General features: G+C 59.9%; 37 protein-coding genes, 5 tRNA genes and 1 riboswitch (1 of these 43 cut by a window edge). Of the genes, 19 read left to right on the top strand and 23 right to left on the bottom strand.

The window, feature by feature from the left end; translation table 11 throughout:
- Positions 1–156 precede the first annotated feature (156 nt).
- The 3 genes from TU74_RS10810 (at position 157) to TU74_RS10800 (ending at position 3,718) form a co-directional block, all read left to right on the top strand.
- Positions 157–915 carry an oligogalacturonate-specific porin KdgM family protein gene (locus tag TU74_RS10810; protein ID WP_048376433.1) on the top strand — a complete coding sequence of 253 codons (759 nt, stop codon included), beginning with the start codon at positions 157–159 and terminating at the stop codon, positions 913–915.
- Positions 916–952: 37 nt separating this feature from the next.
- The gene (locus TU74_RS10805) at positions 953–2,257 is read left to right on the top strand and encodes a histidine-type phosphatase (RefSeq protein ID WP_048376431.1); all 1,305 of its coding nucleotides are present in this window, start codon (positions 953–955) and stop codon (positions 2,255–2,257) included.
- 150 nt (positions 2,258–2,407) lie between these two features.
- Positions 2,408–3,718, top strand: a complete 1,311-nt coding sequence (locus TU74_RS10800) for a histidine-type phosphatase (protein WP_048376429.1) — start codon at positions 2,408–2,410, stop codon at positions 3,716–3,718.
- A 36-nt stretch (positions 3,719–3,754) separates the two neighbouring features.
- On the opposite strand, the gene TU74_RS10795 is transcribed toward TU74_RS10800, so the two are convergent.
- Both TU74_RS10795 and TU74_RS10790 read right to left on the bottom strand, forming a co-directional pair.
- The gene (locus TU74_RS10795; RefSeq protein ID WP_047276847.1) at positions 3,755–4,516 is read right to left on the bottom strand and encodes a FadR/GntR family transcriptional regulator; all 762 of its coding nucleotides are present in this window, start codon (positions 4,514–4,516) and stop codon (positions 3,755–3,757) included.
- Positions 4,497–4,745 (bottom strand): hypothetical protein, encoded by a 249-nt coding sequence (locus tag TU74_RS10790; RefSeq protein WP_047281041.1) that lies wholly within the window; start codon positions 4,743–4,745, stop codon positions 4,497–4,499. Before TU74_RS10790 ends, TU74_RS10795 begins: the two co-directional genes overlap by 20 nt.
- A 9-nt stretch (positions 4,746–4,754) precedes the next feature.
- On the opposite strand from TU74_RS10790, the gene TU74_RS10785 reads away from it, so the two are divergent.
- From TU74_RS10785 to TU74_RS10740, 10 genes are all read left to right on the top strand, one after another.
- Positions 4,755–5,495 carry an SDR family oxidoreductase gene (locus TU74_RS10785; protein ID WP_047276849.1) on the top strand — a complete coding sequence of 247 codons (741 nt, stop codon included), beginning with the start codon at positions 4,755–4,757 and terminating at the stop codon, positions 5,493–5,495.
- A gap of 41 nt (positions 5,496–5,536) precedes the next feature.
- On the top strand, positions 5,537–6,385 hold the full coding sequence (locus TU74_RS10780; RefSeq protein WP_048376427.1) for an ureidoglycolate lyase: 849 nt from the start codon (positions 5,537–5,539) through the stop codon (positions 6,383–6,385).
- Positions 6,386–6,399: 14 nt separating this feature from the next.
- Positions 6,400–7,677 (top strand): L-fuconate dehydratase, encoded by a 1,278-nt coding sequence (locus TU74_RS10775; protein ID WP_048376425.1) that lies wholly within the window; start codon positions 6,400–6,402, stop codon positions 7,675–7,677.
- A gap of 33 nt (positions 7,678–7,710) precedes the next feature.
- Positions 7,711–8,574, top strand: a complete 864-nt coding sequence (locus TU74_RS10770; protein WP_048376423.1) for an amidohydrolase family protein — start codon at positions 7,711–7,713, stop codon at positions 8,572–8,574.
- Complete coding sequence (locus TU74_RS10765) at positions 8,571–9,347, top strand: L-fucose dehydrogenase (RefSeq protein WP_047276858.1); 777 nt, start codon at positions 8,571–8,573, stop codon at positions 9,345–9,347. Before TU74_RS10770 ends, TU74_RS10765 begins: the two co-directional genes overlap by 4 nt.
- The gene (locus TU74_RS10760; RefSeq protein ID WP_048376421.1) at positions 9,344–9,721 is read left to right on the top strand and encodes an L-rhamnose mutarotase; all 378 of its coding nucleotides are present in this window, start codon (positions 9,344–9,346) and stop codon (positions 9,719–9,721) included. The genes TU74_RS10765 and TU74_RS10760 overlap by 4 nt, the downstream gene beginning before the upstream one ends.
- A 44-nt stretch (positions 9,722–9,765) precedes the next feature.
- Complete coding sequence (locus tag TU74_RS10755) at positions 9,766–10,998, top strand: sugar MFS transporter (protein ID WP_048376419.1); 1,233 nt, start codon at positions 9,766–9,768, stop codon at positions 10,996–10,998.
- A gap of 46 nt (positions 10,999–11,044) precedes the next feature.
- Positions 11,045–12,352 carry an MFS transporter gene (locus TU74_RS10750; RefSeq protein ID WP_048376416.1) on the top strand — a complete coding sequence of 436 codons (1,308 nt, stop codon included), beginning with the start codon at positions 11,045–11,047 and terminating at the stop codon, positions 12,350–12,352.
- Between the two features lie 118 nt (positions 12,353–12,470).
- The gene (locus TU74_RS10745) at positions 12,471–13,370 is read left to right on the top strand and encodes an SDR family oxidoreductase (protein ID WP_048376414.1); all 900 of its coding nucleotides are present in this window, start codon (positions 12,471–12,473) and stop codon (positions 13,368–13,370) included.
- Positions 13,371–13,535: 165 nt separating this feature from the next.
- Positions 13,536–13,805 carry a hypothetical protein gene (locus TU74_RS10740; RefSeq protein ID WP_186348467.1) on the top strand — a complete coding sequence of 90 codons (270 nt, stop codon included), beginning with the start codon at positions 13,536–13,538 and terminating at the stop codon, positions 13,803–13,805.
- 31 nt (positions 13,806–13,836) lie between these two features.
- Here the strand turns inward: TU74_RS10740 and TU74_RS10735 are convergent.
- Positions 13,837–13,913 (bottom strand) — tRNA-Arg (locus TU74_RS10735).
- 355 nt (positions 13,914–14,268) lie between these two features.
- On the opposite strand from TU74_RS10735, the gene TU74_RS10730 reads away from it, so the two are divergent.
- Both TU74_RS10730 and TU74_RS10725 read left to right on the top strand, forming a co-directional pair.
- Complete coding sequence (locus TU74_RS10730) at positions 14,269–14,505, top strand: hypothetical protein (RefSeq protein WP_047277320.1); 237 nt, start codon at positions 14,269–14,271, stop codon at positions 14,503–14,505.
- Positions 14,506–14,523: 18 nt separating this feature from the next.
- Positions 14,524–14,703: a PA3371 family protein gene (locus tag TU74_RS10725; RefSeq protein WP_047276940.1), complete on the top strand. Its 180-nt coding sequence runs from the start codon at positions 14,524–14,526 to the stop codon at positions 14,701–14,703.
- On the opposite strand, the gene phnN is transcribed toward TU74_RS10725, so the two are convergent.
- Positions 14,695–15,273, bottom strand: a complete 579-nt coding sequence (gene phnN, locus TU74_RS10720; protein ID WP_047276942.1) for a phosphonate metabolism protein/1,5-bisphosphokinase (PRPP-forming) PhnN — start codon at positions 15,271–15,273, stop codon at positions 14,695–14,697. The genes TU74_RS10725 and phnN overlap by 9 nt on opposite strands.
- Positions 15,274–15,637: 364 nt before the next feature.
- On the opposite strand from phnN, the gene TU74_RS10715 reads away from it, so the two are divergent.
- The gene (locus TU74_RS10715; protein ID WP_047276944.1) at positions 15,638–15,964 is read left to right on the top strand and encodes an Arc family DNA-binding protein; all 327 of its coding nucleotides are present in this window, start codon (positions 15,638–15,640) and stop codon (positions 15,962–15,964) included.
- Between the two features lie 118 nt (positions 15,965–16,082).
- Here TU74_RS10715 and mgtE read toward each other — a convergent pair whose 3' ends face one another.
- The 9 genes from mgtE to ltaE form a co-directional block, all read right to left on the bottom strand.
- The gene (mgtE, locus tag TU74_RS10710; protein ID WP_047276945.1) at positions 16,083–17,525 is read right to left on the bottom strand and encodes a magnesium transporter; all 1,443 of its coding nucleotides are present in this window, start codon (positions 17,523–17,525) and stop codon (positions 16,083–16,085) included.
- Between the two features lie 443 nt (positions 17,526–17,968).
- Positions 17,969–18,045: transfer RNA gene (locus TU74_RS10705), tRNA-Arg, on the bottom strand.
- Positions 18,046–18,115: 70 nt separating this feature from the next.
- Positions 18,116–18,192 (bottom strand) — tRNA-Arg (locus TU74_RS10700).
- A 69-nt stretch (positions 18,193–18,261) separates the two neighbouring features.
- Positions 18,262–18,338 (bottom strand) — tRNA-Arg (locus TU74_RS10695).
- A 106-nt stretch (positions 18,339–18,444) separates the two neighbouring features.
- Positions 18,445–18,535, bottom strand: a tRNA-Ser gene (locus TU74_RS10690).
- Between the two features lie 61 nt (positions 18,536–18,596).
- Positions 18,597–18,785, bottom strand: a complete 189-nt coding sequence (gene csrA, locus TU74_RS10685) for a carbon storage regulator CsrA (RefSeq protein ID WP_003175645.1) — start codon at positions 18,783–18,785, stop codon at positions 18,597–18,599.
- Between the two features lie 187 nt (positions 18,786–18,972).
- Positions 18,973–20,208 (bottom strand): aspartate kinase, encoded by a 1,236-nt coding sequence (locus TU74_RS10680; protein WP_047278104.1) that lies wholly within the window; start codon positions 20,206–20,208, stop codon positions 18,973–18,975.
- A gap of 83 nt (positions 20,209–20,291) precedes the next feature.
- Positions 20,292–22,910 carry an alanine--tRNA ligase gene (gene alaS, locus TU74_RS10675; protein ID WP_048376412.1) on the bottom strand — a complete coding sequence of 873 codons (2,619 nt, stop codon included), beginning with the start codon at positions 22,908–22,910 and terminating at the stop codon, positions 20,292–20,294.
- A 146-nt stretch (positions 22,911–23,056) separates the two neighbouring features.
- Complete coding sequence (gene ltaE / locus TU74_RS10670; protein WP_048376411.1) at positions 23,057–24,061, bottom strand: low-specificity L-threonine aldolase; 1,005 nt, start codon at positions 24,059–24,061, stop codon at positions 23,057–23,059.
- Positions 24,062–24,275: 214 nt separating this feature from the next.
- Positions 24,276–24,446, top strand: a riboswitch (FMN riboswitch).
- A gap of 129 nt (positions 24,447–24,575) precedes the next feature.
- Here ltaE and TU74_RS10665 point away from each other — a divergent pair.
- Together TU74_RS10665 and TU74_RS10660 are read left to right on the top strand one after the other, a co-directional pair.
- The gene (locus TU74_RS10665; RefSeq protein WP_047276954.1) at positions 24,576–25,088 is read left to right on the top strand and encodes a 6,7-dimethyl-8-ribityllumazine synthase; all 513 of its coding nucleotides are present in this window, start codon (positions 24,576–24,578) and stop codon (positions 25,086–25,088) included.
- 143 nt (positions 25,089–25,231) lie between these two features.
- On the top strand, positions 25,232–26,713 hold the full coding sequence (locus TU74_RS10660) for a M91 family zinc metallopeptidase (protein WP_053069992.1): 1,482 nt from the start codon (positions 25,232–25,234) through the stop codon (positions 26,711–26,713).
- On the opposite strand, the gene astE is transcribed toward TU74_RS10660, so the two are convergent.
- From astE to TU74_RS10625, 7 genes are all read right to left on the bottom strand, one after another.
- Positions 26,698–27,720, bottom strand: a complete 1,023-nt coding sequence (gene astE / locus TU74_RS10655; protein WP_048376409.1) for a succinylglutamate desuccinylase — start codon at positions 27,718–27,720, stop codon at positions 26,698–26,700. The two genes, TU74_RS10660 and astE, sit on opposite strands and share 16 nt — an antisense overlap.
- A gap of 13 nt (positions 27,721–27,733) precedes the next feature.
- Positions 27,734–28,021 carry a hypothetical protein gene (locus TU74_RS10650; protein ID WP_047276959.1) on the bottom strand — a complete coding sequence of 96 codons (288 nt, stop codon included), beginning with the start codon at positions 28,019–28,021 and terminating at the stop codon, positions 27,734–27,736.
- 64 nt (positions 28,022–28,085) lie between these two features.
- Entirely contained in the window at positions 28,086–29,432 is a 1,347-nt protein-coding gene (gene astB / locus TU74_RS10645; RefSeq protein ID WP_047276960.1) for an N-succinylarginine dihydrolase, read from the bottom strand.
- A gap of 35 nt (positions 29,433–29,467) precedes the next feature.
- Positions 29,468–30,940 (bottom strand): succinylglutamate-semialdehyde dehydrogenase, encoded by a 1,473-nt coding sequence (astD, locus tag TU74_RS10640; RefSeq protein ID WP_169894669.1) that lies wholly within the window; start codon positions 30,938–30,940, stop codon positions 29,468–29,470.
- Positions 30,937–31,974 carry an arginine N-succinyltransferase gene (astA, locus tag TU74_RS10635; protein ID WP_047276965.1) on the bottom strand — a complete coding sequence of 346 codons (1,038 nt, stop codon included), beginning with the start codon at positions 31,972–31,974 and terminating at the stop codon, positions 30,937–30,939. Before astA ends, astD begins: the two co-directional genes overlap by 4 nt.
- 55 nt (positions 31,975–32,029) lie before the next feature.
- Positions 32,030–33,049, bottom strand: coding sequence for an arginine/ornithine succinyltransferase subunit alpha (gene aruF, locus TU74_RS10630; protein WP_047278117.1), 1,020 nt, complete (start codon positions 33,047–33,049; stop codon positions 32,030–32,032).
- A gap of 87 nt (positions 33,050–33,136) precedes the next feature.
- Positions 33,137–34,357, bottom strand: a complete 1,221-nt coding sequence (locus TU74_RS10625; protein WP_048376405.1) for an aspartate aminotransferase family protein — start codon at positions 34,355–34,357, stop codon at positions 33,137–33,139.
- Positions 34,358–34,753: 396 nt separating this feature from the next.
- Here TU74_RS10625 and TU74_RS10620 point away from each other — a divergent pair, with 396 nt between their 5' ends.
- Complete coding sequence (locus TU74_RS10620; protein ID WP_048376403.1) at positions 34,754–38,884, top strand: leucine-rich repeat domain-containing protein; 4,131 nt, start codon at positions 34,754–34,756, stop codon at positions 38,882–38,884.
- 3 nt (positions 38,885–38,887) lie between these two features.
- Here the strand turns inward: TU74_RS10620 and argR are convergent, their stop codons facing one another.
- The 3 genes from argR to TU74_RS10605 all read right to left on the bottom strand — a co-directional run.
- Positions 38,888–39,868, bottom strand: a complete 981-nt coding sequence (gene argR, locus TU74_RS10615; RefSeq protein ID WP_047276973.1) for a transcriptional regulator ArgR — start codon at positions 39,866–39,868, stop codon at positions 38,888–38,890.
- Positions 39,869–39,993: 125 nt separating this feature from the next.
- On the bottom strand, positions 39,994–40,758 hold the full coding sequence (locus tag TU74_RS10610) for an ABC transporter ATP-binding protein (RefSeq protein WP_047276975.1): 765 nt from the start codon (positions 40,756–40,758) through the stop codon (positions 39,994–39,996).
- A gap of 23 nt (positions 40,759–40,781) precedes the next feature.
- A protein-coding gene (locus TU74_RS10605; RefSeq protein ID WP_047276977.1) for a succinylglutamate desuccinylase/aspartoacylase family protein crosses the window boundary here: on the bottom strand, positions 40,782–41,754 show its 3' portion. The gene runs 140 nt beyond the window's last position; only the last 973 of its 1,113 coding nucleotides appear in the window; the start codon falls outside the window, past its right edge; its stop codon occupies positions 40,782–40,784.

Below are 41,754 nucleotides of genomic sequence, written 5' to 3'. Positions count from 1 at the left end.
AGCTCTCGGCGGGTTTGCTTGCGCTTGCCGGCGTACTCAAAGTCGGAAAAGCTCATCTGGCTCATGGGCGGCTCGGATCAGGTGTTGCGGGGATTCTCGCATAACTGAAGGCTTGTTCGGAGATTCCCTAACAACAACAATAAATGAGCCAACACGATGACTAACCCATTGAGCACGCCCCGAATTGCACACGTGTGCAAACCTGTTTACAACCACGCCCTGATGGCCGCCCTGTGTGCCGCCGCCCTGCAAGGCAGCCTGTTGCTGATGCCTGGCGCGGCTCAGGCGCTGGAACTGGATTACCAGCACCAGTACAACGAAAAAGATCGCGATCACACCGACAAAGTGATGATCACCCAGGCCCTGGATAACGGTCTGGCGTTCTCTTTCCAGTTCGTCGCCAGCCCGGCCGAAAAAAGCAATGGCCAGCCGGGCCAGCCGTTTGAACACATGACCAAAGACTCCCTCAAGGGCAAGGTCAAGTACTCGCACAAACTCACCAAACACTTGAAGTTCAAACCCAAGTTCACCTACTCACAGGGCAAAGACAAAAAGTCCTACAAGCCTGCATTGAAGTTCCCGTATGAACTGGGTTACGGCTTCTCCGCCACGCCCGGCTATTACTACAAAGTCACGACCTACAAGAACGGCAACGAAACCAAACGCGACAACGTCTGGTCCTTAGGCGGCAAGTACAAGATGGAACACATGTCCATCGGCGTGGCGCGCAAAGAGATCTACAGCAACCAGATCGCCTTCGATGGCAAAAAACGTAACTACAGCAACAAGCTGTATATCGACTACAAGCTGACCCACTCTTTCACCCCGTACGTTGAAGTGGCGGACGTCTACGTCGACAAAAACACCGACGAGCGTCAGGCCCGCTACCGCGTGGGCTTCAAATACAAATTCTGACCGCGCCCTGCCCTTCAATCCCTGCTGGAGACTGCGAATGAACGTTTCTCTCTCACGCCTTGCCCGCCTGGGCGGCCCCCTGTTGAGCGTCGCCCTGGGCCTGAGCAGCCCACTCACGGCCCACGCTCAGGCCGAAGGCCATTACGTGCTTGAAAAAGCGGTGCAGGTCAGCCGCCACGGCATACGCCCGCAAACCGACACCGCCAAACTGGTGGAGGCCACACAGCGCCAATGGCCCACCTGGCTGGTGCGCGACGGTGAACTCACCGGCCACGGCTATCTGGCCGCCAGTTTGATGGGCGCCTGGCAAGCCGAGCAGTATCGCCAGGCCGGTCTGCTGCCAGCCGGCTGCCCGCAAAACGGCACGCTGTACGCGGTTTCCAGTCCTAAACAGCGCACCCGCGCCACCGCCGCCGCATTGATGGACGGCATGTTCCCCGGCTGCGGCGAGAAACCCCACGCCAGCGCGCAGTCCCTCGATCCGCTGTTTCAGACTGACAAGATGGACTTCGCCCGCGTCGACCCGGCCATCGCCAAGGCTGAAATCCTCACGGCGCTGGGTGGCGACCTGCAAGCGGCCAAGGCCCGCCTGCAACCCGACCTCGACCTGCTCAAGGCCGCCGCGTGTGTCGAGGGCAAACCGTGCCCGTTTTACGACGCGCAATGGGTCATCAAGCAAAACGATGAGGGGCGCCTGAAAATCAAGGGGCTGGATAAAGCCTCTTCGCTGGGCGAAACCTTCCGCCTGCAATACAGCGAGGGCAAACCCATGAGCGAGGTAGCGTTCGGCCACGCAGCCGATGCCAAACAGGTGATGGCACTCACGCGCTTGCACCGGGCCAAATATGACTTCGTCAATGACACGCCACACATCGCCCGGCGTGGCGGTTCACAACTGATGAATCAGCTGCGCCTGGCGCTGGAGCAAGGCACGCCCCTGGAGCAGGCCGATCCACTGGGCAACCCGCCGGCGGCACCGTTGCTGGTGATCGTGGCCCATGACACCAACCTCTCTCAGTTACGCACCATGCTCGGGTTTCACTGGACGCTAGGCGAGTACCAGCCGGGCAATATCCCGCCCACCGGCACCCTGGCGTTTGAACGCTACCGCGACGCGGACAGCGGCGAGCGCTTCATTCGCACCACGTTCGTCACCCAGACGCCGGATCAAATGCGCCACCTCACGCCGTTGAATGCCGACAATCCGCCGCTGCAGGCTGACTTCAGCCTGCCCGGCTGCAAGGTCACTCAGGTCGGCACCTTGTGCCCGCTCAAGGATTTTGCCGAGCGCCTGAACACGGCCATCGACCGCACCGCCCTGACCACGTACCGCTATCCCTGACAACGGTGGCGCGGGCTGCGACATCAAGTAGCCTGCGCCAGCGCACACAAAATGCCGCGCCTCTGGATTTGGCCGACTAGACTTTGTCGCCACTTGTGTCGGGGAAGAACCGGCTGGTTCCCCTGCGCCGCGTTGCCAAAAGGAAATCCCATGAAAGACTCCGCGTTCTCTGTCACCCGTTTCGCGCTTGGCCTGTTGCTGGGCAGTGCACTCACGCCCGTCGCGCTTGCCCAAACCGCCAGCAGCGATGGCTACGTGCTGGATAAAGTGGTGCAAGTCAGCCGCCACGGCGTACGGCCCCCGACCGCGTCCAATGAAAAACTGCTGACGCAGGTCACGCAGCGCCAATGGCCGACCTGGCTGGTGCCCTTGGGCAATCTGACCGGCCACGGCTACACCGGGGCGGTGGAAATGGGCCGCTATCGCGGCACGGTCCTGCGCAACGCCGGGCTGATCCCCCAGGGTTGCCCGGACGCCAAAACGGTGCTGGCACATGCCAGCCCCCTGCAACGCACCAAGGCCACGGCCCAGGCGTTACTCGACGGCATGTTCCCCGGCTGCGGCTTCCAGCCCACCTACGTGGCGGGCAAACAGGACGCCCTGTTCCAGGCCAATGAAATGAGCTTTGCCGCGCTGGACGCCGAAAAAGCCAAGGCGCAGATCCTCAAGGCACTGGGCGGCAGCGTGGAGGCCGCCCAGAAGCGTTACGCCCCGTTTGAAGAAACCCTGCGTGAAGTGGCCTGCTTGCCAGACGTGAACTGCCCCTACGGCCACGAACCCTGGAAACTGGTGCAAAACGAAAAGGGCCGTTTTTCGATCAAGGGCCTGAGCGCGGGCGCCAACATGGGCGAAGTGTTCCGCCTTGAGTACAGCCAGGGCCTGCCGCTGGATAAAGTCGCGTTCGGCCACGCCCCCACGGCTGCGGACGTGTCGGGCCTGATGGTGCTGACCAAAGCCAAATACGATTACCTCAACGACATCCCCTACATCGCCAGCCGGGGAGCGTCGGAGCTGATGAACCAGATTGCTCTGGCACTCAAACAAGGCACGGCGCTAGCCGCCAAAGACGTCACCGACACGCCGCCTGACGTGCCGCTGATGCTGCTGGTGGCCCACGACACCAACATTTCGTACCTGCGCACCATGCTCGGCTTTGGCTGGAAGCTGGGCGACTACATTGAAAACAACATTCCGCCCGTGGGCACGTTGCAGTTTGAGCGCTACAAGGAAGTCAGCACCGGGGACTACTTCTTGCGCATCGCGTTTGAAGCCCAGTCGATGGACCAGATTCGCAACCTGACGCAGCTGCAAGGCCAGGCAAAACCGCTGAACAGCGAGTTCAAAAGCGCCACGGACTGCCGCACCACCCGCGTCGGCCTGCTGTGCCCGCTCAAGGCCGCGATGGCGACTGTCGAGCGAAACATCGACCCGACCGCGCTCACGCCCTACCGCTTTCAGTAAACCGTCACGCCACGCGGCAGGCGCAATGCCTGCCGTTTATTGCGCGTTTCGACTGAAGATGCGGATGACTTCGTCCAGATGGTCAGCCATTGCCTGACGCGCGCCTTGCGCGTCGTGCTGCTCCAGGGCATGCAGCAGGGTGCGGTGCTCGTCTTCAGAACGGTGTGGCATGTCGTCTGAGGTGTAATGGCTTTGCAGGCGCTGGAACAGGCTGCCGTAACGATGGCCCAGCAAATGTTGAATCATCAGCGCATACGCCGGGTTATCAGACGCTTGTGCAATCCGGATGTGAAACAGACGATCGCCGGGGTGGGTGTGCGAGCCTTCGCGATTGTCCTGCACGTTGCGCTCGAACGCCTCACGAATCCCGGCCAGCTCTGCATCACTGGCATTCACGGCCGCCAGCGCCGCGGCTTCGGGCTCAATCAAACGACGGGCCTGGAGCAAGGCAAACGGCGGAATTTCAGCGCTGAAATCCACCTCGATGCCCAGTTCCGGGTCCAGTTCTTGCCACTGATTGCGCGTGACTTGCGCCATCACCGGTTCATCGGACACGGGTTTGACTGGCGGCTCACACACTAAAACGCCATTGCCTACGCGCACATCCACCAGACCGATCACTTCCAGCGCAATCATGGCTTCACGCACGGACGCGCGACTGACGCCCAACAACTTAGCCAGTTCACGTTCGGCGGGCAAGCGGCTGCCGGGTGGAAATTCTCCACTGTCGATCAGGGCGCGCAGCTGATCTGCGATCTGTCGATAAAGCCGTTGGTTATCAATCACTTGAAAAGGCATGTCGGTTTTTGTCCTGCTCAATTCGGCGCTCTGCACGCCACGCGGCCGTAAAAAGGCGCTTGTTGCGGTGCAACGTGCATGCTACAAAAGGTTCAATGGCCTGACCATTGGATGGGTAACGTACAGCGATCATAACGTAAAGCGCCGCCCAATCCTTCCCCGGTTTTGCCAGGCGTACGCCCACAATGGCCTGACCATTGGGCCAAATAACAATAATGAACAGTGTCACGGAGCATCCATGGATCTTTCCGGCAAACGCGTCCTCATCACGGCGGCAGCCCAAGGCATTGGCCAGGCCAGTGTGCAGGCCTACCTCGCCGCTGGCGCCGAGGTCTTCGCCACCGACATCAATGCCACCGCCCTGGACTCACTGCACGGCGCGCACAAACACCTGCTCGACGTCACCGACCCGCACGCCATTGAGCGCCTCGCCGCCGAGCTGGGCCCGCTGGACGTGCTGTTTAACTGCGCAGGGGTGGTGCACAGCGGCAACATCCTCGAATGCAACGACACCGACTGGGCCTTCGCCCTCGACCTGAACGTCACAGCCATGTACCGCATGATCCGTGCGTTTCTGCCAGCAATGCTGAGCAACGGCGGCGGCTCGATCATCAACATGGCGTCGGTGGCGTCCAGCATCAAAGGCGTGCCCAACCGCTTCGCCTACTGCGCCAGCAAAGGCGCGGTGATTGGCTTGACCCGCGCCGTCGCGGCCGATTTCGTCAGCCAGAACATTCGCTGCAACGCCATTTGCCCCGGCACGGTGGACTCCCCCTCCCTGCGCCAGCGCATCACCGAGCAGGCCCTGCGCGAACAGCGCAGCGAAGCCGAGGTGTACGCCGCGTTCGTCAGCCGCCAGCCCATGGGCCGTATCGGCTCGGCGCAAGAAATCGCGCAACTGGCGCTGTACCTGGGGTCCAGCGCCAGCGGCTTCACCACCGGTACCACCCAGATCATTGACGGCGGCTGGAGCAACTAGCCCACCGCTGCGCCCTCTCTTTACCTCTTCAAGGAGCTTTTATGAAACTGCTGCGCTTTGGCGAAAAAGGCCAGGAACGTCCAGGCCTGCTGGATGACAACGGTGAGCTGCGGGATTTGTCTGCCGTGGTCACGGACATTGCAGGCCAGGCCTTGAGCCCCGACAACCTGAACCGTCTGCGAGACATCGACCCCGCCTCGTTGCCCCGCGTACCCGGTTCGCCGCGCCTGGGTGCGTGTGTCGGTCAAGTCGGAAAATTCATCTGCATCGGTCTCAATTACGCCGATCACGCCGCCGAAACCGGCGCACCGATTCCGGCCGAGCCGGTGGTGTTCGGCAAATGGACCAGCGCCATTGTCGGCCCCAACGACGACATCGAAATCCCGCGTCATTCGCGCAAGACCGACTGGGAAGTGGAACTGGGCGTGGTCATCGGCAAGGGCGGCCGCTACATCAGCGAAGACGATGCGCTGGAACATGTGGCCGGGTATTGCGTGATTAACGATGTGTCCGAGCGCGCCTTTCAGCTGGAGCTGGGCGGCACGTGGGACAAGGGCAAAGGCTGCGACACCTTTGGCCCGCTCGGCCCGTGGCTGGTGACGCGCGATGAAATTCCCGACCCGCACCAGCTCGACCTGTGGCTGGAAGTGGATGGCAAGCGCTATCAGAACGGCAACACACGAACCATGATTTTCCAGATCCCGACCATCATCAGTTACCTGAGCCGATTCATGAGCCTGCAACCCGGTGATGTGATTTCAACCGGCACCCCGCCCGGCGTCGGACTGGGCATCAAGCCCGAGCCCGTGTACCTGCGCGCCGGCCAGCAGATCCGCCTGGGCATCAGTGGCCTGGGTGAACAACACCAACGCACGGTAGATGCCGACTGACAGGGAGTTGCGCCATGACCACCATTACCGCCGTACGGGTCGAAGACATTCGCTTCCCCACCTCGCAGTCGCTGGACGGGTCCGACGCGATGAACCCGGACCCGGATTATTCCGCGGCCTATGTCATCCTCGAAACCGACACCCCCGGCCTTGAAGGCCATGGCCTGACGTTCACCATCGGCCGCGGCAATGAAATCTGCTGCGCTTCAATCAAGGCCCTGGCCAGCCTGCTGGTGGGCTTGAAACTGGACTGGATCGCCGAGGACATGGGCCGTTTCTGGCGTCACGTCACCAGCGACAGCCAATTGCGCTGGATCGGCCCGGACAAGGGCGCTATCCACTTGGCCACCGGCGCTGTGGTCAACGCCGCGTGGGACTTGTGGGCCAAGGCTGAAGGCAAACCGGTGTGGCGCCTGGTGGCCGACCTGAGCCCCGAGCAACTGGTGCGTTGCATCGATTTTCGCTACCTCACTGATTGCATCACCCCCGACGAGGCGCTGAGCCTGCTGCGCGAGCGCGCCAACGGCAAGGCCGAACGCATGGCGCTGCTCGAAGCCCACGGCTACCCCTGCTACACCACGTCCGCCGGCTGGCTGGGTTACGCCGACGACAAGCTGCGCCGCCTGTGCCAGGAAGCCGTGGATGCGGGGTTTTCCCACGTCAAATTGAAAGTCGGGCATGACCTACAAGACGACATCCGCCGCGTGCGCATCGCCCGCGAAGTGTTGGGCCCGGACCGCAAATTGATGATTGATGCCAATCAGGTGTGGGAAGTCGACACCGCCATTGATTGGGTGCGCGAATTGTCCTTCGCCAACCCGTGGTTTATCGAAGAGCCCACCAGCCCGGATGACGTCGAAGGACATCGCACTATCCGACTGGGCGTCGCGCCGGTCAAAGTGGCCACCGGCGAGATGTGCCAAAACCGCATCGTGTTCAAGCAACTGATCATGCGCGAGGCTATCGACGTGGTGCAGATTGATGCCTGCCGCCTGGGCGGGGTCAACGAAGTGCTCGCGGTGATGCTGATGGCGGCCAAGTACAACTTGCCGGTGTGCCCGCACGCAGGCGGGGTTGGCCTGTGCGAGTACGTGCAGCACCTGTCGATGATCGATTACCTGTGCATCGCTGGCACCCATGAAGGGCGAGTGGTGGAGTTTGTCGATCACCTGCATGAGCATTTCGAAGACCCGTGCGTGATTCGCGATGCCGCGTACATGCCGCCCCAGGCACCGGGGTTTTCGATCCAGATGAAAGCCGCATCCCGCGAGCAGTATCGCTACCGGGATTGAAACCCAGTCATCAGCGGACGGAGCACAACAATAATGTCGTCCCGACACTCACTACGGCTGGATGCCCACCAGCATTTCTGGCGCTACGACGCGGCACGCTACCCGTGGATCACGGGCGACATGCCAGCGTTGCGTCAGGACTTTCAGCCCGATGATTTGCGACCCTTGCTGGACCGGGCCGGGCTTGATGGCTGCATTGCCGTGCAGGCCCGCGCCTGCGAAACCGAAACGGATCGCCTGTTGGTCCTGGCCCACAGGCATCCCTGGATACGGGCCGTGGTGGGCTGGACCGACCTGCGTTCGGCCCGCCTTGAGCCGTCCCTTGAACAATGGGCAGATGCCCGCGTGCTACGCGGGTTTCGTCATCAGTTGCAAGACGAACCCGTGCCCGCCGCGTGGATGCAGGACGCGGCGTTTAATCGCGGGCTCAGCACCCTGCAACGCAAGGGGCTGGTCTATGAAGTCCTGATCAAGGCGCGGGATTTACCTGCCGCGACCCGGCTGTGCCAACAGCACGACGGGCATCACCTGGTGCTCGATCATCTGGACAAGCCCGACGTGCAAGCGCAGGGCCTGCGGGAGTGGGCTCAGCAGCTCGCGGGGCTGGCGGCGCTGCCCCATGTCAGTTGCAAGCTCTCGGGGCTGATGACCGAAGGTGACTGGCAATCGCGCGACTGCAGACCCTTACTGCCCTACCTGCACACCGCGCTGGAGCTGTTCGGCGCCGATCGCCTGATGTTCGGATCGGACTGGCCGGTGTGCCTGCTGGCCAGCGACTACATCGGCACCTGCGCCCTGGTTGAGCAGGCGGTGCAGCCACTGAGCACGTCCGAACAGGCCGCCATTTGGGGCGGCACCGCGTGCCGTGTCTACGGGATTGAAGGAGTTAACCCATGAATCTGTATTTGCAGGACAAGGTGTTTATCGTTACGGGCGGCGGTTCGGGGATTGGTGCGGCCATTTCACTGGGGCTGGCCGATGAAGGCGCGATCCCGGTGATTTTCGGCCACAGTCCGTTGCCGGATGAGCTGGCGCGGGCACTGGACCAGCGTCAGGCGCAAAGCCTGTTCATTGAGGTGGAGTTGCGCGATGAAGACGCCTGCCGCACCGCCGTGGCCCAGGTACTCACACGTTTCGGACGCATCGACGGGCTGGTGAACAACGCCGGGGTCAATGATGGCGTGGGGCTGGAAGCCGGGCGGGCGGGCTTTGTCGAGTCGCTGGAAAAAAACCTCATCCATTACTACGTCATGACCCACTTGTGCGTGGATGCGCTCAAAGCCAGTCGCGGCTCTATCGTCAATATCAGCTCCAAAACCGCCCTCACCGGCCAAGGTGGCACCAGTGGCTATACCGCCGCCAAGGGCGCGCAATTGTCGCTGACCCGGGAATGGGCCACGTCGCTGCGCAATGACGGGGTACGCGTCAACGCGGTGATCCCGGCCGAGGTCATGACGCCGCTGTACGCGCGCTGGATCGACACCTTTGCCGACCCTACGGCCAAGCTGGCCAGCATCGTCGAAAAGATCCCCTTCGGTCAGCGGATGACAACCGCCGAAGAAATCGCTGACAGCGTGCTGTTCCTGTTGTCGTCCAGGTCTTCCCACACCACCGGGCAATGGCTGGTGGTCGATGGCGGCTACACCCACCTGGACCGGGCGCTGACATGACGGCGCAACGTCATTGTCTGGCCCTCGACCTCAAGGACGACCCGGCGCTGATTGCCGAATACGAAGCCCTGCACCGCCAGATCTGGCCACAGATCAGCCAGCACCTGCTCGACAACGGGGTACTGGACATGCAGATCTGGCGACTGGGCACGCGCCTGTTCATGGTCATGGACACGGCCTGCGGGTTCGACCCTGAAGCCTTTGCCCGCGCCGGGGCCAGCGACCCGCACGTACAGGCATGGGAGACGCTGATGTGGCGCTTTCAACAGCCCACGCCATGGACGGCCAGGCACCAGAAGTGGGCGCCGATGGCACAAATATTCAGCCTGCACGCGCCCCACACGGGCGCCACGGGCGAAGCGCGAGACCTTTAACACCCGGCAGCAACGACACAACAACAATAAGCAGGAGATGCGTTATGTCACTCAAGCATTCCACCGTTGCAGCGTCGCCCCGTCCGGCGGCGGTTTCTTCTTATCGCCGGGCACTGATACTGGTGACCTGTCTGTTCTTTTTATGGGGGTTGTCCTACGGCTTGCTGGATGTGTTGAACAAGCACTTTCAAGACACGCTGCACGTCAGCAAGGCGCAATCAGGCTTGTTGCAAAGCGCTTATTTCGGCGCGTACTTTGTGATCGCCCTGCCCGCCGGGCTGCTGATGGATAAATACGGTTACAAGGCGGGCATCCTGCTCGGCCTGTGTCTCTATGCCATCGGCGCGTTGCTGTTCATGCCCGCGGCCTCGGCACAGAGCTTCGCGTTTTTTCTGTTTGCGTTGTTCGTGATTGCGTGCGGCCTCGGCTGCCTGGAAACCGCCGCCAACCCGTACGCCACCGTATTGGGCGCACCACAAGGCGCCGAGCGGCGCTTGAACCTCGCGCAGTCGTTCAACGGGCTGGGGCAGTTTTTTGGCCCGCTGATTGGTGGCGCGCTGTTCTTCGGCGGTGCCAGCCATCTCGAATCCACGCAATCGCTACAGATGACGTACCTGGTGATCGCCGGACTGGTGTTGCTGGTGGCACTGCTGATTGGCAGCACCCCGTTGCCGGATTTGCGCGAGCAGGAAAGCGCCGTGCAACAGCGCAGCGACAAAACCCTGTGGCAGCATCGCGAATTCGTCACGGGGGTCATCACCCAATTTTTTTATGTCGGCGCGCAAGTCGGGGTCGGGGCGTTCTTCATCAATTACGTGACTGAGCACTGGGCGCAGATGAGCAACCAGCAAGCGGCGTACTTGCTCTCGGTGGCGATGCTCAGCTTCATGTTCGGGCGATTTTTCAGCACCTGGTTGATGGGCCGGATAAACGCGCAGCGCCTGCTGCTGACCTATGCACTGATTAACACCGGGCTCTGCGTCGTGGTGGTCAGCGGGCTGGAGGGGGTGTCGGTGATCGCGCTGGTGGCGACGTTCTTTTTTATGTCGATCATGTTTCCCACGCTGTTTGCCATGGGGGTCAAAAACCTCGGCCCGCACACCAAGCGCGGCAGTTCATTCATGATCATGTCCATCGTCGGCGGCGCGTTGTTGCCCTACGTGATGGGGCTGGTGGCCGACCATTCTTCAACGGCAGTGGCGTACCTGCTGCCGACAGGCTGCTTTTTGATAGTCGCGGCCTACGCCCGCAGTGCATTGCGCGCCCGGCCCAACTGACACCTGATGTTGTTGCACTCCACAAAAACAATAATCGGAGTTCTACATGTCCACTCCCGCGTTGAAACAAGCCCTGAGAAAGATCCGCTGGCGCATCCTGCCGTTCGTGGCGCTAATGTTCGCCATGGCCATCATCGACCGCTCCAATATCGGCTTCGCCAAACACGCCTTCCAGGCTGACACAGGCCTGAGCAACGCTGCATTTGCCCTGGGGGCCGGGATTTTCTTCATCGGTTATGCGGTGTTTGAAGTCCCCAGCAACTTGATGCTGCACAAGATTGGCGCCCGCGTCTGGCTGAGCCGGATCATGGTCACGTGGGGGCTGGTGTCGGCAGCCATGATGTTTGCTCATGATGAAACCAGCTTCTACATCCTGCGCTTCTTGCTGGGTGTGGCTGAGGCGGGTCTGTCGCCGGGGGTGGTGCTGTATTTGACCTACTGGTTCCCGCAGAACCAGCGGGGTTCGGCATACGGCATTTACTACTTTGGCGTACCGCTCTCGCTGATGATCGGCGGCCCGGTCTCGGGCTGGTTGCTGGAAAGCAGCCAGTTTGGCCTGACAGGCTGGCAATGGATGTTTGTGACGGAAGGATTGGCCGCCTCGGTGATCGGCGTGTTTGCGTTCTTCTACCTCAATGACCGCCCGCGGGATGCGAAGTGGCTGAACATCGAGGAAAAGGCAGCGATCGAGCTGGCACTGGATGCCGAACAGCGGCAAAAAGCCAATCAGGGCCCGTCGTCCTGGCGCGCCGCCCTGATCAACCCGGCCGTGCTGTACTTCACCCTGATCTATTTCACGATTCAGGTCAGTGTGTATGGCGTTCTGTTTTACCTGCCCACCCGGATTGCCGAGCTACTGGGCACCGGGATTGGTCTGCACGTGGGCGCGCTGACCTCGATTCCGTGGATGGCCACGGTGTGCATGCTGTACGCGGTGACGCGACATGCCGACCGCAAGGGTCAGCAAACCCGCTATGCCGCCTGGATGCTGGCGCTCGCGGCACTGGGGATGGTCGGTTCGACCCTCAGCGCCAGCCTGCCGCTGGTGATCCTGGCGTTTTGTCTCGCGGCGTCAGGGTTTATCACCGTACAACCCTTGTTCTGGACCCTGCCCACGCGGCTGTTAAGCGGCGCGGCGGCCGCCAGCGGGATTGCCGTGATCGGGGCGCTGGGCAATCTGGGCGGGTTTCTGGCACCGACGGTGAAAACCTTTGTCGAGCAACACTTCGATAACCCTCATGCGGGCATGTACTTCCTGGCCGGAACCGCCTTACTGGGTGCGCTGATGCTGTTGCGCTCAAGCCGGGCCAGTAGCGGGCCAGCGCCACAAGGTGTGCCCGCCCCCAGCCGTTGACCATTGCCCGGTTTCAAGACACCTGAAATCCGATTGAACGATCAAACCGTGCTCCAACTCCGATTTTTAGAGACGCGCAACAGCGCTTGTTCTTTCAATCGGAGCTGGAGCAGCCCACATGACGACCGAAAACCAGTACGCAATGCAAAACCCGGTGACGCAATACCCTCAGCCGGGCTTTCCTGAGCAACCGCAACCGGCGCCCGGTTCAGTGCATAAATTGCAGCCCCATGCTGACCACGGCGAAACATCCTACAAAGGTTTTGGCCGACTGGCGGGCCGCAAGGCGCTGATAACCGGGGCGGACTCAGGGATCGGCCGCGCCGTTGCCATTGCCTACGCCCGCGAAGGCGCGGACATCGTGCTCAACTATTTGCCCGAGGAAGAAGCTGACGCACGGGAGGTGGTCGCCTTGATCGAAGCCGAAGGTCGCAAGGCCCTCTGCATTCCGGGCGATTTGTCCCAAGAAGCGTTTTGCCAGACATTGGTGAGCCAAGCCGTCCAAGGGCTGGGCGGGCTGGATATTCTGGTGAACGTGGCGGGTAAACAAACCGCACAAAAAGCCATTGCCGACCTGACCACCGAGCAGTTTGACGCGACCTTCAGGACCAACGTTTACGCCTTGTTCTGGCTGTGCAAAGCCGCGCTTCTGCACTTGCCAGCCGGTGCCACCATCGTCAACACCACGTCGATCCAGGCCTATCAGCCGTCTGAAACCTTGCTCGACTACGCGCCGACCAAATCAGCCATTGCTGCGTTTACCAAAGCACTGGCCAAACAGGTCATTGGCCAAGGCATTCGCGTCAACGCCGTAGCACCCGGCCCGTTCTGGACGCCGCTGCAACCCAGCGGTGGACAGCCTCAGGAAAAAATCCCCACCTTCGGCGCCGAAACCCCCATCGGTCGTGCAGGGCAACCGGCCGAGTGCGCACCGCTGTATGTGCTGCTGGCCAGCCAGGAATCGAGCTACATCACGGGTGAGATTTTCGGCATTACCGGGGGGACATCCATTGCCTGAGGCATAAACGTTAAAACGCGAACAAGGCCGCCGGTGCGGCCTGACCGCTGAAACGTGCACAGGTATCGCGGTCGGGGTCACGGGTGGGTTACATTCAATTCTGGTTGTAACAAAAACAACAGCCCATTCTTCCAGTAAGGGTCAACCGTGAATACCAATCAAAAACTGCGAACCTTCGACCGCATCCGTGAAGCCGTACTGCCGCAATACCGCGAACGTGTCGCCGAGTACCTGACGGCTTACGAAGAGGTGCTTCACGACGACCATGCCTGCCCTGACGCTCAGCGCACCGCGGCCAATCAACTGATGGGGTATATACGCGGCCTGAACACCACACGCGTGTTGGGCATGGCGGACCTGGAAGAACTCGAACGCCGCATCACCGAGTCCTGGCTCAAACACGCCGAGCTCGAAGGGCAGGAAGAGACAATCTGAAGGGGAGACACTGAAAGGCGATGACGTGAAATGGTGTCCCAGGCGGGGTTCGAACCTGCAACCTTCCCCTTAGGAGGGGGATGCTCTATCCAATTGAGCTACTGAGACTGATCACGCGTACCACGCACAGGACGTGGTGTGCAGGTCGGCGTGCATGGTAACGGCGATGTCGGGATTTGTCATGTCGTCCGTTGGCTTTTTAGTTGTAAGGGCTTCAATGCCTGCCAGACAGGACATCCGCCTGCATAGCTCATATACGCCCATGGATCGGCGTGTTGGACAGCGTCACTTGGCCATCGTGCAATTTGCATTGCAGCAAAATAGCGTCATTGCAATTTGCAACTCACACTCCTTAAAAATCGACAGTAAATGACTGTTTTACAAGGCTTTTATAGGTATCCTGCGTTGGCACGAAGACTGCAACTACAACAGTATTAAGTCCATGCCCTCAGAGATGACCGCCATGAACAGCACATTGATCCTGTTGAATGCACTCGCGCTGGCCGTTCTGGTCATTTTTCAATTCCAACCCGATAAGGCGACTGGTCAACAGGGCGTTGAAGTGGCGGGAATGTACAAACCCCACGCGCCATTGCCACAGTTGGCGGTGATGACACCCGGTCAAAGCGGCACACCTCACCTGACCGCCGAGCACACTGCGCAGACGCAAGCCGTTCAGGGCGAACGCTGGGTTTTCTAAAGAGAGCTTTAAAGAATCATGTCCAAAATTGCATTTGGCTTTTTGATGTTGGCGCTGGCCAGTCTGGCACTGGATATTTTTATCCCTAACGGGGCGCTGGGCGACGGGCCGTTATTTGCCGCCGCTACGTTTTTCAGCTGTTGGCTGGTGGCGTTGCTAGTAGGACGACGTATCAAGTTTGACCCGCAATTACGCTGAAGCCGGATACCCCGCTGCGTCATCAATCAAGGCCAGCAACCCTCGCACCGCGACGGTGATGCTGGCGGAGTTGTCGAGCACCTCGATGGCATCATCCCCCAAGAGTGCCATCGCATCCAGAAAGAGCTCATTACGCTGCAAGCGCTGCCGGATTTGCTCCGGCGTTTCGCGGCCCCGTTTGAGCAACCTTTCGTGCAGTACCTCTGTGTTGACACACAACATGACCGCGACTAAATCCGGATAGCGTTCGCGGGCCTGGCGCAGGTAGGCGCGCGAGCCATTGACCAAGACGTGGCGCCCCTGTCGCAGATAGTCATCCAACTGCGTGGTAATTCCGTAGCTGAGGCCATGCGCCTGCCAGTGCAAGGCAAAGGCCCCCTGCTCTTTTAGCGCTTCAAACGTTTGGGCTGAAACACTTTGTGCGTCCTCACCCACAGATTCGGCAGAGCGGGTGATGACACGCCGCATCACCTCACACCCGCGCTCGGCCAGATAGGGACGTGCCGCTTCGATCAGGCTGTCTTTGCCCGAGCCAGACGGGCCCATCAAATAGATCAATTTGCCTGACATCTGCGACCCTCTTCTGATGCTGATCGGTTAAATCCTGGCGCTGCACCCGTGGCGGTTTAAATAAGGGTTGCCGCTCCGTCTTTCAAACAATTTGCGCGCAAATGGCGTTATATGACGTGTTTCAGATGAATGGAACCGGTTAACGCTATCCAACCCAGTGCGCATTTCTGATAATCACTACTGGCAAAAAGCCTGTATCCGGTTCAATATTTGTCACAGAATTGACGCCAGGGAAGTGGCTAATTTGAGGCATGATGCCGGCCTCTTAGCAATTCAGGTTGAACATTTGGCCTCAAGGATGGTCTTAAAACACATCCTGCGGCCGATCCCGAGAACCGCTCCCCTGAACTAACCGGTTAACTATATGCGCCCATTGAAACAGGCTATTTATTCCAGCCGTACGGCTGACAAGTTCGTAGTGCGCCTGCCAGACGGAATGCGCGAGCGCATTGCCGAGGTGGCACGTAATCACCATCGCAGCATGAACTCAGAAATCATCGCCCGCCTGGAACAGAGCCTCATCCAGGAAGGCGCCTTGGGCGACGAGCCCGCGCTGCGCCTCGACAGCCCGGAGCTGTCCATGCATGAACGAGAACTGTTGCAACGCTTCCGCCAGCTGTCACATCGTCAGCAAAACGCACTGGTTTCATTGATTGCACATGATGTCGAAATGGCATCCGACGCATCGTGATCTAGACGCGGTATTAAAAGCCAGCCTTGTGCTGGCTTTTTTGTGGCCGGGCCGCACGCTCCCGCTCAGCGGAAACAAAAACGGCTTGATCGACACAGTCAGATCAAGCCGTTGATGGTTAGAGCAGGAAGATCGTGGCCAGCCCCAGGAAGATGAAGAACCCGCCACTGTCTGTTACAGCCGTAATCATCACGCTGGCCCCCATGGCCGGGTCACGGCCCAGCCGCGCCAGCGTCATCGGGATCAATACCCCCATCAATGCCGCCAGCAACAAGTTGAGCGTCATGGCAGCGGTCATCACCACCCCCAGCGACCAACTGCCGTAGAGCAGATAGGCGACTACGCCAATCACCCCGCCCCACACCAGGCCATTGATAAGACCGACCGCCAGCTCCTTGCGCATCAGGCGCGAGGTGCTGCCCGTGTTGACCTGATCCAGCGCCATCGCCCGTACGATCATGGTGATGGTCTGGTTACCGGAGTTACCGCCAATGCCCGCCACAATCGGCATCAGCGCCGCCAGTGCCACCAGCTTTTCAATCGATCCCTCAAACAACCCAATGACCCGCGAGGCAAGAAACGCGGTGATCAGGTTAATTGCCAGCCAGGCCCAACGGTTGCGCAGGGATTTCCAGACGGATGCGAAAATGTCTTCTTCTTCGCGCAAACCGGCCATGTTGAGGACTTCGGTTTCGCTTTCTTCCCGAATCAGGTCGACCATTTCATCGATGGTCAGACGACCGATCAGCTTGCCGTTCTTGTCGACGACCGGCGCGGAGATCAAGTCGTACCGCTCAAATGCCTGCGCCGCATCGTAGGCGTCTTCATCCGGATGGAAACTCACCGGATCGCTGGCCATCACCTCGGACACTTGCTTTTCAGGGTCATTGACCAGCAAGCGCTTGATCGGCAACACGCCTTTCAATGCGCCGTCGTAATCGACCACGAACAATTTGTCGGTATGGCCGGGCAACTCTTTGAGGCGACGCAGGTAACGCAGAACCACTTCAAGGCTGACGTCTTCGCGGATGGTGACCATCTCGAAGTCCATCAAGGCGCCGACCTGGTCCTCGTTATAGGACAACGCGGAGCGCACACGCTCACGCTGCTGGCCGTCGAGGGTTTCCATCAGCTCATGGACGACGTCTCGCGGCAGCTCAGGGGCCAGGTCAGCAAGCTCGTCAGCGTCCATCTCCTTGGCGGCTGCCAGGAGCTCATGATCGTCCATGTCGGCGATCAGGGTTTCTCGAACCGAGTCCGACACTTCAAGCAGGATGTCGCCGTCACGGTCAGCCTTGACCAACTGCCAGACCGTCAGACGGTCGTCCAGAGGCAACGCTTCTAGAATGTAAGCAACGTCGGCGGAGTGCAGGTCTTCCAGCTTGCGCTGAAGTTCTACGAGGTTTTGCCGGTGGACCAGGTTCTCGACCCGATCATGGTGATGGCCTTCCTGACGATGTGTCAGGTCTTCGACCACACGCTGGCGGTTAAGCAGTTCAATCACTTGCGCAAGACGGCTTTGCAGGCTGTCTTGAGTCTTTTTTACTTCAACTTCGGTCATAGGCGAACTCCACTCCCAGCAGCAGGGCACGCCGGAAGGTTCAATCAGTCAATTCATGATTGGTAAAGCGGGATGCTGAGTTACTACTGGGTAAGTCCATGGAGGTATTCCACAAGCCCCGGCGGGGCTGACGGGCGCAATCATACACGGCTTAAAAAATTAATGACGCTTAAAAATCTCGGGGATACAAAAGCTTGCGCATCATGCGCAACCCAATGGTCGCGAGACTGAATCTGCGACGCCGGATTCAAGGAAGAGAACACACGCCCCTGCGAAAAACGGCTCAGGCGCATCACACCCTTTAACAGACACCCCTGGAGCGGGTTAATTCCTGATCGGTGGTGAGCACACCTGTGCGCAGCGTCATCAGACCCCACACGAGTGGAAAAAACACAAATGACAGACAGCAAAAAGCCCGCTTTAAAGGCGGGCTTTTTGGTGTTTGGTGCACTCGACAGGATTCGAACCTGTGACCGCTCGGTTCGTAGCCGAGTACTCTATCCAGCTGAGCTACGAGTGCAAGGTGTGTTTGTTAAACCAGACCACCCTGGTTGAAGCCAAGTTAACCGCCGAAGCAACTAACTCTTAAATGGTGCACTCGACAGGATTCGAACCTGTGACCGCTCGGTTCGTAGCCGAGTACTCTATCCAGCTGAGCTACGAGTGCAAGTGTGCTTGTTAAACCAGACCACCCTGGTTGAAGCCAAGTTAACTACCGAAGCAACTAACTCTTAAATGGTGCACTCGACAGGATTCGAACCTGTGACCGCTCGGTTCGTAGCCGAGTACTCTATCCAGCTGAGCTACGAGTGCATTTGAAGCTGCGTATTATAGACCGTTGAATCTCTCTGCCAAGTGTTTTTTCAATAAAATCAACGACTTACTGAAATGGCTAGATTCGAACGTGCTACATGAATAATGGCGGAGAAGGGGGGATTCGAACCCCCGACACCCTTTTGAGATGTACTCCCTTAGCAGGGGAGCGCCTTCGGCCACTCGGCCACCTCTCCGCAACACGGGGCGTATAATAACCAGCCTTTTCCCCGTATGCAACCAAAAACTTAAATAAAATTAAAGACTTGGTTCTTCGTCCTTTTCTTTCTTGATCCGCAGGTAGATTTCCTCCCGGTGTACGGCCACTTCTTTGGGGGCATTCACACCGATCCGCACTTGGTTTCCTTTGACACCGAGCACGGTCACAGTAATTTCACCGTCGCCTATGATCAGGCTTTCTGCGCACCGGCGAGTCAAAATCAGCATAGGTTTCTCCTCACGCTATTCATTCAGGGACAACAGTCTGCAAAAAAAAAGGGCTTCGGCCTACTAGCTAAATAGCTACAGCCCGACGCGCCTTCAGTATTGACCAACATGACGAAACAAGAGGCCTTCGTTCACATTTATCAAAAAAACAAAGGGCGCGGATCAACCGCGCCCTTCGGACAACGCGTTACTCACCCTGCGGGGCAGGCGCGTCCAATTCAAAAGCGGTGTGCAAGGAACGCACGGCCAGCTCCAGGTATTTCTCTTCGATCACCACCGACACTTTGATCTCGGAGGTCGAGATCATGAGAATGTTGATGTTCTCTTTAGCCAACGATTCAAACATGCGACTGGCCACACCGGCGTGCGAGCGCATGCCCACACCCACGATCGACACCTTGGCGATCTTGGTATCGCCGACCACTTCACGCGCGCCGATCTCGCGGGCGGTGTTTTCCAGCACGGTCTGCGCCGCGTTGTAGTCGTTACGGTGCACCGTGAAGGTGAAGTCGGTGGTGTTATCGTGCGCGACGTTCTGCACGATCATGTCGACTTCGATGTTGGCCGCACTGATCGGCCCCAGAATCTTGAACGCCACGCCGGGGGTGTCCGGCACGCCACGGATGGTCAGCTTGGCTTCGTCGCGGTTGAACGCGATACCAGAAATGATCGGCTGTTCCATGGATTCCTCTTCATCAATAGTAATGAGGGTGCCAGGACCCTCCTTGAAGCTGTGCAATACGCGCAGCGGAACGTTGTACTTGCCGGCAAACTCGACCGCACGGATCTGCAGCACCTTGGAGCCCAGGCTGGCCATCTCCAGCATTTCTTCGAAGGTGATCTTCTCCAGACGCCGGGCTTGCGCCACCACGCGCGGGTCCGTGGTGTAGACGCCATCCACGTCGGTGTAGATCTGGCACTCGTCAGCCTTCAACGCCGCCGCCAGCGCCACACCCGTCGTATCGGAGCCACCACGGCCCAAAGTGGTGATATTGCCCTGCTCGTCCACGCCCTGGAATCCGGCGACCACAACCACACGCCCGGCCTTGAGGTCGGCGCGAATCTTCTGATCGTCAATTTTCAGGATGCGGGCTTTGGTATGGGAACTGTCGGTGAGGATACGCACCTGGCTGCCGGTGTAGGACACCGCCGGCACGCCCCGTTTGTTCAGCGCCATGGCCAACAGGCCAATGGTAACCTGCTCGCCCGTGGACACGATCACATCCAACTCGCGCGGCAACGGCTGATCGCTGATCTGTTTGGCCAGATCGATCAGGCGGTTGGTTTCGCCACTCATTGCCGACAAGACAATCACCAGGTCATTGCCGGCTTCGCGGAACTTCTTAACTTTATCGGCGACCTGTTCGATTCGTTCGACAGTGCCGACCGAGGTGCCTCCGAATTTCTGTACGATCAAAGCCATTTCAAAGCAGCCTCAGCCCCTAAAGGGCGCCCATTTATCATTCAAACGACGCGCCGCCACTAGACAGCGGCGCGTTCTGGACCTCAGATACCCTGTTCGACAAATGGCACAGTCAGGGCCAGCGCGGCGTCCAGAGCAGCAGCATCAACACCGCCACCTTGCGCCATGTCCGGGCGACCACCGCCCTTCCCGCCCACTGCCGCAGCGGCCTGCTTCATCAAATCCCCGGCTTTGAGTTGGCCGGTCAGGTCTTTGGTTACGCCTGCAACCAGCACGACCTTGTCTTCATAAACCCCACCCAGCAGGATCACTGCACGGCCGAGCTTGTTCTTCAGCTGATCCACCAGCGCCAGAAGCGCCTTGCCATCTTGACCGTCCAGGCGAGCGGTCAGGACTTTCACGCCTTTGATGTCCACAGCCGACGCCGACAGATCGTCGCCAGCCGCGCTTGCGGCCTTGGCCTGCAATTGCTCCAGTTGCTTCTCCAACTGACGGTTACGTTCCAGCACCGCCGAGAGCTTGTCGACCAGGTTTTCGCGCGAGCCCTTGATCAGGTTCGCCGCTTCCTTGAGCTGCTCTTCAGCGGCGTTCAAGTAAGCCAGTGCGCTCGCACCGGTCACCGCTTCAATTCGACGAATACCCGACGCCACGCCGCCTTCGCTGGTGATTTTCATCAGGCCGATATCGCCCGTGCGTTGGGCGTGAATACCGCCACACAGCTCCACAGAGAAATCGCCGCCCATGCTCAGCACGCGCACGTTGTCGCCATACTTTTCGCCAAACAGCGCCATGGCGCCTTTTTGCTTGGCGGTTTCAATGTCGGTTTCTTCGGTTTCCACCGGTGTGTTCTTGCGAATCTCGGCGTTGACGATGTCTTCCAGGGCCTTGATCTGCTCAGGCTTGATGGCCTCGAAATGGCTGAAGTCAAAACGCATGCGCTGACTGTCCACCAACGAACCTTTTTGCTGAACATGCTCACCCAGCACTTTGCGCAATGCAGCGTGCAGCAAGTGCGTGGCCGAGTGATTCAAAGCCGTCGCGTGGCGCACATCGGCATCAACCTGAGTCTCGACGGTTTCGCCCACTTTCAGGCCGCCCTTGGCAACCACGCCGTGGTGCAGGAACGCACCGCCGGTTTTCGTGGTGTCACGCACGTCAAAGCGCGCAGCACCCGCCTGCAGGTAACCACAATCACCCACCTGACCGCCGGATTCAGCGTAGAACGGCGTCCGGTCGAGCACGACCACACCTTCATCACCTTCATTCAGGGTCTGGACCGACTGACCTTCTTTATAGAGGGCCACCACCTTCGCCGAACCGTGCGTGGCGTTGTAGCCGATGAACTCGGTCGGCACCTCCACCTTGACCAGCGTGTTGTAGTCCAGGCCAAACGAACTGGCCGAGCGGGCACGTACCCGCTGAGCTTCCATTTCACGTTCAAAACCGGCTTCGTCGACCGTCAGGTTGCGCTCACGGGCGATGTCCGCCGTCAGGTCCATCGGGAAACCGTACGTGTCATACAGCTTGAACACCACGTCGCCCGGCACCACGGTGCCTTTTAGGTCAGCCAGATCCTGCTCCAGGATTTTCAGGCCCTGTTCGAGCGTCTTGGAGAACTGCTCTTCTTCAGCCTTGAGTACGCGCTCGATGTTGGCCTGTTCGCGCACCAGCTCGGGGAAGCTGGCACCCATTTCAGCCACCAGCGCAGCCACGATCTTGTAGAAGAAGTTGCCGGTCGCGCCCAGCTTGTTGCCATGGCGGCAAGCGCGACGAATGATGCGACGCAGCACGTAGCCGCGGCCTTCGTTGGACGGCAATACGCCATCAGCAATCAGGAAGCTGCACGAACGAATGTGGTCCGCCACGACTTTGAGCGAAGCTTGACCTTCATTGGCGCAACCAATGGCGTCGGCGGCGGCTTTGAGCAGGCTCTGGAACAAATCGATGTCGTAGTTGGAATTGACGTGCTGCATCACCGCACTGATCCGCTCCAGGCCCATGCCGGTGTCTACCGACGGCGCTGGCAACGGATGCAACACGCCATCGGCGGTGCGGTTGAACTGCATGAACACGTTGTTCCAGATTTCGATGTAACGGTCGCCGTCTTCGTCTGGCGAGCCTGGCGGGCCACCCCAGATTTCAGGGCCGTGATCGTAGAAAATCTCGGTGCAGGGACCGCACGGGCCGGTATCGCCCATGGTCCAGAAGTTATCGGACGCGTACGGAGCGCCTTTGTTGTCGCCAATGCGGATCATGCGCTCGGCGGGTACGCCGACGTCTTGGGTCCAGATGTCATAGGCTTCGTCATCGCTGGCGTAGACGGTCACCCACAGCTTGTCGGCAGGCAGCTTCAGCACGCCAGTGAGGAAGGTCCAGGCGAAATTGATCGCGTCTTTCTTGAAGTAATCGCCAAAGCTGAAGTTGCCGAGCATTTCAAAGAAGGTGTGGTGACGGGCGGTGTAACCGACGTTTTCCAGGTCGCTGTTCTTGCCACCGGCACGCACGCACTTCTGGCTGCTGGTTGCACGGGTGTATGCACGCTTTTCCTGACCCAGGAAGCAGTCCTTGAACTGGTTCATCCCCGCGTTGGTGAACAGCAGGGTCGGGTCGTTATTCGGCACCAAGGAGCTGGAAGGGACACGGGTGTGACCTTGCTCCTCGAAGAAGCGAAGGAAGGCTTCACGGATTTCTGCGCTTTTCATAGGTTCTTCCACGGAGGCTGAGGCCAGAGGCAAGTCAATCAGGTCGGTCGACAGTGCGACTCGCAAAGGGCCGCATTATATCGGCCCTGCGCCCTGGGTACAGCGTGTTTATACGATAGGCACCCTCAATTGGACGGGTTACGCACTCATTGCCGGTTAAATTCGTCCAGAACCGTGACCACTTGCTCAATTTGCCCGCGGCTGACGTCCAGGTGCGTCACCATGCGCAGGCGCGGGGCGGCGCTCAGCTTGATGCCGCGCGTGGCGGCAAAGGCTTTGAGCGCTTCGGCGCGGTCGCCCAGATCGGCGTACACCATATTGGTCTGTACCGGCTCGACGTCATAACCGCAGGCACGCAGCCCGTCAGCCAGATACTGCGCATTGGCATGGTCATCCGCCAGGCGCTGCACCTGATGATCCAGCGCATACAAACCGGCCGCGGCCAACTGCCCGGCCTGACGCATTCCCCCGCCGACCATTTTGCGCAGGCGTCGGGCCCGGGCAATCAATTCGGCCGAGCCGCACAGCACCGAGCCTATCGGCGCGCCCAACCCCTTGGACAAACACACCGACACCGAGTCGAAGTGGCGGGTAATGTCGGCGGCGTCCACCCCCAGCCTGACGGCTGCGTTATACAGCCGCGCGCCGTCCAGGTGCAGTGCCAGCCCATGCTCGCGGGTCAGGCGACTGGCCGCCGCCAGGTACTCCAGCGGCAGCACTTTGCCCTGCATGGTGTTTTCCAGGGCCAGCAAGCGGGTCCGGGCGAAATGGAAGTCATCCGGCTTGATCGCGGCTGCTACCTGTTTCAAATCCAGCGAGCCATCGGCCTGAACCTCCAGCGGCTGCGGCTGGATAGACCCCAGTACCGCCGCCCCGCCACCTTCGTATTTATACGTGTGGGCCTGCTGCCCGACGATGTATTCCTCGCCCCGCCCGCAATGCGCCATCAGGGCCAAGAGATTGCTCATGGTCCCGGTGGGCACAAACAGGACCTGTGCAAACCCGAGCCTGTGCGCCACCTCGGCTTCCAGGTGATTGACCGTCGGGTCTTCGCCATACACATCATCCCCGAGCGGCGCAGCGGCCATGGCCTCACGCATGCCAGGCCCGGGTTGAGTCACGGTGTCACTGCGAAGATCGATAACAGTCATTGGAAGCCTCGGCCAAAGGAGATAAGCACTGGATGCTAAGCGGTGAATAACCTGTCGAACAAGAGGCGTGCGGGTTATGGCGAGATGAATCAAACCGTATTGCTCGAACCGGCCGCTAAAACCATCAGAAATTTCGATGACCATTAGCAAAAAGCATCGATGCATCCCTGAAACATTTGTGATACAAAATGCCCGCCGCCAGAAAGGCTGGCGGCAACGTTCTCAGGGCGGGGTGTAACTCCCCACCGGCGGTAATTGCGCGCAATGCGTATAGCCCGCGAGCGCTTGGCAGGTCCCAAAGCTACGGCTGACGGCCTGGCAAGGTCAGCAGACCCGGTGTGATTCCGGGGCCGACGGTCATAGTCCGGATGAAGAGAGAACGGGATTGGCGCCAAAGGGCCGTCAGTCGGACAGGTCAGTGTCGAGGTTACTTGCTCGCGCGGCCTGTCTGGACGCACCCTTAAATCCCATTCGATTCATATGCCCTGTTTTTCACACAAACAGGAGTCTGAACATGCAACCCACCGCAATCGACAGCAAAAGCAAAAACCACCACAACGAGCGCGTCGCGTTCATTCAGGCCAGCTGGCACAAAGAAATCGTCGATCAAAGTCGTAAGGGCTTTCTGGCCGAGATGCTTGAACAGGGCTATCAGGAAAGCGACATCGACTTCTTTGAAGTCGGCGGTGCCTTCGAGATCCCGCTGCATGCCAAGCTGCTGGCCAAGACCGGTCGCTATGCAGGCATTGTGGGCGCGGCACTGGTGGTGGACGGCGGCATCTATCGCCACGACTTCGTCGCGCAGTCAGTCGTCAGTGGCCTGATGCAAGTGCAGCTGGAAACCGAAGTCCCCGTGTTCTCGGTCAGCCTGACCCCGCATCATTTCCATGCGGGCGAAGAGCACCAGAAGTTTTTCTTTGACCACTTTGTGCACAAAGGCCAGGAGGCGGCGAAAACCTGCGTCGATACCCTGCAGAAAATCCGTCATATCAAGCGTCTCGATACCCAGCAAAAACGCGCGGTATAACGCCTGAATTCCCGACTGCCCCGCCTGCGGGCCGTCGGGATCGCGCACTAACTATCTAAAGCACCTGCAAGCCCTCAACGCGTTTCAATCGTTGCCACTGGGAACCCCCAGACGTTTGAACACACTGCGATGGAGTCTTGCCTATGTGCCCTTCCCCCCCTTCAGCAACAGCGGGTCCCGAACCTGCACGCCATCAGTTTGATATAGACGGCGGCGACACAGCACCGCCGGAACTGATCGAAAAAACCGTTTCCAGCCCCACACCGCACGCCCCCCAAACCACCACCCGAAGCCTGCTGCACCTGAGCACGTATGCCTCGATCGTGCGCTACGTCACTGAGGGTGTGTTTTTCGAAAGACCTGTTGACCGGCTGGAGTTCCGCTCTACAGCGCCACGTTCGTCCATCTTCGTGACTCAAGGCGAAAACGACACGATCGTGATTGACCTCAACCACCAGCGCTTCAACATTCGCCCCGCCAGCAGCCGACAGATCATCGAACTCCACACCTCACACGGTGACGACACGGTGTATGTCGCCAGCGCCTTCAAAAATCCGTTTCATATCCAAACCGGTGACGGCAATGACACCGTGGTCACCCTCGCGAAAAAATCAAACGTCATCACTGGGGCTGGCGACGACATGGTGATGACCGGCGCCGGGCGCAGTTATATCAATACGGGCCAGGGCAATGACATCGTGAATGTCAGTGGTTCAGGCACTACCACGGCTTATCTGGGCAGTGGCGCCGACTTTTTCCGGGGAGATGCAGGCAGGGTCTTTGTGGATGGCGGTAAAGGTGACGACGTCCTCATCGGTGGGCAGGGCCATAACATCATCAGTGGCAACGACGGGGATGACCTGATCACCGCAGGCCCGGCCACTAACGTGATCTACACGGGCGCCGGGCAAAACATCCTCGACAACATCAAGGACACGGACCGGATCTTCACAGGCAGCGACATTACATCCCTCTCAGAAGGCAGGATTACGCCCGACACGCAAATTGGAACGGTTTTCAAGGTCACGTCACAGCCACTGTCCGAGACTGGACTGATGATCGAAGGCAGCGACATGTTCACTGAGCGGGTTCAGGACGACCTCAGGTTATTGCTCGGCTCTGCCAATGGCCATCAACTGTTAAAGGCACTGACCAAAAGCATCCGTGACAGCAAAAAACCCATCACCATTGCCGAGTTCAAGCATGTGCGAAACGGCCTGTATGTCCCCACTTTGAATGACGGCACCGCCTTCGTTGTATCGGGAAGGCCGGGTACGCGGGCCTATGGCGGCACGGTTTACTACAACCCGACCTATTCAGAAACCGAAGACATCCCGCTCGCAACGCTGTATCACGAATTGTGTCATGCCTATAACTTTGTAACAGGCTCGGTCTTCGAGGGGATGAGCCCTGACGGCCACAGCGGGACCAAGTCCGCGCCCATGGTCAATAACCTCGAACTGCAGGTCGTTGGGCTGCCGTGCAATGTTGAACCGTTTGACTTCGACGCCGACCCGTCGCCCCCCGCCCGCGTCACTAACCCAACCCCCTACACCGAAAATGCGTTACTCGAGGAGCGGGGCCTGCAACTGCGCAAAACCTACATTTATTACGCCAATGATTGATCCAGCAACGCTTCGGACGCAGGCTCAATAATGATTCCGGCGCGCAGGCCACTCTTGACCTTTGGATTGGGAAAGATGATCCGCGCGCCCTTTTCTTCAATGATCCAGCGGGTTTTCCCGGCATCTTCGGCCAGCAAATAACCTTTGGGCAACTCTGAAAAGTTCTCAACATCGGCCGGCAAATGCAGGATGAACGCCTCGCTGTGCTTGATCACTTCCCGCGCCACACTAAACAGCTGCAAACCGTCCAGCGACGCCTCTTCCAGCGACGGCTCAGTGCCTTCAATGATCTGTTTCAAACGTTGTTCAAGACGCTCGACATTGACCCCGGCGTTGTGCCCAAACGGCCGCGCTTTGCCCAGCTCAAGAGTGAACGCCTCGGCATTCAGTTGTTCACAGGTGAAGGCACTGAAGACAATCGACGGTTTGCTTTGCAACAAGACCGCTTCCATCCCCGCCGCGCGCAGACGCGCGAGTTCGCGACGTGAAGGGGCGCGCCCCTCCTTGAACGGATACAAGGCAAATTGTTCAAGTTTCGAACCGCGAATGGCGGTGTGCAGGTCATAGTGCAAACGGGTCCGGCCAGCCAGGCTGAAAAACGCCGTGGCCAGTTGCTCCAGTTCACAGGCGCGCAGGGCTTCAGAGCCGCAGCTGCATTCGTGACGGCCGTTAAACAACCGGTTGAGGTCCTCCTCGACAAAACGATCACCGGTGCGCATGGCACCCGGATTGCCGAACAAGAACAAAATACGTGCACGCGGTTTGATGTCTCCCCGTGCGATGCCTTGCAACAGGCGATCGAGCAGTTCGATCGGCGCTGTTTCGTTACCGTGAATGCCCGCTGACAAGAGTAAATCCAGACCCGTGTCCTGACCACCGGGCGGCGTCACCTCCAGCGCACCCTCGCCTAGCCAGCGCAATCGCACGCCATCGGCCGTCAGTTGAATTTTCTGGGCCGGTTCGCGACCGGCCAGGGTCAGTTCAAGCAGTTTGCCGAGGGCGAGCATAGTGCATCCTTAATCAGTGATTGCAGTCCGGGCCGTGGACGTGACCGTCTTCGTCATCGCTCATGTCAGCCGGTTCCATTTCCAGTTGCAGGCTCACCAGGTTGGTGGCCAATGGACGCAACAGCAGGTTGGCATATTCGGCGTCGCCTTCTTCCACGTCTACACCGATCAGCAACTGGCCGCGGCCGTCTTGCTGAATCCACAGCTCTTTGCCCTGCCACATGACCGCCACGCGGGTGCAGGACGTTTGCAATTGCGTGCCGTCGGTGTCTTCAAGGATCAGCTGCAGGGAATCGCTCATAGTTTCGTACTCAGTGAAAAGTGGAGTGGCCAGGACCGGCATCAATGCCGGTACAAGGCGCTATTCAATTGATCTGGAATGGATAGACCGCGCCCAGTTTAAGGATTTGCGTCAGTTCATCCAGTGCCGTCCGGCATTCAAGCAGCAACTGCGGGTCCGCCAGATCGCTTTCGCGCAGCGCATCGCGGTAGTGCGTGTTCACCCAGCGGGTGAGCGTGCCGTACAACGCGGGCGTCATGATAACCCCCGGATTGACCGCCGCCAGCTCTGTTTCTTTCAGTGCGACCCGCAGCCGCAGGCAAGCCGGGCCGCCGCCGTTCTGCATGCTTTGCTTGAGATCGAACACCTTGACCTCACGGACCGGCCCGCCACTGGCGGTCAGGCTTTGCAGGTACTGCCAGACGCGCGGGTTGCTGCGGCACTCTTCTGGCACGATCAGCAGCATCGAACCATCGGCGCGGCTCAGCAATTGACTGTTGAACAGGTACGAACGCACGGCATCTTCAACGGCCACCTGGTCGCGAGGCACACTAATAGACTGGAAGGCCGCCCCACGTGCCTGCAGCTTGCCGTGCAATTCGGCCAGCACGTGCTCGGTGTTCAGGAAGGCATCCTGGTGATGAAACAGCAGTTCGCCATTCCCCACCGCAATGACGTCGTTATGGAACACGCCCTGGTCGATGACAGCCGGGTTCTGCTGCGCGAACACCACGCCCGCGTCACTCAGGCCGTGCAGCCGCGCGACCGCCTGAGAGGCCTCAAGCGTCTGGCGTGCCGGGTATTTCTGCGGGGCCGGGTAACGGCTGTCGAACGCGCTGCGCCCATAGACAAAGAATTCAACGCCCGCTTCGCCGTATGAACGGCAGAACCGGGTGTGGTTGGCCGCGCCTTCGTCACCAAATTGCGCCACGGCCGGCAAGGCTGCGTGGTGAGCAAAATGCTCAGGGTCCGCAAACATTGCCCCTAGCACACGGCTGGTGGTCGGGTGTTCGATGCTGCGATGGAACTTGCAGTTAAGGTTGGCGGCAGTGAAATGCACGCGCCCGTCTGCCGTGTCGGCACTCGGGCTGACCGTCGCTGCGTTGGCCACCCACATGCTCGATGCCGAGCAACTGGCCACCAGCAAGGGCATGGCTTCTTTCGCCGCTTTTTCAATGACCTGCGCATCGGTGCCGCCAAACCCCAGGCTGCGCAAGGCGGCCACGTCCGGACGCTCTTGCGGAGCCAGAACGCCCTGAACAAAGCCCATATCCATCAGCGCTTTCATTTTTTCCAGGCCTTGCAGCGCGGCTTCCCGGGGGTTGGAAGCCTGCTGGCTGTTGCTCTGGGACGCGACGTTGCCGAAGGACAACCCGCCGTAGTTATGGGTCGGCCCCACTAAACCGTCAAAATTGACTTCAAAGGACTTCATCAGCGAGGCTCCGGCAAACGGTTTTTATAAGCACTTCAAAATGACAAACGTACGCCCGGCGTCAGCGCCGTCGGTAACGCGAGGGTCGGCGTTTCCAGCGAGGCCACCGGGTAAGCACAATAATCAGCGGCGTAATACGCACTGGCACGGTGGTTACCCGAAGCGCCGATTCCGCCAAAAGGCGCGCTGCTGGCAGCCCCGGTCAACTGCTTGTTCCAGTTGACGATGCCGGCACGGCTTTCGAGCCAGAACTGCTGATAACGCGCTTCGGAATCGGACAGCAAACCGGCAGCCAGACCAAAGGCTGTGTTATTGGCCTCCGCTATCGCGGCGTCGAAATCAGCGTAACGGATCACTTGCAGCAACGGGCCGAACAACTCTTCATCGCTACGCTCACTGACTTCGGTCACATCGAGGATGCCCGGCGTAAGCAGCGCGGCATTGCTGTCTGGCTGACTCATTTCGAGCAGGGCCACCGCCCCGCTACCGAGCAGTACTTCTTGCGCATCCATCAGGGCCCGCGCGGCCTGCAACGAAATGACCGAGCCCATGAATGGCGCAGGCTGCTGATCGAACGCACCCACTTCAATGCGCTGGCTGACCTCGACCAGACGCGTCAGCAGGCTGTCGCCCCAGGCGCCTTCGGGCACCAGCAAGCGGCGCGCGCACGTGCAGCGCTGACCGGCTGAAATAAAGGCTGACTGAATGATCGTGTACACCGCCGCTTCAACGTCAGCCACCTGATCGACCACCAGCGGGTTGTTGCCGCCCATCTCCAGCGCCAGGATTTTGTCCGGGCGACCGGCAAACTGCTGATGCAAGGCGTTACCGGTGCGACTCGACCCGGTGAAGAACAGGCCATCGATACCCGCATGGGCCGCCAGCGCAATACCGGTGTCGCGCGCGCCTTGCAGCAGGTTCAGCACCCCGGCAGGCAGACCGGCTTCGATCCAGCACTTGACGGTCAGCTCGGCCACTTTGGGTGTCAGCTCGCTCGGTTTGAAGACCACGCAGTTACCGGCCAACAGGGCCGGAACGATGTGACCGTTAGGCAGGTGCCCCGGAAAGTTGTAAGGGCCGAACACCGCCACCACGCCGTGGGGCTTGTGCCGCAGCACGGCCGTGGCATCCCCCAGCAGGCCGCTCTTCTCGCCCGTGCGCTCACGGTAGCTTTGAACCGAGATGGCCACCTTGTTAATCATGCTGGTGACTTCAGTGGCCGATTCCCACAGCGGCTTGCCGGTTTCCTCACCGATGCAGCGCGCCAGCGCGTCGGCGTTGGCCTTGAGGCTGTCGGCAAAGGCTTCCAGCACTTTCAGGCGTGCGTCGAAAGAACGTTTGGCCCAGCCCGCAAACGCCTGACGCGCTGCGTTGACGGCGGCATCCACCTGGCTGGCATCGGCGCCCTGGCCTGACCACAGCACCTGCTGGGTGACCGGATTCAGCGATTCAAAGGCTTCGCCCTGCCCGTTTTGCCATGCGCCTGCGATGTACAACGTGCTCATTATTGCTTCTCCCGTGGGGCCACTGGCTGGGCGGATAACGTCACCGCGCGCACTTGATCGCCAGCGCTCAATTGCAGGCGCTTGGCAGTCATCGGATCGACCACCAGCGTGCCCGCGGCCAGACGCGCCGGGGCGGCGGTGATGCGGCAGTCCTCGCGCTTGCGGTTGTGAATCAGGTAAGGCGTGGCGTCGTCGCCCGGTGTGCCAATGGCCAGCACCAACGCTTCGCTTTCGCGCACCGCCCGGATTTTGTCGGTCTCGCACTCCACCGCCGGGCCCGCGTCAAAGATATCGACGTAGCCCTGATAGCTGAACCCTTCGCTTTTAAGCATGTTCAGGGCCGGCTCGGTGTGGGTGTGCACCTTGCCGATCACGGCGCGCGCGTCTTCGGACAGGAAGCAGGTGTACACGGGAAACTTGGGCATCAGCTCGGCAATGAACGCTTTGTTACCGACCCCGGTCAGGTAGTCGGCCTGGCTGAATTCCATTTTGAAAAAGTGCCGACCCAGGCTTTCCCAGAACGGCGAACGCCCGGCTTCGTCAGACATGCCGCGCATTTCAGCAATGATCTTGTTGCCAAACAGCTCGGGGAACTCGGCGATGAACAGCATCCGCGCCTTGGCCAGCAAGCGGCCATTCAGGCCGGTGCGGTGATCCGCGCCGAGAAAGAGCGAGCACAGTTCCGAATTGCCGGTCAGGTCGTTGGCCAGAAACAGCGTCGGAATTTCGCGGTAAATATTCAGTTCTTGCGACGCGCTGACGGTCAGCCCGACGCGAAAGTTGTACCACGGCTCACGCAGGCCCACGGCGCCGGCAATGGCCGAAATACCGACCACCTTGCCGTCGTCGTCTTCCAGTACAAACAGGTAGTCGGCATCGCCGCGTTCGGCTTCACCGCGAAAGGTTTTCTCGGCCCAGGTCACGCGGTGCAGCAGGCGTTCTTCATTGGCGGGCAGCGTGGTCAGACCGGTTCCCGTGCTGCGGGCCAGTTCGATCAGGGCAGGTAAATCGCTGTTGCGTACAGGACGAACGATCATGCTATCTCCTCATGCAGGGCTCGCTGACGAACCCCGCGAAACTCGCTCTAAAGCGTTAAACCGCAACCACTCGCACGCTGGCACCTTCGCCAACGCCCAGGGCTTCGGCCGCTTCCATGTCCAGCGTGACCGGCTTGCCCGGCGCCCAATCAAGCTCCAGCAACACGGCGCGGTAGTCCTGAAGCTGCGCATTGGCCACCAGGTACTGGCGGCCGCCGCCTTTGCACGCTTCACCGATTTTCACCGGCACCACGCGGCTTTGCGCAATCGAACGAATACCCGACACCCGCGCATGCAGGGTCGGGCCACCGTCGAAAATGTCGATGTAATGATCGGTTTCAAAGCCTTCGCGCATCAGGATGTCAAAGGTGATCTGCGCCCGCGGGTGCACTTGGCCCATGGCTTCTTGCGCGGTGTCGGGCAGCAGCGGCACGTAGATCGGGTAATGCGGCATCAGCTCGGCAAGGAAGGTCCGGCTTTTCAGCCCGCACAAGCGCTCGGCGGCGGCGTAGTTGAGGTCGAAGAAGTTGCGGCCGATGGCATCCCAGAACGGGGAGTCGCCATTTTCGTCGCTGTAGCCGACGATTTCCGTCACCACCGAGTCGGCAAAGCGCTCCGGGTGGTTGGCGACGAACAGCAGGCGGCCACGGGAATTGAGTTCGGCAAACGTCGAACCCACCAGCTCCGGGACCACGTAAAAACTGGTCAGCAGGCTGTTACCGGTCAGGTCGTGGCACTGCGACAGCACATGGATCTTGTTGTGAATCTTCAGCTCGCGGGAGGCGTGAACGAAGGTCTCGTTACGGAAGCTGTAGAACGGCTCCGAGTAACCGGCCGACGCCACGATGGCCGAACAGCCCACCAGCGTGCCGGTGGCCGTGTCTTCGAGGACGAAGAAGTAACTTTCTTCACCATTGAAGCTCACCTCGGCGGCGAACGATGCCTCGGACGCGGCGATCTTGTCGCGCAGGCGTTCCACATCGTCCGGCAATGAAGTGACACCAATCGGGCTGTCCGCAGCCAGACGCTGTACCTCGCCCAGGTCAGCCATTTGCGCAGGGCGCATCACCAGCATGGTGTCACTCCTTAATTCTTGAAATAGAAAGAAACGAAGAAAACCCTGAGGGGAGCGCGCAGGCACGCGCCCCTCAGGGGGGGCCGATCAGGCTTGAGTCAGTGTCTTCACGGCTCGTTCAAAGCGGTCCAGACCGTCTTTGATATCGGCCTCGTCCACCACCAGACTCGGCGCAAAGCGCACCACGTCCGGGCCCGCTTGCAGGATCATCAAGCCTTCCTTTTCGGCGGCATTGAAGATGTCCTTGGCTTTGCCTTTCCAGGCATCGCTCAACACGCAGCCGAGCAGCAGGCCCAGCCCCCGCACCTGTGTGAACAGGCCGTATTGCTGACCGATGGCTTCAAGACGGGTCTTGAACTGGTCATGCTTGGCTTTCACACCGTCCAGTACTTCAGGGGTATTGATTACGTCGATCACCGCATTGCCCACCGCACACGCCAGCGGGTTACCGCCGTACGTGGTGCCGTGCGTACCGACCACCAAGTGCTTGGCCAGCGACTCGGTGGTAAGCATGGCCGCAATCGGGAAACCGCCGCCCAGGCTCTTGGCGCTGGTGAGGATGTCCGGAGTCACGCCGTAGTGCATATAGGCAAACAGCTCGCCCGTACGGCCCATGCCGGTTTGCACTTCATCGAACACCAACAGCGCGTTGTGCTGATTGCACAGGTCACGGGCGCCTTGCAGGTAAGCCTGCTCGGCAGGCAACACGCCACCCTCGCCCTGTACCGGTTCCAGAACAACGGCGCAGGTCTTGTCGGAAATGGCCGCTTTGAGCGCGTCCAGATCATTGAACGGTACGTGGGTGATGCCGGTGATTTTTGGCCCGAAGCCGTCGGAATACTTTGACTGCCCGCCCACGTTAACGGTGAACAGGGTGCGCCCGTGGAAGCTGTTGAGCGCGGCAATGATTTCGTATTTTTCAGGACCAAAGCGGTCATGGGCCACACGGCGTGCGAGCTTGAAAGCCGCTTCGTTGGCTTCAGCGCCCGAGTTGCAGAAGAACACGCGCTCGGCGAAGGTCGAATCCACCAGTTTTTTGGCCAGGCGCAGCGCCGGCTCGTTGGTGAACACATTGGACACGTGCCACAGGTTGTTGGCCTGCTCAGTCAGCGCACCGACCAGTGCCGGATGCGCATGGCCCAATACGTTAACGGCGATGCCACCCGCGAAATCAATCAGCTCGCGGCCCGACTGGTCCCACACTCGGGAACCCGCACCGCGCACAGGAATGAAGGCCGCAGGTGCGTAGTTGGGCACCATGACCTGATCGAAATCGGCGCGTTGCACCGGGGCTTGCTCAACGGACATCGGAGTCTCCTGAAGAGGAACGCCTGCCTAAACTGGCGAGCGATGGGGGGATTGTAAGGACACGTGACCATCACGCCTTGCCGCCAAGCGACAACTTCTTATAGCGCTCAACCACGATTTTCCCAGGGTTTCGGCAATGCGACATATTGCGTCACAAAGGCGCAGTTTAAACGTTGGGCCCCGTTAACGGCAGCGCCACGTTGGGTTGATTTACAGTTCCCCCGACATCGGCATTGCCCCCCGACAGCTTCAACGCGCAGACGGGGCTATTCCTGTATCGCGCGATCGCACAATTGCGATGCGTGGCCCACGGTTTTAAGCAGGTATTTGCGCTTTTCCTCAACCCCTTCGCGGACGATCTTGATCACTCTTCACTGCCGATCAATGAGCCTGCACATGCCTGACACCACCCCTGCTATTCCAGACGCGCCCGCACGTGCGCGCCCGTCGCTGCTGCATCAAGCGCACCTCACGCAATCGTTGCCCGACTGGCTGATGCAAGCTCCCGAACAGGCGCGACACACCCTCAGGCAAGTGAAACCGGCCCCCCGGCATTGGCCGCCCGAACTGCCCTATGCGCAGCAGGCTTCACTCAACCAGAGCCATATCAATCACTGGGCATCCCATCACGCCCTGCGCCAGGTATTCGACACGCTGCAAAACATCGAGGCATTTGCCACGCCCTTGCTACGCGAAGCGCTGCAGCGCCAGTACCACGTCGATCCCGCGCTGGACCTCAAGCGCACCTTTATCAACTTGTACATCCCGCTGACCACGCCGATTTTCGGCCTTAACACGGGCGCGGTTAAAAACTGGCGCGTTTCACTGCTGGACGCGGCCTTGCACAACTTCGAAGCTTTCGAAGCCGAACCGGATGCCCATACAACCGATTCCGGCTTCATCACCCAACCCTCGGCTGACGGGCAGTATCAGGTACTGCAAGCACTGACCGCTCAAGTCCCCATTGCGGGCTTTATCTCACTGTGCCGGCAACTGGATCTCGGCCGGCAGTACAAAATGCATCTGGACGACGCCTTGGGCGTGACCGACCGCAGCCAGGCGCGCGCGTTGAAAACAGCCGTTCGCGAATACGTCAAAACCGCCCTGACGGCCTGCACCCACCATGCATTGGCGCACCAGCACATCAGCCGCAACCTGCATGAGTCACTCAATGACCTGGGCCAGGTCAGGGGTTGGACGAGCGGCGGGCCCGCGCCCCTTTACCCCCACAGCATGACGGTGCTCGGCACCGCGCTGAGCGGGGTTCTCGTTTTTAGCGCCTACCCGGCGTCCACCCCGGACAACGCTGAAATCGTCGCGTACGTACCGGATGATCCGCAGCACCCGCTCAAGCGCTATGCCTCGCTGGCTGACTTCGTCGCACAGCTGGCTCAACAACTGCGAGACCCCGCCTACCAGCAGTACTTCAGCCGCTTCATCGATCAGCAGCATCTGGGAGCATTCTTCGGCGCAGTGCAGCGTGCGCTGTTTCACATCACCGTCGACCCGGCTGACCTCCCCGAGGGTCAAGGACGGCCCGAAGACTACCCGCAGGTAGTTCGCACCACCCCGATTGAACACCCGGTGCTGACGTACACCCTCGTCCATGTTTTCCAGGCATTCGACGAGCACCTGTTTTATGAGAAACGCCGAAAACTGCTGGCCGATGCGCCCCTGATTGCAGTCAGCACAGATGCCGAAGATCAGAAAACACGCCACGAGCGTCACGAACGCCTGAAGCAAATCGGTGAATGGGCGCTCAACGGCCTCGAAATGGTCGGGGCCATTTTCGTGCCGGGGCTCGGGGAATTGATGTTGCTGCAAATGGCCTGGCAGGTGCTGGATGACGCCTATGAAGGCATCAAGGACTGGAGCGAAGGAAAAACCCTCGAAGCCTGGGACCACGTGTTCAACGTCATTTCCAGCCTGACCCAGGCAGGCGCCCTGGTCATTGGCGGCAAAATCGCCAGCGATGCACTGTCACCCTTTATTGCTCGCTTGAAGCCCGTCACGCTGCCCACCGGTGAAACCCGATTGTGGGAACCGGACCTCACACCTTACGAACACCCCGACCCGGTGCCCGCCCATGCACCAAGCAACGCCCTCGGCTTGCAGCTGCATGACGATGCGCAATACCTGACCCTTGAAGATAAAACCTACCGCGTCGAACAAGAGGCTCGCAGCCCGCGCTACCGCATCAAACACCCCGATCGCCTGCGCGCCTACTCGCCCCGCTTGCGCCACAACGGCATGGGCGCCTGGTCGGCCGAAACGGAACAGCCGCTTGACTGGGAGGATGCGCGCCTGTTTAAACGCCTCAACTCCAGCGCCGCCAACCTCCCGGACATTCAAGCTGCCCGCCTGCTAGCCCTCACCGATACCACACCGTCTGTACTGCGCCGTCTGCATGCGGATGCGCTGCCTGCGCCCGCCTTGCTCGTCGACAGCCTTCAACGCTTCAACATCGACAACGACCTCCAGCGCTTTATCGACGACATGGAAAGCCACGACCCAGCCGTGCAACAGCGAGCCGACGCTCAAACCCAACTGCAAATACTGACCAGTCGCGACGTCTGGACCTTCAGTAAAGGCGTGAGGGTCATCAGCGAAAGTGGCGAGGTCATGGCCGACTACCCGCCTCGCTCCGGCGCCCCGCAACGCATAGACATCAGCCACACCCGCGTGCGTCAGGGCGAGCTGCTCAACGACGTCCTCCAGGCCCTGGATGCGCCGGATGCGAAAACCCTGTTAGGGCTCGACCCGGCATTCGGTGATCCGCTGCCAAACTCGCCCCTTCAACTCCGGCGCCTGCGCCTGCGCTTGGCGCAAGAGGCGCGCCGCCAGCGTTTCGAGGTGTTCACCTCGCGCTATTCAACCCCGCAATGGCCCGTCAGTGACGAGGTCAAATGGCTACAAACGACCTACCCCGAACTGCCAACTTCGGCGGCACAGGAACTGATCTGGAATGCCCATGGGGACGAAATTCTGCAACTGCTCAATCAGCGCACACTCCCCGAACGCCTCGAAAGCCTGGCGCAGCAGTATGTGCATGAAACCCGCATCAACCGCGCTTACGAGGGCTTGTTTCTCGACTCGGCCGCCAGCCCGCACACGCCCTGGCTGATCCTGAGGACCGTTGAATCCCTGCCCGGCTGGTCCAAAAAGCTGCGTCTGGAAATCCGTGAAGACCACTTTGAAGGCCCCCTGCTCGACAGCCTCGGTGACGCGCAGGCACCGCTGCGTAAAGTACTGATCAAGTCAGCGCAGGGTTACAGCGCGCGCGATGCGTTGAATCAGGAATTACACGGCCCGGCCGACCTGTATGACGCGTTGCTGCACGCACTGCCGGATGCCGAGCGCCGTCAACTGGGGTTTCCACATGTCGGCCAGGGCAATGACCTGAAAAACGCCGTGCGTCAGCATCCACTGCTGCCGCGCAACCGGGTCAGCGCGCATGTAGAACCGCCGCGCACGGCACTGAACCTCGACCCGCAAAGCCTGCCGAGGCTCAAGGCCGAGGGCTATCCGTTATTGGGCGCCGATGCGCCAGGACAGACGCCCGACCTGATCGACCGGCGGGTCTATGAGCTGTACCCGAGTCTGAATATAAGGGAACGGGCACGCATCATTCGGACTCTGCCTGTCGACCGCGCCCAGGCCAATCAAGCACTCACCGAGCTTGGGCAAGCACTGCAAACCCTGCGCGATGACCTTGAAGCCTGGACCGTCGATGCGCCCGCGGTGAACCCGCGAACCGGTGACATGCTGCCGCCCAACGCGCGCCGGGCCAATGTTCAGGACCGCCACGCGTTCAGCCGCGAGCTGGAACGGTGCTGGCGTCGGCAAACCGCATTCGACAACTACCACGCAGACCCCGATCGCGATGGGTATGAGCTGACGTTCACACGGCCAATCGCCGACAGCATGCCGCCGATCAGCGCTGATTTCAGCCATGTGACCTACCTGTCCTTGAGAGGTGCAGGACCGGTGACCGGGGTGAGCGAGTTTCTTGAGCGTTTTCCGAGGTTGCGCGTGGTACACCTTCAAGGGTTTGCACTGGACGCGGTGCCTGAGTCGATACTCTCGATGGAGAACCTTACCGACCTGCACCTGGAAAGCAGTGAAATCACGCTAACCCCTGACACCGCGCACCGTCTGGGCGGCATGGAACACCTGGAATACATCGACCTGGACGACAACCCGCTCAACATTACGCCCGATTTCAGCAACATGCCGAATCTGAACACCCTTCACATGAGCAATGCCGAACTCACGGCATTTCCCGATTCGATACTGGGGCTCACGCAGCTTGAAGTGGTTGATTTAAGTGAAAACCTGATCGTCGAGTTACCCGCGACCCTGTTTGAGGCACCCGCTTCCGTCACACAAGCGCTCGACCTCGAAGGCAATCCTCTGTCCGAAGAAAGCCTTGAGCGGGTGCGCACTTACTTTGCGCAAACCGGCATCGACATGAACGTCGAATTTGATGTGGATAACGCCAACGAGCCTGAGCCCGTTGAGGAGTAGCGATCAGCCGCGCTCGGCAGGCGCCGATGACAACTCAAACGGGCTGCTGCTGCGGCGCTGATTGCGGTCTTCACGGGGGGTGGCGCCGAAGAAGTTGCGGTAGGCGCTGGAGAAGTGCGGCCCGGAGGAAAAGCCGCACGACAAACCGATCTGGATGATCGATTTGCTGGTTTGCATCAGCATTTGCCGGGCCTTGTTCAGGCGCAGCTCAAGGTAGTACTGGCTAGGGACGCGATTGAGGTACTGCTTGAAGATCCGCTCCAACTGCCGACGGGACACGCACACATGCTGGGCGATTTCGTCGGTGGTCAGCGGCTCTTCAATGTTGGCTTCCATCAGCAATACCGCTTGAGTCAGCTTGGGATGGCTGGAACCCAGACGGTTCTGCAACGGAATGCGCTGGCGCTCGCCCCCTTCACGAATGCGCTCCACCACCAGCTCTTCGGACACCGCGCCCGCCAGCTCGGCACCGTGGTCGCGGGCCAGTACGGCAAGCAGCAGATCCAGCACCGACATGCCGCCACAGGCACTGAGACGATCGCGGTCCCAGTCAAACAGGTGACTGGTGGCAATCACCTTGGGGAAACGCTCGGCAAAGTCATCCTGCCAACGCCAGTGAACGGCCGCACGATAACCGTCCAACAACCCCAGCTGCGCCAAAGGATAGACACCCGCCGACAACCCGCCGATCACGCACCCGGCCCGCACCACCTGCTTAAGGGCGGTCCCCAGCGCCGAGGGCACGGGGCCCGGCGGCTCGTCGGCCAACAGAAAGAGCTTTTGGCAGCCCTCAAGCTTGCCGGCCCAAGGCTCTCCGGGTAAATGCCAGGCGCCCTCTACCGGAGGTTCGGCTTGCAGGAACAACAACTCGTAAACGACTTCCGGGTGCACGCGCTGGGCAACACGCAACGCCTCTTCGGCCAGCGCCAGGGTCAAGGCTTTGGTGCTGGGCCAAATGAGAAAACCAATTCGATGGGCGGTCATAGCGTGCTATCCGGAACGAAAACGAGAGTGAGGAACCACATGCGCCAGACACTCAGCCTAGGCCAGCCGCGCAGGATGCGGAGCATGACCTATTTTGGTGCACAACGGCAGTCTTGAAATCACAGTTACTTCAGGCTACCTGAGAGGAACTGCTGCAAACGTTCACATTGCGGATTGACCAGTACTTCGCGCGGGTTGCCGCTTTCTTCCACGATCCCTTTGTGCAAGAACACCAATTGGTTAGACACTTCGCGGGCAAAGCCCATTTCGTGAGTCACCACCACCATGGTGCGGCCTTCAAGCGCGAGATCCTGCATCACTTTCAGCACATCGCCCACCAGCTCCGGGTCGAGGGCCGAGGTCGGCTCGTCGAAGAGCATGACTTCCGGCTCCATCGCCAGCGCACGGGCAATGGCCACCCGCTGCTGCTCGCCGCCCGACATGTGGCCAGGGTAAGCCTCCTTGCGATGGGAAACGCCCACCTTGTTCAGGTAGTGCTCGGCTTTTTCCCGCGCTTCGGTTTTGGACATGCCCAGTACATGCACCGGCGCTTCCATGATGTTTTCCAGCGCGGTCATGTGCGACCACAGGTTGAAATGCTGAAACACCATCGATAACCGCGAACGCATGCGTTGCAGTTGCTTGGGATCAGCGGCCTTAAGCCCGCCGTCCTTGTTGGCAATGAGCTTGAGCTCTTCGCCATTGAGCAGGATTTTGCCCGCGTGGGGCTGCTCAAGCAGGTTGATACAGCGCAAAAACGTACTTTTACCGGAACCGCTGGAACCGATGATGCTGATCACATCGCCCGCTTTGGCGGCCAGAGAAACGCCTTTGAGCACTTCATGACTGCCATAGCGTTTATGCAGGTCTTGGACTTCAAGTTTGTACATGCTGTCGGTTCTCACAGAAACAGTCAGTCGTTGAGCAAGCGCCCGTGGCGCAGCGGCTCGCGCCCCGCCACTTTGGCCAGCCAGAAACCGGGTTGGGCATATCGCAGGCGCTCAACGGCAAACAGCACACCGGCCGTACCTGCGCATACCGTGCTCACCCGGTCGGATAAAGGATCAATCACTTCGAACAGCGGCTCGCCTGGTTCAACCCAGGCGCCCGCCGGACGTAAAAAACTCACCACACCGGGGTGCGGTGCAAACAACAACTCAGTCCCTTCGAAAGGCATGCCTTCACACGCCTCATGCTGCGCAGCCGGCCATTGCCCGCCGATCAGCCCTTGCTCGGCGAGAAACGCCAGAATCCCTTCGGCATAACGCTGCGCTTCATCACGACCGGTGTCTGCCTGCCCGCCCAGCTCCACGGTAGTGGCCATGCAGGCCAGCGGAATGGGCGCGTCGCCAAAGTGACGCTGCACACGCAACCAGGGCAAGGAGCACGCTTCGTCAAAAGAGCTGCCGCCCGAATCTTCAGCCAGCAGGCCAACCCGCACATTCAGGTGCGCAGCCAGCGAGCGCCACTGCGGCCAATGCTGGGGCAAGGCGTACATGTGCAGGGCCGCTTCGGCATCGCAATGCAGGTCGAGTACCACGTCGGCATCACAGGCGTGGCTCAGGAGCACACGCTGCATGCCTTGCAACTGACTGGTCGCAGGTGGCAGCTCTGACAACACGTCGCGCATGGCCTGACGGATCAGATGAACATTGGCGCGCGGGTCATCCCCAAGGCGCCCTTCAAGCCGTGCCACAACCGGCGCACTCAGCTCGACAAAATCGCGGTTGAAGTTCTTGCCGCTGCCGTACTCGAAACGCCCCTGGTGATTGCCTTGCAGCAATTGCCCGAGCCCCAGCGGATTGGCCACGGGCACCAGTTCGATCACGCCGTTCAACAACCCTTGCGCTTCTAGCGCACTCAAGCGTTTTTTCAGCTCCCAGGCG

It is taken from the genome of Pseudomonas lundensis (assembly GCF_001042985.1).
Classification (GTDB): domain Bacteria; phylum Pseudomonadota; class Gammaproteobacteria; order Pseudomonadales; family Pseudomonadaceae; genus Aquipseudomonas; species Aquipseudomonas lundensis.
This window is presented reverse-complemented; position numbering and strand designations above follow the sequence as displayed.

Excerpts from the sequence above, each read along its gene's own strand:
- TU74_RS10780 (WP_048376427.1), top strand. The coding sequence starts at position 5,537 with ATGAAACTGCTGCGCTTTGGCGAAAAAGGCCAGGAACGTCCAGGCCTG.
- ltaE (WP_048376411.1), bottom strand. The coding sequence starts at position 24,061 with ATGACTGTTATCGATCTTCGCAGTGACACCGTGACTCAACCCGGGCCT.
- TU74_RS10725 (WP_047276940.1), top strand. The coding sequence starts at position 14,524 with ATGTCCAAAATTGCATTTGGCTTTTTGATGTTGGCGCTGGCCAGTCTG.
- TU74_RS10770 (WP_048376423.1), top strand. The coding sequence starts at position 7,711 with ATGTCGTCCCGACACTCACTACGGCTGGATGCCCACCAGCATTTCTGG.
- TU74_RS10750 (WP_048376416.1), top strand. The coding sequence starts at position 11,045 with ATGTCCACTCCCGCGTTGAAACAAGCCCTGAGAAAGATCCGCTGGCGC.
- phnN (WP_047276942.1), bottom strand. The coding sequence starts at position 15,273 with ATGTCAGGCAAATTGATCTATTTGATGGGCCCGTCTGGCTCGGGCAAA.
- aruF (WP_047278117.1), bottom strand. The coding sequence starts at position 33,049 with ATGCTGGTGATGCGCCCTGCGCAAATGGCTGACCTGGGCGAGGTACAG.
- TU74_RS10805 (WP_048376431.1), top strand. The coding sequence starts at position 953 with ATGAACGTTTCTCTCTCACGCCTTGCCCGCCTGGGCGGCCCCCTGTTG.
- TU74_RS10745 (WP_048376414.1), top strand. The coding sequence starts at position 12,471 with ATGACGACCGAAAACCAGTACGCAATGCAAAACCCGGTGACGCAATAC.
- TU74_RS10730 (WP_047277320.1), top strand. The coding sequence starts at position 14,269 with ATGAACAGCACATTGATCCTGTTGAATGCACTCGCGCTGGCCGTTCTG.
- TU74_RS10795 (WP_047276847.1), bottom strand. The coding sequence starts at position 4,516 with ATGCCTTTTCAAGTGATTGATAACCAACGGCTTTATCGACAGATCGCA.
- TU74_RS10810 (WP_048376433.1), top strand. The coding sequence starts at position 157 with ATGACTAACCCATTGAGCACGCCCCGAATTGCACACGTGTGCAAACCT.
- astA (WP_047276965.1), bottom strand. The coding sequence starts at position 31,974 with ATGATCGTTCGTCCTGTACGCAACAGCGATTTACCTGCCCTGATCGAA.
- TU74_RS10620 (WP_048376403.1), top strand. The coding sequence starts at position 34,754 with ATGCCTGACACCACCCCTGCTATTCCAGACGCGCCCGCACGTGCGCGC.
- astB (WP_047276960.1), bottom strand. The coding sequence starts at position 29,432 with ATGAAGTCCTTTGAAGTCAATTTTGACGGTTTAGTGGGGCCGACCCAT.
- mgtE (WP_047276945.1), bottom strand. The coding sequence starts at position 17,525 with ATGACCGAAGTTGAAGTAAAAAAGACTCAAGACAGCCTGCAAAGCCGT.
- TU74_RS10680 (WP_047278104.1), bottom strand. The coding sequence starts at position 20,208 with ATGGCTTTGATCGTACAGAAATTCGGAGGCACCTCGGTCGGCACTGTC.
- astE (WP_048376409.1), bottom strand. The coding sequence starts at position 27,720 with ATGCTCGCCCTCGGCAAACTGCTTGAACTGACCCTGGCCGGTCGCGAA.
- alaS (WP_048376412.1), bottom strand. The coding sequence starts at position 22,910 with ATGAAAAGCGCAGAAATCCGTGAAGCCTTCCTTCGCTTCTTCGAGGAG.
- TU74_RS10760 (WP_048376421.1), top strand. The coding sequence starts at position 9,344 with ATGACGGCGCAACGTCATTGTCTGGCCCTCGACCTCAAGGACGACCCG.
- TU74_RS10660 (WP_053069992.1), top strand. The coding sequence starts at position 25,232 with ATGTGCCCTTCCCCCCCTTCAGCAACAGCGGGTCCCGAACCTGCACGC.
- TU74_RS10800 (WP_048376429.1), top strand. The coding sequence starts at position 2,408 with ATGAAAGACTCCGCGTTCTCTGTCACCCGTTTCGCGCTTGGCCTGTTG.
- TU74_RS10765 (WP_047276858.1), top strand. The coding sequence starts at position 8,571 with ATGAATCTGTATTTGCAGGACAAGGTGTTTATCGTTACGGGCGGCGGT.
- TU74_RS10665 (WP_047276954.1), top strand. The coding sequence starts at position 24,576 with ATGCAACCCACCGCAATCGACAGCAAAAGCAAAAACCACCACAACGAG.
- TU74_RS10625 (WP_048376405.1), bottom strand. The coding sequence starts at position 34,357 with ATGTCCGTTGAGCAAGCCCCGGTGCAACGCGCCGATTTCGATCAGGTC.
- TU74_RS10775 (WP_048376425.1), top strand. The coding sequence starts at position 6,400 with ATGACCACCATTACCGCCGTACGGGTCGAAGACATTCGCTTCCCCACC.
- argR (WP_047276973.1), bottom strand. The coding sequence starts at position 39,868 with ATGACCGCCCATCGAATTGGTTTTCTCATTTGGCCCAGCACCAAAGCC.
- TU74_RS10610 (WP_047276975.1), bottom strand. The coding sequence starts at position 40,758 with ATGTACAAACTTGAAGTCCAAGACCTGCATAAACGCTATGGCAGTCAT.
- TU74_RS10715 (WP_047276944.1), top strand. The coding sequence starts at position 15,638 with ATGCGCCCATTGAAACAGGCTATTTATTCCAGCCGTACGGCTGACAAG.
- TU74_RS10650 (WP_047276959.1), bottom strand. The coding sequence starts at position 28,021 with ATGAGCGATTCCCTGCAGCTGATCCTTGAAGACACCGACGGCACGCAA.
- TU74_RS10785 (WP_047276849.1), top strand. The coding sequence starts at position 4,755 with ATGGATCTTTCCGGCAAACGCGTCCTCATCACGGCGGCAGCCCAAGGC.
- TU74_RS10755 (WP_048376419.1), top strand. The coding sequence starts at position 9,766 with ATGTCACTCAAGCATTCCACCGTTGCAGCGTCGCCCCGTCCGGCGGCG.
- csrA (WP_003175645.1), bottom strand. The coding sequence starts at position 18,785 with ATGCTGATTTTGACTCGCCGGTGCGCAGAAAGCCTGATCATAGGCGAC.